The organism is Gelidibacter sediminis, assembly GCF_004364975.1.
Classification (GTDB): domain Bacteria; phylum Bacteroidota; class Bacteroidia; order Flavobacteriales; family Flavobacteriaceae; genus Gelidibacter; species Gelidibacter sediminis.
The window spans coordinates 461,372-519,042 of sequence record NZ_SOBW01000007.1 but is presented as its reverse complement, the minus strand read 5'-3'; the positions used below and the strand labels follow the sequence as shown (position 1 = coordinate 519,042).

The following is a 57,671-nucleotide window of genomic DNA, read 5'->3' as shown; positions in this document are numbered from 1 at the left end:
CCCAACGGAACGAGCGGCGCATTTTAAATTTACGTTTCCAGAATCGGACAGTTCCTATATCATCCTCGATGCGTTTAACAAAGGATCCATGGTGAAAATCATTCCTGAAGAACGCAAAATAATTGGCTACGCCAGAAACAATAGTGGAGGTGTGCCTGAGAACTTTCACAACTATTTTGTCGCCGAGTTTGATAAAGATTTTGAAGTCAACCACACTTGGAAGGACGGATGGCAATTGGTTGAAAACACCACAGATAGCGAAGGTGATCACGTGGGTGCCATCATCGGATTTAAAACCCAAAAAGGGGAAGTGGTCCATGTCAAAGTGGCGTCATCGTTTATCAGTCCTGAGCAAGCACAATTGAATCTGTCCAGAGAAATAGGATCAGATCCATTTGAAACTACAAAACAGAAGGCGAAGGATGCTTGGGAAACCGAATTGGGTAGAATTCAAATTGAAGATGACAACATTGATAATTTAAGAACCTTTTACTCCTCGCTCTACCGTGTGTTGTTATTCCCAAGAAAATTTTACGAGTTTGATGCTGATCATAAAGTGATGCATTACAGTCCGTATAACGGACAAGTATTACCGGGCTATATGTTCACGGATAATGGATTTTGGGACACTTTTAGAGCCGTATTTCCATTTTTTAATATGATGTATCCTGAGCTCAACGGCAAAATCATGCAAGGCTTGGCGAAAACCTATAAAGAGTCAGGATGGCTGCCAGAATGGGCAAGTCCAGGACATCGTGATGTGATGATTGGTTCCAATTCGGCACCTATCATTGCCGATGCTTATTTAAAAGGTGCTCCAGGAATGGATGCTAAAGTGTTATTTGAAGCGGTCCTAAAAAACGCTACTGTTGCTGATGGACGTCCCGTAAATTCTGTGGGAAGGGCCGGCTTGACCTATTACAACACCTTAGGTTACGTGCCTTATGATGTAGACATCAACGAAAATGCCGCCAGAACCTTAGAATATGCGTACGCCGATTTTACCATTGCGCAAATGGCGGAGAAAATGGACAATACAAAACTGGCGAAAAAGTACTTTAAGCAATCCATGAATTACAAAAACCTGTTTGACCCGTCTACCAATTGGATGCGCGGTAAAAACAAGGACGGCAGTTTCCAAAGTCCGTTCAACCCTTTAAAATGGGGCGATGCGTTTACGGAGGGCAATAGTTTGCACTACACCTGGTCAGTGTTTCATGACATTCAAGGCTTGATCGATTTGATGGGCGGCAAGGAACAATTTGTGGGCAAGTTGGATGAGGTTTTTGACATGCCACCAAAATTTGACGCGTCTTACTACGGATTTACGATTCACGAAATCCGAGAAATGCAAATCGTCAACATGGGCAATTATGCGCACGGGAACCAACCCATTCAGCACATGATCTATTTGTACAATTATGCCAATCAACCCTACAAAGCCCAAGAGAAAGTTAGGGACGTGATGGCAAAATTGTATGCTGCTACGCCTGACGGTTATTGTGGCGATGAGGATAATGGCCAAACGTCGGCTTGGTATGTGTTTAGTGCCTTAGGCTTTTATCCGGTAACCCCGGGCGTGGACGAATATGTAATTGGGGGTCCGCTCTTCAAAAAAGCGACCCTCCATTTAGAAAACGGAAACACCTTTGAAATCAAATCCAACAACAATTCAGAATCGAATGTCTACATTCAAAATGCCGAATTGAATGGAAAAACCTATAATAACACCTATCTAAAATTTGATGCCCTGCAAAATGGCGGTGTCTTAGAATTTAATATGGGCAACACTCCCAATAAAAGTTGGGGTGCTGCAAATGAAAGCGTGCCGTATTCCTTGAGCACGTCAAAAAACAAACCTAAAAAATGAAACAGTTTAGCTTATTTATTCTTCTAATGTTTTGTGGCACTTCTAGCCTTGTGGCACAGAAGCCGGCAGATTATGTGAATCCGTTTATTGGCACTTCCAATTACGGAGCGACGTTTCCTGGCCCCATTGCACCAAGGGGAATGGCGAGTATCAGTCCGTTTAACGTGGCTGGTCCGCAAAATTTACCTCTCGAAAAAGACAGTCAGTGGTTGTCCAATCCGTATGTTAATGAAAATACGTTTTTAACCGGTTTTAGCCACGTCAATTTGAGTGGTGTGGGCTGTCCAGATTTGGGCGTGTTATTGTTGATGCCAACTACGGGCGAATTAGAAACCAATCACCTGAACTACGGTTCTACTTATAAAAATGAAGTTGCAAAAGCTGGCTATTACAGTACGGAAATCGATAAATATAAGGTGAAAGCAGAGTTTACCGCATCAACTAGAGTTGGGGTGAGTAAATTTCATTTTCCAAAAGGGCAGGCGAATGTCTTATTGAATCTTGGTTTAGGGTTGACCAACGAGGAAGGCGCTATGGTGCAAGTTGTATCATCAACTGAAATTGAAGGCATGCGTTCCGTTGGATCATTTTGCTATAACAGCCCTGAAGCGGCTTATCCGGTTTATTTTGTCGCTCAATTTTCAAAACCAGCCGATAATTTTGGGGTTTGGAAAAAACCAGCAACTTATAAGGGTGTGGAAGCACAATGGATGGGTTATAATGGCAAAACACGTTTGATGGAGAAATCGACCAAAATGGTGGTTGGTGATAGTATTGGCAGCTATTTTACTTACAATTTTGATAAGTCCGAAACGGTTGAAGTTAAAATTGGAGTGAGCTACGTGAGTATTGCTAACGCCCGTGAAAACCTAGAAAAGGAAACGAGTAACAAAACATTTGAAGACGTATATAAAGACACCTACAATGCGTGGAATGAGACACTCTCCAGAATCAAAGTAGAAGGTGGTTCTGAAGACGATAAGACAGTTTTTTATACCGCTTTGTATCATACGCAAATCCATCCGAATACCTTAAATGATGTTAACGGCGACTATCCTGAAATTAAAACAGGAAACATCGGTAATACTGATGGAACGCGCTATACCGTCTTTTCCTTATGGGATACCTATCGTAATGTGCACCAATTGTTATCGCTCGTTTATCCGCAGCAGCAGAATAATATGATTCATAGTATGTTGGATATGTATGATGAAAACGGTTGGTTGCCAAAATGGGAATTGAATTCCACCGAAACCTTTACCATGGTGGGCGACCCAGCGAGTATTGTCATTGCGGATACGTATATGAAAGGCATTCGCGATTTTGATGTTGATAAAGCCTATGAAGCGATGCTAAAAAGTGCAGATCAGTTGGAAAATAACCCGCTGCGTCCAGGTTTGAAAGATTATATTGAAAAGGGATTTGTAACAACGGATCATGGTGGATCGGTTTCGACCACTCAAGAGTATAATGCCGCCGATAACGCCATCGCAATCTTGGCGAACGCATTAGGGAAGAAAGATGATTACAAGCGATTTAAAGATCGCTCTTTATCTTACAGAAAATTGTTCGATAAAAACTTAAGATTGTTGAGACCACGATTGCAAAATGGCGAGTGGTACGAACCTTTCGATCCTAACGCGGGAGCTAACTTTACTGAGAATGTTGGATTTATAGAGGGGAACGCATGGCAATATGCATTTATGATTCCGCACGACATCAATGGGCTAAAAAAGTTGATGGGCGGCAATAAAGCGTTTACAGATCAGCTTCAAAAGATTTTCGATACGGACCAATTTGATATGGCCAACGAACCTGATATTGCTTATCCTTACCTTTTTAATTATGTAAAAGGCGAAGAGTGGCGCAGTCAGCAAATGGTAGAAAAATTGGTTAGAAAACATTTCAAGAACACGCCTGATGGCATCCCTGGGAATGATGATACCGGCACTATGTCTGCTTGGGTGGTGTATTCCATGATGGGCTTTTACCCAATCGCTCCCGGAGAACCTGTTTATACCATTACCAAACCGTTGTTCGATAAGATTACCATTCAACTGGATTCAAAATATTACAAGAATAGTGCGTTGGTTATTGAAAAAGAAACCAACAGTAACGGTCGCATCGATCACATTTTAATCAACGGAAAAAAACATAAGGGCTATTTTATAAATCATGATGATTTGGTAAATGGGAAAACCCTGAAAGTTATATTGAAATAATAAAACAAACCTAAAATCACCCCATACTATCAACTACAGAAACACATTTTAACATGAAATCAAACGTTTTAATTTTTACATTTTTAGTATTTACAATCTTTTCATTAAACGCACAGAAACCTGTCAATGTAAAGGTTTTTGAAAAGCAACCTCTCAATTTTGGAGGTGAAAAAGGAACTGATGCTAAAACGGTCCGTTTAATGGACGGCCGTTTGGTGTACAAAAAAGTGACGGTTCCCACATTTGCTAAAGGCACCGATGTGAATATCAAATTGACGGTACGTTCTAGCGGCGACCGTTGGGATAAGTCGGGGTCTGTCTTCGTGGTTTCTGATCCTGAAAAACTCTCCATCCTGGACATTGCAGAAAAGGATGAGAAATTCCCGAAAGATTCTTATGTTGATGAGAAATACGCGGGATTAGTACAAGGAAAAAACTACGAACCAGTAGTGGAGCTGATGCGATTTATGACTCCGTTTGGCGTGGGGCATTACAGTGATAATAAAGTAAAGTACAGAAGACCAGTTTATATTCCGTCTTGGGAAAAAGAAGTGGTGTGGGAGCATGATATCACCGCTTTAGAAAGCTTGGTGACTGGGACGTTTTATGTAGGTGTTTGGATCGATTCCTGGACCGCGGAAGGTTATGATTTTGATTTGGAATTGAACTATTCCGATAGAACACAAAAGAAGGTTTCTGTATTGCCTATAGTGAACACCATTCCGTACGTTGGCGGTCAGAAAATACCAGATAATTTCGCCCATAAAGATTTGGACCAAACCATTCATCTAAAGAAGAATGCCAAAAATGTGAAATTACACTATATCACTACCGGTCACGGTGGGCATAGTGGTGGCGATGAATTTATCAAAATAAAAAATAGTGTCTATTTTAATAATAGATTGGTTTTGGATACCATTCCATGGCGTGATGATTGTGCGTCCTTCCGTCGATTCAATCCAACATCAGGCGTATGGATTAAAAAAGATTCGGCGTCCTATATCAGTTCAGAAACAAGAAAGTACGAAGTTAAAGAAATCGAAGAACGCATTGCCTCTTCAGACTTGTCGAGATCAAACTGGTGTCCAGGTTCATCTGTAGAACCTATGGTGGTGAGTTTAGGCGATTTAAAATCGGGTGCGCACACGATCAAAATAAAAATCCCTGCAACGCCTGTGGATGGTGATAAATTGAACCATTGGTTGGTGTCAGCGTATTTGACTTATGAATAGGTAAAAGATCTTTACTAAATTATTATACAGCAGGGCATTAATTCGTTTAATGTCCTGCATATTTTTTTTAATTTATTGATATAATTCTTATGGAAACCTGTTCGTCGAGACTGAAGAGTCATCTGACGTGTCTAAGTCATCATTCGTCTAATTTCGGATAAAATTTAACATAATTTTATATATTATTGTCTAGTGTAGAGCATAGCATAGTCTGTGTAATAAGAATATTAACTTAAAAATTATACATTAATGATTCAAAAATTAAGCAGGTTGCTGCTTGTATTTAGTCTGTTCAGTTTCGCTACTGTGCAGGGCCAAATCACGGTAACAGGAACAGTGACGGATGCCACTAATGGAGGCCCTATACCAGGAGTCAATATTATGGAAAAAGGAACAACCAATGGGGTAGTTTCTGATTTTGATGGAAATTACTCCATAAAGGTGAATTCAAATGCAACCCTTCAGTTTAGTTATGTAGGCTATGCCCCACAATTGATTCCGGTAGAAGGCAGACAATCAATTGATGTTGTTATGACAGAACAAAGTGAAGGTTTAAATGAGGTTATTGTAGTGGGTTATGGAACTCAGAAAAAAGGTAATCTTACAGGTGCAATAAGTACTATTGATGCTGAGGTTCTCGAAGACCGACCTGTGAGTAACGTTATGCAAGCAATTCAAGGTTCCGCTCCGGGACTTCAATTAAGTGTTGGTAATGCTGGGGGAGAGCCAGGTGCCAATATGAATATTAATATTCGTGGTGTTGGTAATCTACAAGGTACAGGTTCTCCATTAGTCATTGTAGATGATATTCCTTTAAATGATCCGTCAGGATTAAACAATATCAATCCAAATGATATCGAAAGTATTTCTGTACTTAAAGATGCTGCCTCTTCAGCAATCTATGGAGCTCGTGCCGCATTCGGTGTTATTTTGGTAAAAACAAAAACTGGTGCAGGTGTTTCAGGACATGAAGTTACATACTCCAATAATTTCATCTATTCATCACCTACGAGCATACCTGAGATGATGAATTCTTTGGAATTCGCGAATTATTTTAACCTCGCTGCTACCAATGGCGGTGGTGCTCCAATATTTAGTGAAGCTGTGTTAGAACGTATTAAGGCTTATATAGCTGACCCGGTAAATACTCCAGTAACCGTTGCCAATCCAAATGGGACACAATGGCAACAATATACGGGTTCCAATGCCAATACAGATTGGTTTGATGTAATGTATAAAAGCTCAGTAATGCGTCAACAACATAATTTGAGCTTCTCTGGAAATGAAAAGAAAGTGAACTATAACGTATCAGGTTCGTTTTTTGATGCGCCAGGAATTATGAATTTTGGTGATGACGAATACCAACGTTATACTTTAAACAGTAAAATTTCTAGTAAAATGAACGATTGGTTTACTGTTAACGCAAATGTTAGAATGGCAAGAGAAGATTTGGACAGACCAAGCTATGACCCTGGTTTATATCTTCACAATATAGCTAGAAGATGGCCTACAAATGGGGTCGTGATGCCAAATGGAAGTTATAGTGATGGTTCCGAAATTCCCTTTCTATTAGATGGAGGTAGACGTATGTCAAAAGAATATAACACTAATGCAAGTATGGATTTGATTTTTGAACCCATCCAAGACTTGAAGATAAAAACAAGTTTATACTATCAACGTGCTACTAATGCAATTACTTCTCATACAGCTAGAGTAAGCGTTACAGAACCCGATGGTCAAGAACGCTATATACAACAAAACAATGGCTTTTTAAGATATGCTTATGAAAATAATTATATCTCACCAAACGTGGTGGTGTCTTATGAAAAATCTTTTAATGATACCCACAACTTTTCAGGTTTGCTAGGTTTCCAACAAGAAAATACAGAGTACAACTCAGTTACTGCATCTAGAAATGACCTTATAACAGATAATGTTCCTTCAATCTCAACTGCAGTTGGTGAAGATAATGTTAATGATTCTGCAGGATCTTATTCAACACAAGGATATTTTGGTAGATTGACTTATAACTACAAAGAAAAATACCTTTTTGAAGTAAATGGACGTTATGATGCATCATCAAGATTTGCGGCAGATAGTAGATGGGACTTTTTCCCTTCAGTTTCTGTAGGGTACAACATGGCTAAAGAAGATTTCTGGCCTATGGAAAAAGTGAGTATGTTCAAGTTCCGTTATTCAACAGGATCTATTGGTAACCAAGATGTAGCCAACTATCTTTATATCTCACGTATGCCAATCAGAACTAACTTATGGTGGATTGGAAATTCTGGAAGACCAAATTATACACTTACACCAGGGATTATTAGCCCTAATATTACATGGGAAACGGTTAAAACAGACAACTACGGTCTAGATGTTGCTGCTTTCAATAACCGTCTACAATCTTCTTTTGAATATTTTGTAAGATCTACCGATAATATGTTCGGTCCAGCTGAGCGTCTACCTGCTGTATTAGGGACATCGGCACCACAAGCTAATAATGCATCTATAGAAACCAAAGGTTTTGAGTTTAGTTTACAGTGGAAGGATGCCATTGGAGAAGTGAAGTATAATGTTGGTGTAATACTTTCTGATGCGATGACAACTGTTACAAATTACCGTAACCCTAACAACCTTCTGAACACATATCGTGAAGGGCAAAAACTTGGTGAAATTTGGGGTTTTGAAACAATTGGCTTATATCAAAATCAAGACCAAATAGATAATGGAGCAGATCAATCTACTATGTATGGAGGTGTTTGGTTCCCTGGAGATGTGCAGTATAGAGATCTTAACGGCGACGGACATATTGATTGGGGAGATTCTACATCTGATAATCCTGGAGATTTAAGTGTCATTGGTAATTCTACTCCTAGATATTCTTACTCTATTAATGTCGGTCTTAACTTTAAAGGATTTGATTTTTCAATGTTTTGGCAAGGAATAGGTAAAAGAGATGTATGGGCAGGTGGGCCTTACACTTTTGGAGCTGTCGGAAATCAGTGGCAATCTGCTGGATTTAGAGAACATCTAGATTACTGGTCTGAAGATAATCCTGGAGCATTTTTGCCAAGGCCTACTTTTAGAAGCGCATGGAGAAACCAAGAAGTACAAACGAGATACTTACAGAATGGCGCTTATCTAAGATTAAAGAACGCTACTATAGGGTATAACTTTCCAACCACCTTTTTAGAAAACTTAAAACTTAAAAAACTTAGATTGTTCGTTACTGGAGAAAACCTGTTAACAATAACTGAAATGTCTAGCATTTATGATCCAGAAGCAACTGGTGGTCGTTGGGGGAATGGGAAAATCTATCCACTACAAAAATCATTTTCTTTAGGATTAAACGTTCAATTTTAATAACATCACATTATGAAATATACAAAATTCATCGCAGTAATATTTATCATGGCCTTTAGTCTGGGCTGTTCAGATGATTTACTGGACAAACTGCCAGAGGACGAAATTTCTCCAGAGCAGTATTGGAAAACGCCTAATGACTTGGCCCTTTTTCTTAATCAATTCTACACCTCTTTCCCTGTTCATAGTGGTTACAATGGTGGTATATTTGAGTTTGACAATAACAGTGACAACCTAGCAGACATTTTTGTGAATAATCGCTTTGTTGGAAATACTACTAACGCACCAACATCTGACGGTAATTGGAATTGGAACTATAGTTCGATAAGAAGTGTTAATTTTTATCTGGAAAATAGTAGTAGAGCTAAAGGAGATAACGCTTTAATTAATCACTATAACGGGGAAGCATATTTTTTCCGAGCGATGTTTTATTACAGTCTTTTAAAACGTTATGGTGGAGTGCCTTATATAGATAAGACTCTTAATACGGATTCGCCTGAGTTATTTTCACCAAGAATGCCAAGAAATGAATTGGCGACTAAAATAATTGAGGACTTAGACATGGCCATCTCTAATTTGAAGCCTAAAAGTTCTGCTGAAGCTTTTAGAATCCATAAAGGTGTCGCTTTATCTTTAAAATCGAGTGTCGCCCTTTATGAAGGTACATGGGAAAAATATCACAACGGAACTGAGTTTGCAGCACCAGTAAATGAAAGTGCAAAGTTTCTCCAAATGGCAGCTGATGCAGCTGAAACTCTAATTAATCAAGGAGATTATACACTATATAATAATGGCACTGCAAAAACATATTGGGACTTGTTTAATAAAGTAGATTATTCTGGAATTTCAGAAGTGATGTTTTGGAAAAAATACAACGTTTCTGATGGCGTGAGCCACCGCGTAGGGCATTATTTGCCCCATACAGGATCAGGAACAGGCGTTACCAAATCTTTAGTAGATTCTTATTTGGCTGTTGACGGTCAGCCTATTGGTGTCAGTCCTTTGTATAGCTCGAGTCAGGAAAATAGCCTTACGGATATCGTAAAAAATAGAGATCCTCGTCTTGCCCAAACTATTGCAACGCCTGGCGACTTGATAACTGTAAATTCAGGAGTTCCTAACGAGTTGTTTACATATCCAACATTTAGAGGTAACAATGAAATTACAAATACTACTGGATTTCAAATTTATAAAGGAGGTATTACAGACAATGCACAACGTATAGAAAGTTGGACTGGTGCTATTATTTTTAGGTATGCAGAAGTTCTATTGAATTTTGCCGAAGCAAAGGCTGAACTTGGTACTTTAACGCAGGCTGACCTTGATAAATCTATTAACTTATTGAGAGCTCGCGTAGGTATGCCTGCTCTGAATATCGCTCCTGTTCCAGATCCAAATAAAGCCTTTCCTGCTTTGAGTGACATCATCAATGAAGTCAGAAGGGAGCGCCGTGTAGAAACTGCTTTAGAAGGTAAACGGTTTGATGACTTAATGCGCTGGGCCGCCGCTGATGAACTTATAGTTGGGAAAAGACTTTTAGGCTTTAAAATAATTGGTAGTGATATGGAATCAGAGTTTGCAGATGAAATTAACGCCTCAATCCTAGTAAATTCTGAAGGTTATATCGATCCTTATAAAAATACCATTCCTACAGGATATGGCTTTAAATTGGGAAGAGATTATTTGTCTCCAATCCCAACTGAAGAAATTGTTTTAAGTCAAGGAAATCTGGTTCAAAATCCAGGATGGGAATAGTGTTTAAGAACTAATATTTTAAAAGTTCATATTGCAGTAGATTAGTCCTATTGTAAAGCCCACCCAAGTTATTTGGGTGGGTTTTTTTGTTCTATAAAAGGTGTAACATTTCACACTGCCAATCTTAACGCAGTAATGACTGTTGTTGCGTTTTTACGCAATCGGTTTCGTAATATTTTATCAATTCCCATTCTATAAATCAGGATATTTTGCTTATTTTAGGCAATTAATTTATCGCGCATTTTATAACATGTTGATGGTTTTTTTTCTGCTTGCAATTTTTGTAATTACTGGAAGATTAATCTCATAAATATGATGTGCAGTTCATGAATTTTATTCCTTATATCTAAACATTTCATCATGATTTTAAAAAAGAAGGCTTTAATGGCATTTCAATTTGTTTTTTTGTGCTTTGCTGTTTTAAATGCCAACGCACAAGACAAGGATCCGATTAAAGATTACAAGCACTTTATTGAAAACGAGGCTGTCATTAGCGATAATAAATTGGAAGCGCACGCATCATTTACCTCGTTTACCACTGAAAAGGATGCCTTAAATAATACCCCTCATTTTTATCAATCATTGGATGGACTTTGGAAATTTAATTGGGTAAAAGATCCTAAAGATAGACCGACAACTTTTATGAATTTAAATGAAGATGTGTCAGGTTGGGATGATATTAAAGTGCCGTCCAACTGGGAAGTGGAGGGATACGGCATTCCTATTTACGTGAATCACCAATATGAGTTTTCTGATTATAAAGCCATGATTGCTGATGATATGGAACTTGTAGATCGTATCTACCCTGCAAATCCAGGTAAAGTTCCGCATTCCTATAATCCAGTAGGATCTTATGTACGCGAATTTACGATTCCTAACGATTGGGATGGTAAGGAAATCTTCTTGCAAATCGGCGCCATGAAATCCGGAGGATTTGTTTGGCTCAACGGTAAATACATTGGCTACTCTCAAGGCAGTAAACTACCTGCTGAATTTAATATTACGTCAGCTGCTCAACCAGGCAAAAATAAAATTGCTTTTCAAATTTTCAGATGGACCGATGGTTCATACCTAGAAGCTCAAGATTTCTGGAGAATTAGTGGGATTGAGCGTAGCGTATATGTCTACGCACAACCTAAATTACGTATTGAAGATTATGAAGTGGTTTCAATATTGGATGCCGCCTATAAAGATGGTGTTTTTGAACTTGATGTGAATCTTGAAAACGCCAATTCTAAATCGGAAAGAGGAAGTGTTTCTTATAAAATATTAGATGCTGACTCCAAACTAATGGCATCAGAATCAAAATCATTTACTATTGATGGTTCAAAACAAAATGAACTTAATTTTTCTGCAACCTTGCCAAATGTGAAACAATGGAGTGCCGAGCATCCAAATTTATACACGCTTCTTATTGAAACTAAAGACAGAAAAGGAAAAACGCTAGAAGTAACGACTTCTCGCATTGGCTATAGATCTGTTGAAATCAAGCAAGGTTTGTTACTGGTTAACGGGCAGCGCATCACTTTAAAAGGGGTGAATACTCAAGAAGCAAATCCGGAAACGGGACACGTGGTGCCTGAGGAGTTGATCATGAAAGATATCAAGCTTTGGAAAGAAAATAACATCAACGCTGTACGTTTAAGCCACTACCCGCAACAACGCCGTTTTTATGAGTTATGTGACGAGTATGGTTTGTATGTGGTGGATGAAGCAAATATTGAATCTCACGGCATGTATTACGGCGAACATTCCTTAGCAAAAAAACCAAGTTGGGAAAACGCGCATGTCGATAGAATGGTACGTTTGGTGAAACGTGATAAAAACCATCCATCTGTAATTATCTGGTCTATGGGGAACGAAGCCGGTAACGGTGTAAATTTCTTTAAAGGCTATGATGCAATGAAGGCAAACGACAAAACCAAACGCCCAGTACAATACGAGCGTCCGTATAAGGATTATGACGGGAGTTTATGGGATATGGATACCAATACCGATATTATCGTGCCACAATATCCAACGCCAGCAACTTTTGAAGCGGTTGGAAGAACCAAAACGGACCGACCTTACATTCCTAGCGAATATGCCCACGCGATGGGAAATAGTACGGGGAATTTCCAAGATTATTGGGATATTATTGAGCGTTATGACAACCTTCAAGGTGGATTCATCTGGGACTGGGTGGACCAATCGATTTGGAAAACCAACGAAAAAGGCGAGCGCTTCTATGCTTATGGTGGCGATTATGGTGAAAATATGCCAACGGACAATACCTTCCTAAATAACGGCATTGTATTCCCAGACCGTACGCCACAGCCTGCATTATATGAAGTTAAAAAAGCACACGAATTCATTAATTTCAGAGATCAAGGCATCAACCGTCATGATGAACTTCGCATTCTCGTGGAGAATTTATATGATTTTACCAATTTAAATCACTTCACTTTTAGTGCTGAAATTAAAGCCGATGGAAACGTTTTAAAAACGATTCCTATTGAAGATATATCTGTAGAAACTCACACTGGAAAATTGATCAGAGTATCTTTAAAAGATGTCGATTACAAAGCAAACACCCAGTATTTCTTAGAGATTTCTGCAAAAACCAAAGCGCCATGGGGCATTCTTCCTAAAGGGCATGAAGTAGCGCACGAGCAATTTGCATTATCACGTAAATTCACCAAACAAAACACAACATTGGAGAATAAAGCGGCTTTAAAAATCAAAGAATCAAAAGAGCATTTTGAGATTTCTAATGCAGATGTAAAAATCATTTTTGATAAAACAAAAGGACAAATCACCTCTTATGTGTATGAAGGAACAGAATTGTTGAAAGATGGTAACGGTCCGAAACCGAACTTCTGGCGTGCGCCGACAGACAATGACTTTGGAAGCCAAATGCAAGCCAAAAACATCGAATGGAAAAAAGCATCATTGTTTGCGAAGGTTGCCAAATTAACGTCTGCTAAAAATGATGATGGCAGTGTGACTATCAATGTGACTTATAACTTACCAGGTGTTGACACGACGTTCAATTCAGAATACCATATTTTTGGGAACGGCGTGATAAAAATCAACAATACCTTACACGAAACGGATTATAAAGCCGACTTGCCACGTTTAGGCATGCGTATGCAATTGCCAAAAGCCTATGAAAACATGACCTATTTTGGTCGTGGTCCATGGGAAAACTATCAAGACAGAAAAGCCTCTGCGTTTCTTGATGTATACGAATCTAAAGTAAGAGATCAATATGTGCCGTACGTAAGACCACAGGAAAACGGCTATAAAACAGACGTGCGTTGGTCAGCTTTTGCTGATGCCAACAACAACGGACTTTTAGTGGTTGCAAAAAATCAATTCCAAGGTTTGGGCATTAGCGCCTTGCACATGCCAAACGAAGATTTTGACACGACGGATGGGATTGCTTATAGTGGCAATGATAAGTTGGAGGAAGAATTTAGAACCGATGGTATTCCACAAATTAACGCATCAAAACATATTAATGACATTAAAGAACAAGATTTGGTTCAACTTAATATCGATTTAGCCCAACGTGGTGTTGCCGGAGATAATAGCTGGGGTGGAAGACCACAGGAGGAATATCTAATCAAAGGGCAAGAAAAACAATCCTACAGTTTCTTTTTAATTCCTTTTAAAAACGGTACCAAAAAAGATTTTGTGGAATGGAGTAAGTTGTATTCCAACCAGAACTAATTAAAAAGACATTAAATTAAAAAAGCAATGAAAGAAAGAAATCAACGCATCATTACGGCGTTCCTAGCATTATTGGGAAGTTATGTGGGCATCGGCCAAACCCTGGACCCTGTTATTGAAAACCCTGATGTCATAGGCATCAATAAATTAGATGCACGTGCCACCTTCTTTCCGTATAGTTCTTTAGAATTAGCGAAGGAAAACGACCTTTCAAAAGCAGATAATTACATGCTTTTAAACGGTACTTGGCAATTCAATTACAGCGATACTCCAGAAACCAGACCAGCCGATTTCTATAAAGAAGATTTCGATACCTCTAACTGGAATACTATAAAAGTGCCTTCTAACTGGGAAGTTGAAGGTTTTGGTGTGCCAATTTATGTGAACGCGACGTATCCGTTCCAAAAAGGGCATTTAAATCCGCCAGACATTCCAGACGGCGATAATCCAGTAGGGTCTTACAAAAGAACCTTTAATGTGCCGAACAATTGGGATGGTAAGGATTTATTCATCCATTTTGGGGCTGTAAAATCGGCATTCTATATTTGGATTAACGGAAAAAAAGTGGGCTATAGTCAAGGTTCAAAACTTCCGGCAGAATTTAATGTGACCGATTTTGTAAAACCAGGGCACAACAGTATTGCGTTAGAAGTGTACCGTTGGAGTGATGGTAGTTATTTAGAATGTCAGGATTTCTGGAGAATTTCAGGCATTGAGCGTGATGTGTATTTATATGCGCGTCCAAAAATTCAATTGGTAGATTATTTTGCCAAAGCAGGCTTGGAAAACAACTATACAGATGGTGTCTTTGATTTGACTTTTGATGTAAAAAGCATTGATTCTAAAAAACAAAAAGGAAGCGTTTCAGTTGAAATCACCAGAAATAACCAATCGATTTATAGTGCATCAACGGGATATGAATTGACGCCAAACACGGCACAAAGTTTCAGTTTCAAAAAAGTGATTCCGCAAGTAAAAACTTGGTCGGCTGAAATTCCAAACTTATACCAATTAAACATCGTCATTAAAGACAGAAAAGGGAATGTCATTGAGGCCATTTCTCGAAAATTAGGCTTTAGAACTTCTGAAGTAAAAGATGGTCAATATTTGGTGAATGGAAAACCAATTTTATTCAAAGGGGTTAACCGTCATGAGCACGATCCTAATACAGGCCACGTTATTTCTCGCGAAGACATGCTAAGGGATGTCCAAATCTTTAAAGAATACAACATCAACGCGGTGAGAACTGCACATTATCCTAACGATCCTTATTTCTATGAATTATGTGATGAATACGGGATCTATGTCATCGATGAGGCAAATATCGAATCGCACGGAATGGGTTACGCCTTAGACCGAACTTTAGCGAACAATCCAGCCTGGTTAAAAGCACATTTAGCACGTGTAGGCCGTATGGTGGAGCGTGATAAGAATCACCCATCTATCGTTATCTGGTCTTTAGGAAACGAAGCTGGTAATGGCTACAATTTTTATGAGTCTTATTTGTTAGCTAAAAAAATGGACGATACCAGACCAACGCAATACGAGCGTGCGGTACACGAATGGAATACAGATTTGTATGTGCCAATGTATGAAACTCCAGCAGAGGTAGAAGCCTACGCGAAAGACCCAAGAAGAACCAAGCCTTATGTACAGTGCGAGTATGCACATGCTATGGGGAACAGTATGGGTGGTTTTAAAGAATACTGGGATTTATATGAAAAATACGACAAACTTCAAGGTGGATTTATTTGGGATTATGTAGATCAAGGCCTTAAGATCGAAAAGAATGGCCGTGAGATTTTTGCTTATGGTGGCGATTTCGGTCCGGAAGGCACACCTAGTGACAACAACTTTTTGAACAACGGATTGGTGCAGCCAGACCGTACGCCTAACCCGCATATTCATGAAGTAGCACACATCCATCAGGATATAAAGTTCTATGAAAATGATTTGGCTAATGGTGTCATCGATCTTAAAAACTGGTATTTCTTCAGAGATTTATCTAACTACAAATTAACTTGGGATGTGATTGCCAATGGCGAAGTTGTAGAATCAGGAACTATTGATGATCTTGTGACGGCACCTCAAGCGAAGAAAGCTTTAAAAATCCCTTTTACAACGACATTTAAAAAGGATGTTGAATATTTCTTGAATGTTGCTGCCCAATTAAAAGCAGACGAACCTTTATTGAAAGCAGGTTATGTTGTGGCGTATGAACAATTCCAATTGCAAGAGGCCAATGTACAAACTCCTGAAAAAGCAACGGCAGCAGTAAAATCGAAAACGGAAGGTGATGTAATTACCGTGACAGGCGAACATTTTACTGTAACGTTTAATCAAAAAGAAGGTACATTAACAGATTATGTCTACAAGACTAAAAGCTTGTTAGAAAAAGGTCCGCAAGTCAATTTCTGGCGTGCGCCAACTGATAATGATTACGGTGCGGGTACTCAAAAGCGTTATAAAGCATGGAAAGATGCTGGATCTTCAGGCAAGGTAACGACCGCTGTTAAACAAGTCTCAAAATCTGAAGTAGAAATCACGTTTACCAGAGACTTATTTGATGGTGATGCCAAGGTAATTTCGAAATTTCTGGTGGATGGAAACGGTGCTGTAAAAGTGACTAATGAGTTAAAAGCAATCCAAGGAAAGCATCCAGATTTCTATAAATTTGGAAACAAATTGGTCCTGCCGGAAGCGTATAAAAACATCACGTTTTACGGAAAAGGTCCTTTTGAAGCCTATACTGATAGACAACATGCAGCCAAAGTCGGTTTGTATAAACAATCCATCGCTGAGCAATATTTTCCATACATCCGCCCGCAGGAAACAGGAAATAAATTAGATGTCCGTTGGATGGCATTAACTAAAGAAGATGGTTCAGGCCTTAAGTTTTTAAGCGAAACACCAGTATCTGTTTCAGCCCTTAATTTTGCTGAAGAAGATTTGCATACCAATGATGAGCGCGTGCAACACCATGCTGGAGAAATTGATCCTCGTAAAGAAGTGTTCGTAAACATTGATGGTTTCCAACAAGGTTTGGGAAGCATCAACAGTTGGGGAAGATTGCCAATGGAACAATACCGATTGCCGTATAAGGACTATTCTTATTCGTACTGGATGGTGCCAATTGAGTAATGATAGTGTAAATATGCGTATGTAATACGTACAACATATCGACCCTTTTCATTGTTGAAAGCGGTCGATATTTGTTTTAATATAGAAAGTGAATGTATAAAATTTGTCTGTTGTTGTCGTTGTTCGTTTTGATGTCTTGTAAACCTCAAGAACGGACTGTGGTACCCTTGACTTTTATTCAAAACACGGCCCAACCCATCACCAAACCACAAACGCCAATCATGGGCTGGTCCAGCTGGAATAATTTTCATGTGGATATCAATGAAGAGATCATTAAAGCGCAAGCAGATTTTATGATTTCATCCGGAATGGCTGATGTGGGTTACGCTTATGTAAACATAGACGATGGCTTTTTTGGCGGTCGTGATGCTGAAGGGAATTTATTGGTGCATCCCGAACGTTTTCCTAACGGGATGAAAGTCATTTCTGATTATATTCATTCCAAAGGATTAAAAGCAGGCATCTATTCTGATGCGGGGATCAATACGTGCGCTTCGCATTGGGATAACGATACGATTGGAGTGGGCTCTGGACTGATGGGCCACGACAGAAAGGATTTGAAATTGATGCTCAACGACTGGAATTATGATTTCATTAAAGTCGATTGGTGTGGCGGCGAGTGGTTAGGATTGGATGAAGAAACCCGATACACCCAAATTGCCAATATTATAAAAGAGATCAAACCGAATACGGTATATAATATCTGCCGATGGGAGTTTCCTGGCGAATGGGCGTTGCAAATTGCCGATTCATGGCGGATCTCCGGCGATATCAGCAACGAATTCAGTTCCATCCTACACATCATAGATTTGAATGCGGATCTTTGGAAATACGCTTCCCCAGGCCATGTCAACGATATGGACATGCTGCAAGTAGGACGCGGCATGAGTTATGAAGAAGATAAAACTCATTTTACCATGTGGTGCATGATGAATTCGCCACTTTTGGCGGGGAATGATTTGCGCGATATGTCTGAAGAAACTATTGCCATATTGACCAATAAAGAGCTGATTGCCCTTAATCAGGATCCGTTGGTGTACCAAGCACGCCGTTTGGTGGATGAAGGCGATTTAGAAGTTTGGGCAAAGCCGTTAGTCTCCACCATGAGCGGGAAAGTGGCGGTCACTTTATTAAACAGATCCGATAAGCCAACGACTATGACATTCGACCTGAATACCGTCGGTTTAGATGCTTCAAAAGGCTATACCTACCGCGATTTATGGGCAAAACAGGATTATGGATCCACCACAAAAAATACATTGAGCTTTGAAGTGCCTGCACATGGTGTGGTCGTATTATCGCTATCAGGAACTTCAAAACCTTTTAATATATTTCAAAATAAATAGACCGCTCCAACATTATGATAGCTATCAAAAAACACCTTTTTAACAGTACTACAGTTTTTAATCTGTCGGCGATCTGCGTGTTATTTGGATTGCTATTCTCAGGGTCAATTCACGGTCAAGAGAGAACGGTGTTGACTTTAAAAAAGAATTGGAAGTTTCATAAAGGCGATGTAGAGAACGCATCTTCACAATCTTTTGATGATTCCAAATGGGAAACTGTTACCGTGCCTCACGATTGGGCCATAAAAGGGCCTTTTGATAAAGAAATTGACAAGCAAACGGTAGCCATTGTTCAAAATGGCGAAAAAGTAGCTACAGAAAAAACCGGACGCACGGGTGCACTACCTTATATCGGAATTGGTTGGTACCGCAATCAGTTTGATATCCCGAATTTTGATTCTGAAAAGAAAGTCATTCTCCTTTTTGAGGGCGCCATGAGCGAGCCTGAAATATTCCTTAATGGCAAAAAAGTTGGCAGTTGGAACTATGGTTATAGCTATTTCTATTTTGACATCACCGAGCATATCCGTGCCAACCAACAAAATACGTTGGCGGTTAAACTGACCAATCGCGAATTGTCCTCACGTTGGTATCCTGGTGCGGGATTGTACCGCAATGTGCGGGTCATTACCAAAAACAAGGAAAGCATTGATCAATGGGGGACTTTTATAACTACACCTTTTATAACTTCAGATCTAGCAAAAGTCAATGTTAAAACAAAGGTGTCTGGTGAAAATCTTAAAATGGTGACCACCATCAAAGATGCGGACGGTAAAACAGTGGCTGTCGATTCCACCCAAGTCATTTTTGGAGATGCCTTTGAACAGAATATTGCTGTTAGCAATCCAAAGTTATGGAGTCCGGAAACGCCCTATTTATATTCGGCCACCTCTCAATTGTATGCTGACCACATCTTAAAAGATGAAATGTCAACACGATTCGGAATTAGAAGCATCAAATACGAAGCAGAAAAAGGCTTTAGCCTAAATGATTCGATCATGAAGTTCAAAGGCGTTTGTCTGCATCATGATTTAGGCCCGATTGGCACGGCAGTGAACAGATCAGCTTTACGCCGTCAACTTCAGATTTTAAAGGATATGGGAACCAACGCCATCCGCAGCGCACACAATATGCCGTCTTTGGAGCAACTCGAATTGTGTGATGAAATGGGCTTTCTATTTTTAGCCGAAAGTTTTGATGAATGGGCAAAACCGAAAGTCGACAACGGGTACCATCGCTATTTTGAAACTAATGCAGAAAAGGATATCGTCAATTTAGTACAGGCTACGCGCAACCACCCGAGTATTGTGATGTGGAGCTCCGGCAATGAAGTCCCTGATCAATGGGGCAGTGAGGGTGCTAAACGCGCCAAACGGCTTCAGGATATTTTTCATCGCGAAGATCCCACCCGACCAGTGACCGTAGGTATGGATCAAGTAGAAGCGACTATGGCTTCAGGTTTTGGTGCGGTATTGGACATCCCGGGGTTGAATTACCGTGTGCATTTATATGAAGACGCTTACAAAGCCTTTCCGCAAGGCTTAATTTTAGGATCAGAAACCGCATCTACAGTGAGTTCTCGTGGCATTTATAAGTTCCCCGTGGTAGAAGCAAAGATGAAAATGTATGACGATTTGCAGTCGTCATCCTACGATTTGGAAGCCTGCAGTTGGTCTAACATCCCTGATGAAGATTTTGTGTTGCAAGATGACAAACCATGGGTGATTGGCGAATTTGTATGGACGGGTTTCGACTATTTAGGTGAACCGACGCCTTACGATACCAAATGGCCATCTAGAAGTTCGTATTTTGGAATTAATGATTTGGCCGGATTGCCTAAAGATCGTTTTTATTTATATCGGAGTCGTTGGAACACGAAAGAGGAAACACTCCACATGCTACCTCATTGGAATTGGGAAGGACGTGAAGGAGAAATCACCCCCGTTTTCGTTTATACCAATTATAATAGTGCTGAATTGTTTGTAAACGGCAAAAGCATGGGCATTCAGAAAAAAAATAATAGTTCGCCAACCCACAGATACCGCTTGATGTGGATGGATGTAACATACGAACCGGGTACCATAAAAGTGGTCGCTTTTGATGCTGATGGACATCCCGTGGCAGAAAAAGAAACCCATACCGCAGGAAAACCCTACAAATTAGTCTTAGAAGCCGACAGAACACAGTTAATTGCTGACGGAAAGGATTTGGCATTTGTCACCGTATCTGTGGTTGATAAAAACGGAATTCCCTGTCCTACTGCTACCAATCAATTAAAATTTAAGGTAAAAGGCGCTGGAAAATATAAAGCAGCAGCTAATGGTGACGCCACCTCCCTCGAGTTATTCCATTTACCAACAATGAAATTGTTTAGTGGTAAATTGGTGGTCTTGGTAGAAGCTGGTGAAACTGCTGGCGAGATAGTATTGGAGGTCTCAGGAAAAGGATTGAAAATGGGAAGAATAAATTTAGACACAAACATTAAATGAAAAAATTTATAACGGATAGAAACCTTACCATCATAAATTTTGCTCTAATTTTTTATTTTATAGGATTGTATTTACTTTATATATACCAAGTGAATAGTGTAATATTAGGGTTTTTCGTAGAAATTCTTACCATTCCTCTGATGCTTGCTCAAATTGTTTTTGTAATTATAGGAATAATATATCTCATAAAACATAGCGTTAGAATCCTGACTTTAGTGAGTGTTATTGCGCTGATTATTTGTTCAACGCTTACAATTGGTAGTTTTTTTTAGAAAAAATAAATACCTGAAAAATTTAAAATTCGCACAACGCTTTTGATAAAAATTATTTATAAAGATTTAAATTGATTACATATGAAATTATTAAGAACCCTCGTCATTTTAGGCAGCGTGTTTATAACGTTCGGATGTCATAACGCTAAAGTGGCCAAAAAACAACCACAAGCATCTGCTCAAAAACCAAATATCATTTATATCCTAGCGGACGATTTGGGCTACGGTGATTTGGGGGTTTACGGGCAAACCAAAATTGAAACCCCAAATATTGATGCCTTGGCAAAAGAAGGCATCCTATTTACCCAACATTATACGGCGGCTCCCGTTTGTGCACCTGCTCGTGCGTCGTTATTGACCGGTTTACACGGGGGGCATGCCAGTATTAGAGGGAATGATGAGTGGGAAGAACGTGGTAATGTTTGGAATTATCGCGCCATGATTGCGGATTCTACTTTGGAAGGTCAGCGCCCAATGCCTAAAAGTACCGTCACCTTAGCGCAAACCTTGAAGAAGGCGAATTACAAAACGGCCATTGTCGGCAAATGGGGATTAGGAGCGCCACAAACCGAATCCATTCCAACAGAAATGGGCTTCGACTATTTTTTTGGTTACAACTGCCAGCGTCAAGCACACACCTATACTCCCGTTCATTTGTATGAAAATGAAAAGCGTGTGTATTTAAATAATGATACCATTGCCCCACACGAAGGGTTGGCAAAAGGTAGCGATGCTTATGATTTGCAAGCTTATGCGAAATTCACCCAACCAGATTACAGTCCGACGTTAATATTTGATAAAATGATGGCGTTCATTGAAAAAAATAAAAAGGAACCGTTCTTCATGTATTGGGCAAGTCCAATCCCTCACGTGCCGTTGCAGGCGCCACAAAACTGGGTGGATTATTATGTAAATAAATTTGGTGATGAAGAGCCTCACCATTTTATTGAAGGTGAAGGAGCCGATTATTTCCCTACACGTTACCCGCGGGCGACTTATGCGGCGATGATTTCGTATTTGGATGAAAACGTTGGAAAGTTGGTCTCCTATTTGAAAAAGGAAGGCTTGTATGAAAACACCTTAATTGTCTTTACTTCTGATAACGGACCAAGTTCAGCAGGTGGTGGTGATGCCGTTTGGTTTGATAGTGCTGCCCCTTTTGATAGTAGCTACGGACGAGGAAAAGGATTTTTATATGAAGGGGGTATCCGCGTCCCGTTGATTGCGACATGGCCAGGAAAGATTCAACCAGGAACTACAAGTGATCACATTTCGGCATTTTATGATATCATGCCAACGTTTAATGAAATTGCACAAGTGGACACCAATTATGCTTCCGATGGGATTAGTTTTTATAATGCGTTGACCAATACAGGCAAGCAAGATCAACATGACTATTTGTATTGGGAATTTGCAGGCTATAACGGTCAAGTTGCGGTAAGAATGGGCAAGTGGAAGATGATTTGGAAGAATATCAAGAAAGGCAATAAAACAGTTGAGTTATATGATTTAGATGCGGACATCAGAGAACAACACAACATCATGGACCAACATCCTGAAATGCTCAAGACCTTTTATGACATCGTTAAAAAAGAACACAGCGCACCAGAAAACAAATCGTTTTCTATTGAAGGTGTAGAACAATTAGTAAGTCAACATCAAGAATAATAATTCCTATGAAATCTTCAAAACTCTTTTATCTTTTGGTAGGCGCCTCCGCAGTTGTAGGCTGTAAGACCAAAAACATTACAACAGCAGAAGTAAAAAAAGAACGGCCAAATATTATTTTCATCATGTCTGATGATCATGCGTATCAAGCCATCAGCGCTTATGACACGACCTTAATTCAAACCCCAAATATTGATAGGATTGCCAAGGAAGGCATGCTATTTATCAATGCCACAGTTACCAACTCCATCTGTGCGCCATCAAGAGCGGTGATCCTTACTGGAAAACACAGCCATATCAATGGTAAGATTGACAACTTAAGTCATTTTGATACCACTAATGTGACCTTTCCACAAATCCTTCAAAAAGCAGGTTATCAAACAGCCATGTTTGGAAAATTGCACTTTGGAAATAACCCAAAAGGTTTTGACGAATTCAAGATTTTACCAGGTCAAGGCGATTATTACAATCCGAAATTCATCACCCAAAAAGGGGATACTATTATTGAGGGTTATGTGACGGATATTACGACCGATTTGACTTTAGATTGGATGAAACACCGCAGAGATCCTAACAAGCCATTTATGTTGATGTATTTGCACAAAGCGCCGCACCGTGCGTGGTTGCCGAGTGAAAAGTATTATAAAGAATTTACCCAAAAGACCTTTCCCCTGCCAGAAACCTTGTTCGACGATTACAAGACCAGAGGAATAGCTGCTAAATCGGCCGAGATGGGAATTTTAAAACACATGTCGCTTATTAACGATAATAAGCTTACGCCGGCAACGGTTAAAGAGCTGAACATTGAGCAATGGAGTCAACTCGGAGAAAGCTTATATACATTGAATGCAAAGCAGCGCGCCAAGTGGGATGCCGTTTACGGACCGATTAATGAAGATTTCAAAAAGCGCTACCCAACCATGAACGATTCTACCTTGACGGTTTGGAAATACCAACGTTACTTACAGGATTATTTAGGAACCATCGCCTCCGTAGATGAAAATGTTGGTCGCGTATTGGATTATCTCGACGAAGAGAAATTAGCAGATAACACCATTGTGGTGTATACCTCAGATCAAGGTTTCTATTTAGGCGAACACGGTTGGTTTGACAAGCGATTTATGTACAACGAATCGTTTAAAACACCGTTGTTGATCAAATGGCCAAATCAAATTAAGCCAGGCATCACGGAAGATGAGATGGTGCAGAATCTGGATTTTGCCCAAACTTTCCTTGAAATTGCCGGTGTCACTGCTCCTAAAGACATGCAAGGAGAGAGTTTAGTGCCACTTTTAACCGGTAATAAAGCCGTTTGGGATAGAGACGCCGTGTACTACCATTATTATGAATATCCTGCGGAACACGCTGTGAAAAGGCATTATGGAATTGCCACCAAGGAATATAAAATCATCCATTTTTATCACGATGTGAATGAATGGGAATTGTATGATCGTTTAAATGATCCTAAAGAAGTGAATAATGTGATCAATGATCCGAAATATGCCCAAGTGGTCACCGAAATGAAGCAAAAACTTCAGGAAACACGAAAGAAATACAAGGATTCTGAGGAGCTTGATAGGAAGTATATTGAGAGTTATAATTAGTGAGGAGAGAATAGAGAAAATAGAATAGAGAAAATAGAAAAGAGAAAATAGAGAAGAGAGAAGAGAATCTCGAATGAAAAAATCTGAATAACAAATGTTGAAGTGGGAAGCACAGTGCTATTGAGGAATTTGTTGCTGACTTAATTTCAATTTTTAACAACCCTCTTAAATTCTCCTCCTTTTCAAGGAGGAGTGGATTCTGCTTCCGGAGAGAAGCAGAAGACGAGGTGGTTTCGGTGTAATCATAAGTGGGGTTAATGCTTTATAGGGTTAAGAGAAAATAGAGAAGATAGAAGAGAATCTCGAATGACAAAATCTGAATAACAAATGTTGAAGTGTGAAGCAAAGTGCTATTGACGAATTTGTTGCTTACTTAAATTCAATCTTTAACTAGCATCATAAATTCTCCTCCTTTTCAAGGAGGAGTGGATTCTGCTTCCAGAGAGAAGCAGAAGACGAGGTGGTTTTAATGTGATTCTAAGTAATTTGAAGACAGAATAGAGAATAAAGAGAATAGAAAAGAGAATATAGATTTTAAAAATGATGAATATGAATTCAGTGTTGTGCCAGTTGGGAATGCTATTGCTTTTGTGCGTGGCGTTACAGTCGTGTTCGGTTAGTAAGCCTATAAAAGAGAACAGTATTGAAGCGTATCAATTAGTGTTTGAAGACCAGTTTGATGGGACTGCATATAACACTCAATTTTGGACGAGTCTACCCCAGCGAGAAAATGGATCGCCCTGGAACCGATACGTTGTGAAGGATGCGGAATTGGCGGAAGTCAAGGATGGGAAGTTGCACATCCGCGCGCGCTGGAATGAGGAGACTAATCTCCCAGAAACTGGAGCAATCCAAACCAAAGATAAATTCAGTTTTAAATACGGCAAAATTGAAGTGCGGGCAAAGTTTAATAGCGCTTCGCAAGGCGGTTGGCCAGCCATATGGTTGATGCCGCAAAATGATGTCTATGCTGGGTGGCCTAATGGTGGTGAAATTGACATCATGGAACGTCTTAACAACGATAACTTTGTTCATCAAGTCGTGCATCAATCTGACGGCAATGCCAAACACATCTCTAAAGGTGAAACACCTGCAATTACTCCCACAGAATACAATACGTACGGCATTCTGAAACTCCCCAACCGCATCGAGTTTTATGTTAACAATAAACTGACGATGGTGCACGAGCCTACAGACGATTTCGAAAAACGCTGGCCATTTGAGACCGATTATTACATCATCCTAAACCATGCGAGTGCCGATAAAGGGCAGTCCGGTATCAATTTCTGGCCTGGGCTTGTAACCTCAACGCAAAACTTTCCACTTGAAATGGCGATTGATTATGTAAAGGTTTGGGAGTTTAAAGATTAAATCTTTTTATAAAAGTTTGATTAGATTTTCCCTAAATCTCTGCACAATATGAAATCATGTATCAGTCCATCACCGAAACATAATTCACTTCTTTTAAGGTCTTGTTCTTTTTATCAAAAGTGAAGGTCACTTCAAAAGCATCACGGTCTTCAACTGTTGCTTTATAATTGGCGTCGAGTTCTAATGGGAATAGTTTTGTAAAACTATCAGCGTCCATTCCTAAATGCACGCCATAATTGAGCTGTAGGTCTTCAGATTGTAATCGCATATAGGTAATCCGATCTACATACTTATTTTTTAAAATTCCGATAACATCAGTTGCTGATGCAAATCGGATTAAAGAATCGCGTTCTTTATCAAAATGCGCTTCACCAATTGCCACATAGCTATTTGAATTGGCTTTCAAAAGGGAATCTTTATTAGTATCTACATGCGGATTTTCATTTAAGATATAACTCTTATGGAATTGGATCGTATTTAAGCGTTGTTCTTTAGCGTTTGTGTTTAGTGTTATTGGTGATTCTAAAAAAAATTCAAGGCGCTCTACCTTGGTTAAATTGGATTCTGGTATTAAATTTTCGGATGTGGATTTGTCCTTACAGGACATGAAGAGCATGGCTATCACGACAACTATAATGGCAATGGTTCTATTGGTAATATTCATACAAGATGTTTTTAATTAAGCCTTTAAATTGATAGCTTCTGGAATTAACGATCGCGTCTCTAAGATAGGAATTGTTTTCATAGGCTTCAGAAATCTGTTTAGTAATAAGCTAAAACGTAAAAACAAGCTGAGGTTTGCTAAAAAAAATAGGCAAAACAAGAAATCTTGCTTTGCCTATAGTGTCACCTAAAATCAGAATAATTCTGATCAGTTTATTTTAACTCCACCTTTACATGCTCAAGTTTAGCTTCTAGTGTTTTTGAAGCGGTATTGCTTATTCTAATATACTTCACCTCACTATTAACGGCGCCTCTTACGGCATCATCTTTAACTTCTGTTTTCACAGAGGTCCAATCGCTACCATTAGTGGATACTTCTAATGCCAAGTGCTCATAACTGGTTGCTGGCGATAGTTTGAAGACGATTGATTTTACTTGTGCGGCTTCTTTTAGTTCAAATCCGAAGTAGGTTTTCGGTTCAAAACGAATCACTTCTAAAGGCACATTCATAGTTAACGTACGATCTTTTAGCGTCGCAGTTTGATGTTTCAACTGCTCAACATTGGTGTATAATTTGTGCGGATTATAACTGGCGACAATTTCTAAGTTTTTATCAAAAGCCTTATTGTAAGTTGCTGTTAAATGGGCAAAAGCCTCGTCAATTAATGGCGTCACCACTAAAGTGCCTGTCTTCACACCAGGTTGGTAAGGATTTTGGTTGTCTTTGCGATCATTGGTATACATTTCCGCTTTCATAGCTTTAATGGCTTGGTAGCTTCGTTCAAAATCTGTTGTGTTTTTTGCTTGGAGTGCTTTATGCATATTCAACATTGCTAATCCTGATTGCCCTAACAATTTGAACTGTCTCAACCAAGGACGCATTTCCTCCAAAAGCACTGGATTATCCGTGCTGTTAAGCAAAATATAAGACGCTTCTACCATTGCATTAAATTCGTTGGTGACAAGGTCGAGATTTGCAATTGGTTGATTTGCTTTCAATTGTTTCAAGAACGCCTCTGCTTCAGGTTTAAATTTCACCGATTCGTCGCGTCTGTATAAATGTCCATTAGGACCTAAATCGCTATTGTGGCTTGCAAAAATCTCTAATGCTGCCGCGTTTTCTGGCATCACCACTTTTAAGGCGTTCTGCCAGCTTTGTTCAGGTTGGTACCCTGCCATATTCCAAGTGTAGTTGGCAACGCCGTAAATCGCAATTTTAGAGGATTCAGCGTGTTCCATTGGGTTGGACACAAAACCAGATACGTCTTTGGCAATGTCTTTAGTGTTTCCATACGCCGGACCTAATAATAAATGGTCTCTTACATAATCAGACACTGGGAAATTCCACCAAATAAAGGCCTCACGCTGAATTTTGTTGTTGATCCAATCCATCGTTTCTTTATCAATGTCTGCCACTACACGGTTACCCGTCCACATAATTCTAACTGAAGGGTCCAATTCTTTTCCTAAAGTTTCTAGATAGCCACCTTCAGGTTTCGACCAACTTTTATTATACTCGGTTGGACACATAATCAACGGCGTCACATCTTTTTTAACCTTTACAAAATTAGTGTGCAAGTAATTTAAGAGATTGGCTTGTTGACTTGGATTCGTGCCTTCCCCAGAAATATCGTCGAAAAACACGGCGTAAGAACGCACGCCTAAATCGTACATCATTTCAAATTTGCGGAGTAGGGCAGTACGGTCTTCCTCAGTCCATTTAATATCTTTTCCAGGATGCACGGCCCACACAAAATCGACATGATTTAAATTCGCCCTATCGATGAGTTTTTTAAGTTGCGCAGCTTCATCCTCAGGATAGGCTTTTCTCCAGTTTGGTGAGCTGTGGTAAGGATCATCCTTTGGCCCGTAGATGTAGGTGTTGAGTTTGTTTTCGCCATAAAAATCAATCTGACGCATACGGTGTTCAAAACTCCACGGGGCACCGTAAAAACCTTCCACGACGCCACGGGCCGTCACGTCTGGATAATCAGTAATCTCACCTAAAGGCATTTGATCAGCTTGTAATAAAGCGATTAAAGTTCTCACGCCGTAATACGTGCCACGCACGTCGTTGCCAATAACGGTAATGGCCTTGTCTGAACTATGGATGTAATAGCCTTCTGGGTTTTCAGGGACTTTTTTTAGAAGTTTTCTTGAGAACTTATCCTTGCGCTCTCCGATGGTAACTGAAAATCCGTCCGAAGCGGTATTGTCACTCGTAAAGAATGTAGATAGTAGATGTTTCGTTGCAGGATCAGCATTTTTCTGTTCCACCTTAAAATGCGATGGGACAGACGTGTATTTTGAAATGGAAAGCTGCTGAGGTTGTGGATTAACCACGAGTTCTTGCGAAAACCCTAGGCTGCTAATCAGCATAAACGCACTTAAAATAAAGGTTTTAGTGGTGATTCGTTTTACGGTGAATTGTTTTAATGTTGTCATGATGGATATTAAATGATTTGATAGCTATTTTTATTTTTCGGCCAATTGATTCAGTTGCTTTTTAGCGTCTTCAAGTAGGCGTTCTAAATCTTCTGGTTTGGTGTTTCTGTTGAATTTTTCGACGAGTTGATTTAATTCTTGTAGTTCCGCGGTCATACTTCTATTGGAAAAATCGTCTCTTAGAATTCTGATTTTTTCAGCATCAACAATGCCTTCCCTTAGTTTTTCAAAACGGATGGAGCTTCTATTGTTAGGGTACACACTATAAGTATCTCCAGCAGGCCAGGTTCTAAATCGGGAATCTTGCAATGGATTTTCTGTCCAGCTGTTATAGCTCCAACGTAAAAAACCGTCAAAATCGGCCGCCATGGCGTACCAACCTATAAACGTGCCTTCTGCAGGAGGCGAAAAGGTAAAAGTGTTTGGAAACGCGTCGGCACAGGACACGTAAAAGGTGCTGATGTACCCATTAGCTTTGCGAATCTTTAAATCCTCAGCATCTACAGGATGCCCAAAGGCAACGGACATGTCTTTTAAGTCGTCCGGATACAGTTTGTAACTTTTATGATTATCGGCAAACGACACACCGAATTCCGGAGCGTGCTCATTGAGTAATTCCAGCATGGCCTTCATCTCTTCTGGGCCGCGCTCGTCCATGGCAATTCTTGTAATGGTATTCCAACCTTTTTCTTCTAAATGGGACTTGAATTTCGCTAAGAACGGAATCCATAAGTCTTTATACTCTGGAGATCCTGGTGCCGCTTTTACCTTGATTTCCTTGTTTTCGGCTTCATCAAAATAGTAAAACTCGTTGCCCCATGGCACCATGGAATAGCCACTAATTTGATTCTTGATGCCTAAATCCATCATCATTTGCACCCATTTATCAAAAATGGTATAATCATAAGTCCAGGTCCCATCTGCTTTTTTGCGCCATTCTATCATCGCTTCAAATTGATCATAGGTTTGTCCACCCCACGGGCGTTTGTTGAGGGAAACGGTAATTACTTTCTGTCCTGCATCCGCAAGACGTTTCATAATCGGTTTTAACAAGTCGAAATGCGCATCAGACCACGGCTCCACGTCATGAAAACGTGCTACTGCGTAAGGATTTTGCCATAAATCTAAATGGAATTTCCAATCGGAAGCTTGCGGTAAAACCTTGTCAATTACGCGAATGGAAAATGCCATGGTTTTTGATGCTTGTCCTTTAACGTCAATGGTGAATGTGCTTGTGTAAGTGCCCGGTTTGGCATCTTGCGGAATATCCATCGTCACCCAAACTGGTCGGGTTTCCTGAGCGTGAATAGCGAAAGAATTGACCGGTTCAAGTGCATCCGCAGCTAATGAAGACGGGAAGTCTTCCGGTTTTCTATGGCCACAACCTTGATCGAAGACATCGGTTAAAACATACTTCACAAAATTAATGGTGGCGATACTTGCAGGAAGTGTTGCTCCTGAATCCGACTTAAAATCTGAAATTTTGGTATTGACTTCAGTCAAAGAATCTTTACTCCACAACACAAGTTGCGCTGCGCTGCGTTCGCCCTTCCACGCGGTACCATTCCAAGTGGATTGTACTTCTATTTTAGGAATTTCACTTTTTACAAATCGGATGTTGGTAGACGTTACTGAGGCTTGCAGCCCTTGTGGAACAGCGGACCAGTTTTGATTAGTTGCTGGCGAAGGATCTACAGGTTCTTGGTAGGTTTGTGCTATGGTGAAAACTTTTTGTTGCTGACAGCTGGAGGTCCAGATGACAGAAAGCATTAGCACGGATTTTATAAATAGTTTCATTATGCAATTGTATTATTTGGATGGGTTTATGGAGATGGGTCTTTGACACGAACCTGCCTGCCGGCAGGCAGGTTCGTGTCTAAGATTTATTACTTCCCAATAACATCCCCGTTTAAAACTTTCTTTTCGCTATTAGGCGCGGTATACCAAACGGTCAATAATGCACCTCCAGTCGCTTCGTGGAATTTTACCGTTAGTGGATGCCATCCTTTTTTAAGGGCAACCATCCCGTTTTTCTCTAATGCCGAATGATTACCGCCATTATCCACTACAAATTTATCGTCGATGTATAACAAACTTCCATCATCAGATTTTGTAGCGAATTCATACAACCCATCTGCTTCCGCATAGAAGTAGCCTTTAAACACCATGGAAACCTGTTCTTGGCCATCGTGATCCGAAAAATTCAATTCGTTAACTGCGGTGTAGGTGGCTGTTTTTGGCAGCACAATATCATCAACCACTTTAAATTTCTTAACTGCCGTCCAACGGTTGATAACACCTTTTTCTGGAGTCACCTCTAAAGGTTCCAAATAGCTTTGCTTCTCTATAAGTGCTGATCGTTTTTCGCTGGCAATATCACCTCTATAGGCAACAGTAGTTAAAGTAACGGTTTCTGAAAAACTTAAAGGCTCTGTGTATTTCTTAGAGGCTTTGGTTGGCACAGTCCCATCTGTCGTGTAATATATGTCCATCCCAGTTAATGGTGCTTCCAAAGAAATGGTTGCTGTATCTAAAAATGCGACTTTATCTTTCAATCCGGTGACTGCTGGAATGTGATATTGAACGCCCAAAGCATCCAATCGGTCGTATTGAAGCGTCATGCGTTTTTGGAAATTATCGTGATCTTTGGCATCTTTTGAACTCCACGCCGTTTCAGCCATCGCCAATAATCTTGGAAAGGCTTGGTATTCTAAACGTTTAAAATTAGGAATCATTTCTGACCATAAATTGGCTTGAATTCCTATGATATGTTTGGCTTGATCCTCAGTGAATTCTTCCGGAATTGGTTCGTAATTATAGACTTTTTCAAACGGTGTTGCCTCATGTTTCGCATCAAAATAATATTCAAAACACGGCGTGATGATCATATCATTACCGTTATCAGCAGCTTTAGTGAGCATGTCGGGTGCCCAATTGCGCCACCACATCATCGTGGTCTGTTCAGAGACGCCACCCTCCACAATTTCATCCCAACCCATCATACGCTTTCCTTTTGATCTAAGAAATGCCTCAATATCATGATTGAAAAACGATTGCAATTCGTGCTCGTTCTTTAAATTGTTGTCCTTAATGGTTTTCTGACAGAGCGGACATTCTTTCCATGACTGGATATTTACCTCGTCACCACCAATGTGGATGTATTCGGAAGGAAATAATTCGGCGATTTCTGAGAGAATGTTTTTTGTGAATTCATAGGTGCTTTCTTTTCCTAAACAGGCAGGAATTGAAAATAATTCGCCCCATCCCGCTTCGCCGGAACAAGCCAAAAATGGGTAATTATCAATGGCCGATTTAAAGTGGCCTGGCATGTCAATTTCAGGAATCACCTCAATTTGACGCTCTGCCGCATAGGCAATAATCTCTTTAATTTGCTCTTGGGTAAAGAATCCGCCATACATTCGTTGGCCATCACGGTCGTGATAATGTTGTTCATCAATCGTAAAAGACGGATCTGTTTTGGCCAATTCCTTACATTCTTTGTCGTGAGAACTTTCTATACGCCAAGCGCCTTTTTCAGTCAATAACGGATACTTTTTAATTTCAACACGCCAACCTTGATCATCCGTTAAATGCATATGGTAGGTGTTCAATTTGTAAAGCGCCATATAGTCTAAAAAGGTTTTTACCTCATCAATACTAAAAAAATGGCGGCTGAAATCCATTTGCATGCCGCGCCATGCGAAACGCGGTTGGTCCGTTACATTAATGCTAGGAATGATCCAATTGGCATCCTTACTGTTCGCTTTTTCAATGCTTGCAGGCAACAGTTGACGTAGGGTTTGTACGGCGTAGAAATAGCCCGCAGCATCACTCGCTTTTACAGTGATACTTTTTGGCGTGACTTCTAAAGTATAGGTTTCACTGGCAAGGGTTTCGTCCTCGATAAACACAACGCCGTTTTCATCTTTAGTAGCGATGATGTTTAGCGGAAAACCTGCTGCCTTTTCAAATAAATCTGATAAGTATTTGGCGGCTGGCTTTTGACTGTCATTACCAACAGAGATTTTGGTGTCCTTTGAAAACGTATAACTGCCTTCAGAAAGATACATCGATGAGGGTTTCGGAACAATGGAAATTTCATCTTCCGTAAAAGTTCTTGTTTGTTTGACTTGGCAGCTGCTCAAGATGACTAAGAGCAGGAGTAAGGGTGAAAAGTATTTCATGGATTTATTTTTTTTCGGCTTTAGCTTTTTCTTCTGCTTCAAGCTTATCAGAATCTTTAAAATAGTTGATGCCTAAACTATCCCAATGTTGTTGCATTTTTTTAAGTGCGACTTTAAAGCTGTCGTAATCTTTGTTGTTTAAGTTTGTCCAGCCTACTTCAGCAAACGCAGCAATTCTTGGGAATGCTTGGCGCTCTACATCAGCGTTGGTCGGCGTCCATTCGCTCCACATTTGGCAGCCGGTACCATAAATATTATCGTGGTATTGTGCATCCAAACCTTCAGGAATCGGGTTAAATTCATAAGCCTTTCTTAAAGAAATAGAGTTGTGGCTATAATCTAAATAGGTTCTATTATGAATGGAGTTGACAATGCTATAGCCATTTTTAGCCGCTTCGGTCAATAATGCCAAATCGCCTTTCCAGAAGTGTACAATAGCGTTTTTAGCCAATTCAGTTTCTGCCTCTACATCATTTTTCTTTTCAGCAAAATCAGCATGGATATTTTTACCTAAAATTTCATTCCATCCCATCATTCGGCGACCATTACTTTCAATAAATTTAGAAATGTTATTGGTGAATTGGATCTGTAAATCGGCAGGTGATTTGATGTCGTTTTCTTTCATATACTTTTGAACCGAAGCAGATTTCTCCCAAACTTCGTAGCCTACTTCATCGCCACCAATATGGATGACTTCAGAAGGGAACAATTCAAACAATTCATTTAAAACATCTTGAATAAAGGTGATGACTTCCGGCTTGGTCACATCATAATTGTCATACAAACGTCCAAAAGTAACCGGTACCTCAATCGCTTTCCCAGCTGTTCCTAACCAAGTGTAAGATGCGATGGCGGCACTGGCGTGTCCTGGCATTTCAAATTCAGGCACCACATTAATATTACGAGCAGCAGCATAGGCTACAATATCTTTGATTTGTTCTTGAGTATAGAATCCGCCATGTGGCTCGCCTGAAGTTTTCCCACTTTTCCAAGTTTCAATTTCAGTGTCTTTACGGAACGCACCTACTTCAGTTAATTTTGGATATTTTTTAATTTCGATACGCCATCCTGCATCGTCCACCAAATGCCAGTGGAAGGTATTCATTTTCAACAATGCCATTTGATCGAGCATTTGTTTTACGAAGGCTTCACCATGAAAATAACGGGCTTCATCAAGCATAAACGCACGCCATCTAAAACGAGGACTGTCCTTAACTGTGACTGAAGGCACCAAAACGGTATTGTTTTCAGTAGAAACCAATTGTTTTAACGTCTGAACGCCATAATAGTAACCTGCAGCAGCACTAGCCGCAATGTTGATGTTTTTTGGAGTGACGGTCAATTCATAAGCTTCTGGGCCCAAATTAGTATTGAGATCAAACGTAATGGTCGCTTTTTTGGCGTCTGATGATTTAAGGTTTTTACCTAAAGTTTCCTTTAGATAGGCTTGAAGATCAGCAGCGGCAGTTTTCTGAAGATCATGCGTTGCTGAAATACTTTGGTTAGCATTAAGCGTGAAAGAACCTTCCTGTAATTCCAAGGAATTTGGTTGTGGTAATACAGCAATTTCAGAAGCTGTAAAGGTTTTTGATTGCGCGGTACAATTGGTTAAGGTGAAGAGACCGATTAATGTGAGGAAAATAAACTTCATTAGTAAGTGTTTAGGTGTTTGATTATAAATGAATAGGCGTTAGCATGCTTGAAATGATAGGTGTTTAACTGTATACATAGATGTAAAAAAACAATCTGAAAATATAGCAACTTAAGTCAAGTAATGAAAAAGATTTCGACGGACGACTCTAATAAACGGGTGGAGGCGAACTAGTTTGTTTATTCTTGCGGAATAAATTCCAGTTTATAATCCGTCGTGGCAATTTGTATTAAAGCTTGATAGATGAATTCGCTTACTTGTTGATGTCCTGGAATGTTGATCAAATCGGCCGTATCTTCAGGTCGGTGGTATTGTGGGTGCGCGCCCGTATGGATCCCGATTACAGACAGGTCTTTTTTAAAGAACGAGACATGATCTGATCCACCAACAGAGCCGGCATGGACAATCGGCGTTAACCCCATGGACTCGCCTAAATTCTGTAATAAGGTCACGCCGTCTGGAAAAGTTCCGGCGCCATTCATATACACATGTTTTTCTGTATTTAAGCGACCAACCATATCCATGTTGATCATCAGTTTTATTTGAGACAACGGCACTAAAGGGTTTTCTACAAAATATGTACTTCCCAACAGGCCTTGTTCTTCAGCGCCAAAAGCAATAAAAATAACGCTACGTTTTAATGCTGTTTTATTTGCGGCAATTTTCTCAGCGATTTCCAGTAAGGCTGCGGTACCGCTGGCATTATCATCAGCACCATAATGAATGGTGTTTTTTTGGTCGGATTTTGATGATGGCCCGCCCATTCCTAAATGGTCATAATGGGCACCTAACACAATATATTCATGTTTCAAAATAGGGTCATTGCCTTCAAGAAATGCAATTACATTGGAGGTTTTGACGGGGCGTTTTTCAGGCTCGCCTTTAGCCACCCGGATACGTGCTTTAAATTTTTGCTCATAACAGCTGCCTAGTTTTTGAAGTCCTTGGTTTTTAAAATCCTTTTTAATGTATCTGACCACATCTCGACTCGCTTTGGTGCCAGGAAATCGGCCGGCATTCTTTTCTGAAGCAAGGAATTCAATGTGGCTTTTGAGTTCGCTTTCTGTGATGTCAGCTTGCGAAAATGAACCATAAGAACTTAATGTCAATAGAGATAGGAAGAGCAATTTTTTCATAAGACCTTTTATTTTGTGATGACTCCAATTTCAGCGATAATGGCCTTGTCAGCATTATTCATAATTGTAATGGGTACTAGTTTGATGTAGCGCACAGCACTTGGGGATTCCAACAACACTTTTTGCTGAATAGGATTGGCGATGATATTTGAAAACTCACCTTCCGATAGTTTTGTCCACTGTTCGCCATCTGTGCTTCCGTAAAAACTGTAATGGGTAATGACGCCCGAAATCCAACGGCCTTGTGTAGGCGTATAGGTGAAGCCTTTTAGCGTAACCGTTTCTCCTAAATCAATTTTAGAGGTGTTTAAGGTCTCTTTGCTGGCAGACCAATTGGTGAATGGGTTATCGTCAATTGCCTGTTCTGTCAAAGGTTCATGAGTTGCTGAAGAAACCTTCCAAAGGCGTTTGCTGAGGTCAAAAGTTGCGGTTAACACGTCGCTCTGACGTTTTGTTTCAGGATCTATCGTAAAGGTTTTTATTGTTGTAGGCTGATCAATTTGTATCGGACCTGAATATAAAGACGATGCAGTAGAAGGTTCCTCGCCATTAGTCGTGTAATACACTTCCAGTCCTTTTTGAGGAACTTCTAAGGTGACCTTGCCTTGTTTGTCTCTGCTTAGTTTAGGCGTATCCACAATTAGCGGCGCATTGTAGACTTCAATATTTGAAATAAGCGGTGCGGCTTTTGAATCGGTAATTGTCAATCGGAGTTTTGTCGCTACAACATCCTTAAGTCTCAAAATTCGCTTGTAACCAATGGTGGTTTGTTGGTCTATAGTTTCCCATGTGCCATCAACTTCAGCTTCTAAACTAAACTTTTTGACGCGTTGCCCTAACGGAATGTATTCCTGAACCAAAAATCTATTAAACTGGGTTGGTTTTCCAAAATCGATGGTTATGGCGCCTTGTGTAGTGCCGTCATCCGTAGTCCAATAGGTGTTTTTATTGCCATCTACCGTTTTGTCCGAATGGTATTTTTTAGAGTTACCACGATAGGTGTTCGCTGATGTTTTAGCATGTAGTGCTAAATTGTGAGCAAAATCCTGTTTCAGTTGCGCGGTTAATTTTTTTAGTTGTTTTTCGTCATTTTCATGTACCAAGCCTCTCCGATCTACAGGGAGATTCAATAATAAGGTACTGTTCTGTCCGACAGATCGGTAATAGATGTCCAATAATTCTTTAAGCGTTTTTACCTTATCGTCTTCAGACTTGTGATAATACCAGTTCGGACGAATGGACACATCCGCTTCTGCAGGTACCCAATGTGTCCCGTTTTCCTGACCCATCGCGTATTTGGTGCTGTAATCAGGCATGCCGCCATAGATGGAATCTCTTAAAAGTGGCGACCACGTCGTTTCGTAAGCATAACCATGTTCGTTGCCAACCCAGCGTGCATCCGGACCATTGTCACTCCATATAATGGCATTCGGTTGTAGTTTTCGGATGAGCTGATCCGTAGTGTCCCAATCGTAATATTTTTCTTTGTCTACGGTACGCACTTCATTGGCACCACCGTAATAACCATCGCCACCATTGGCGCCATCAAACCAAACCTCGAAAATATCTCCGTAATTGGTCAATAGTTCTGTAAGCTGATTTCTAAAATATTCGATGTATTCAGGTTTACCGTAATCGGCGTGATTTCTATCCCAAGGCGAGAGGTAGATTCCCATTTTAAGTCCGTACTCTCTACACGCTTCTGCAAGTTCTTTAACTACATCACCTTTCCCACCTTTCCAAGGCGAATTTTTCACAGAATATTCTGTGTATTTGGAAGGCCATAAGGTGAAACCGTCGTGATGTTTGTTGGTTAAAATAAGGCCTTTCATGCCTGCTTCCTTCGCAATTCTAGCCCATTGACGGGTGTCGAGCTCTGTTGGATTGAACAATTCAGGCGATTTATCGCCATAACCCCATTCCACATCGGTAAAGGTGTTGATGCTAAAATGGATAAAGCCATAAAATTCCATTTCTTGCCATGCTAATTGCGGCGCAGTGGGAATAGGGCCAACCGCTTTTGGTGGTGCTACGGTAGCACAGGAATTTACGATTAGTAAGGTGAAAAGGAAGGCGAAGGTTTTAAAGACGTTCATAGATAAAACGGTTATGGGTATGTTTATAATTCTTTTCGGTATAAATTTCAAATCTATAAATTAATATGTAATACATAATACAATTAATTCAATTTTATTATATTTAGCAACATTTTATCGGATAGGTGTAATTAGTATTGAACTAAATGGTAAGAAACGGAAAAATGATGAAATGTTGAAACAAAATAATAGTATTCATAAGTAATAGTTCTAAAATGAAAAACCTTCAGAAGTCGGCAGTTTTAATCGCAATGATGTTCCTGTTCTTGCCAATTTTTGGTCAAGAAATTTCAAAATTAGAAGTTGCAGAGCTTCCGGCCTTACCCGCTGAAAATGCTACTAGCGAATCCATCGGGTATGCAGGTATGTTAGGCGGGGCGCACAATAGTGTTTTTTTGGCTGCTGGCGGTGCTAACTTTCCAGAAGGCAAACCTTGGGAAGGTGGGAAAAAAGTATGGAGTAACACTATTTTTATTTTAGAAAATGGGGAATGGCGAGTCTCAAAAACACAATTACCAATGCCGTTGGGGTATGCGGCTTCTGTAAGTACTGCAGAAGGCGTTCTGAGCATTGGCGGTAATAATGAAACGCTGATAAGTGATAAGGTCTATTTGTTAGCTTATAACAAGGGTAGTAATGATGTTGAAATTATTGAATATCCCAATCTTCCAGAGCCGTTGGCATTTTCGTCGGCAGTAGTTGATGGCGATTATGTGTATGTAGTAGGAGGAAACACTACTAATGGTAGCACCAATTCATTCTATAGACTGTCCTTAAAAGACAAAAGGAATTGGGAGAAACTTAAAGACTATCCTGGGGCTGCACGTGCACTTCATACCACGGCCATTCAAGAAACACAAACCACTAAAAAATTATTTGTAATAGGTGGACGCCAGGAAATGCCAGGGCAAAAATCTAACGCATTAACCAATTATTTGACTTACGATTTTAAAAAGCAAACTTGGGCCGACGAAGGTGATTTGCTAATTAAAGATGTACCGAGAGTGTTGATGGGTGCTTCGGCAGAAGTCATGGGTTCTATGCATATTATCGTGTATGGCGGTAGTGATGCTGTGCTTTTTGATGAATTGGAGAACATCGGTTTGCAATTGGGAAAAACACCAAATGACTCTATAAGCACTCAGCTTACCAAGAGAAGAGATGAGATTCTGAATAATCACCCTGGATTTTCTAAAGATATTTTAGCTTATAATACCATTACGAAACAATGGTTTGTATACGATACCCTGGACACACAAATTCCGGTAACTGCACTTTCTTTTAAACACAACGACGATTTTTTGATTGTTTCTGGAGAAGTGTCTCCGGGAATCAGGACGCCTAACGTACAAAGTTTTAAAATTGCCGATGCAGCGCATCCTTTTGGGGTTTTAAACTATAGTGTTTTGGCCTTATACTTGATGATTTCTGTATTGATAGGGTTGTATTTCTCACGTAAACAAAAATCGACGGATGACTACTTTTCAGGTGGTGGCCGTATTCCGTGGTGGGCTTCGGGATTAAGTGTTTTCGGAACTTTGCTGAGTGCGATTACCTTTATGGCCATTCCGGCAAAAGCATTTATCACGGATTGGTCCTTCTTTTTTCTGAATATTACCGCCATATTGATAACGCCGCTTATCGCTTATGTCTTTATACCGTTCTTTAACCGACTAAAAATAAAAACGGCCTATGAGTATCTCGAGGATCGTTTCAATTATACCGCGCGTGCATTTGGGAGTTTGTCTTTCATTTTATTCCAATTAGGACGTATAGGTATTGTATTGTTGCTGCCGTCGCTGGCTATTTCTATTGTCACCGGCATTCCGGTAGAGACCAGCATCTTAATTATGGGTGTACTTTGTGTGTTTTACACGACGTTTGGTGGGATTGAGGCGGTAGTTTGGACCGATGTCATGCAAGTAGTGGTACTTCTTGGGGGAAGCATTTTGGCTGTAGCATGGATCATGTTGCACACAGAAACGTCATTTGGAGATATGATTACTTACGCTTCTGATCGTGATAAATTCAATATTATGAATATGGAATTGAACTTTACAGAATCCACATTTTGGGTAGTGTTCATTGGAGGACTCGCATCTGCAATGGTCACTCAAGGTACCGATCAAACCATTGTACAGCGTTATCTGACCAGCTCTAGCGTAAAAGATTCTCAGAAAACCTTATACACAAACGCGGTATTGACCTTGCCTGCTACCATTATCTTTTTCGGTATCGGGACCTTGTTATTTATCTTTTATTCTGAAATGCCCGGTAAATTGTCACCTGCCATTTCCAATAACGATTCTATTTTTCCATGGTACATCGTAAGAGAATTGCCAATGGGAGTTTCAGGATTATTGGTAGCCGGTATATTTTCAGCAGCCATGTCCAGTATCAGCAGTAGTTTAAATTCTGTTTCAACAGCGTATTGCAACGATTTCCACATGCATTTTAAGCCTCAAGTTAATGATGATAAACTTTTGAAAATTGCAAGAATTGTGACGGTTGTAACAGGGGTTCTTGGGGTGCTTTTAGCCCTTTGGATGGCGAGCTCTAATATTAAATCACTTTGGGATCAGTTCTACCGTTTTCTAGGGCTTTTTACAGGAGGTTTAGGAGGTATGTTCCTTTTGGGAATGCTTACCAAACGTGCTAATGCTACAGGAACCTTGATGGGCTTGGTGGTGAGTGCGCTATTGATTTGGTATATTAGCGTGTATACAGATATTAGCTTTTTAATGTATTCTTTCTTTGGAGTGGCGTCTTGTTTTATATTCGGTTATGTGTTCAGTTTGTTTTTCGGGAAGGCTAAAGTGAGATAGTCTATATTCATTTGCGTATATGTAAATCACTTTCATTTTGAAACCATGCTTATAGAAAGTTTATTTAATGGCATCTCTATTTGAACCATTTTTTTCCAAATAAAGCAGAATGTCTTTCAGAAATAAAGCTTGCGACACTATTGTCGTAATTATGACGTAGTAAAGACGCAACCATTTTGTTGAGGTCATGGTACTTTTACTTCAAATTAAAACACACGCAAAATGGACAATATTAGTTTAGCACAAAGGGTTAAGGAGTTAAGAAATAAGAAAGGGTTTTCTCAGGAAAAATTGGCCGATGAATCTGGTTTAAGTTTAAGAACTATTCAGCGCATAGAAAACAACGAAACAGTTCCTAGAGGCGATACGTTAAAAAGATTAGCTATTGCTTTAGATTCTTCACCTGATTACATAGTGGATTGGAAAACGCAAGAAGATAAAGGCTATTTAATATTAATGAGCTTGTCAGCTTTAGGTTTTCTTTTCTTTCCTATTCTAGGAATTATTATTCCTTTAGTTTTTTGGATTCTTAAAAAAGATAAAGTTAGAGACGTGAACGAGCTGGGTAAGTCTATTTTAAATTTTGAAATTACGTGGTGTATTCTGTTTTTCTCATATTTCATTTTTTTATTTTCAGGTATGCTAGGAGCCATAATGAATGTAGTAGGTTCAGGCCATCAGGGAGTGAGTATTCTGAAAATATACATTCCAGTAATTATATTATACACCTATAATGTCGTCATCATAGTTATGAATGCCATGAGAATGTCAAAAAACAAAAAGACTCTATTTTTTCCAGCATTTAAAATATTTCGTTAGTATTTTTGAATTAAACGAGTTGCTACTGATGATCACAGATTTGAAAATAAATAATTGGTCAATGTAGTACCTGTTTATATATCAAGCACCTGCCATTTTGGAGAGAAATAAGTAGATCTTCCGCCGACTTTTATTTTTTGAATGTCGGCATTGGTGTGAAAACAGGTTTCGCCTTCTTTCCTGCGGTGGATTAAGAAGTCTTCCGGGAAATCAAGGTGGTGGGCATCATTGGCAATGGCTACTTCAATAACATTTTTCATGGTGTTGAATACACGTTCAATGTCTTGAGCGTTCATATCGGATACTTTTTTCATCGGATGCACTTGTGCTTGGTACAATATTTCATCCGCCATCCAATTCCCAACGCCAGCAGCCACGCTTTGGTCCATGAGGACGGCTTTGATAAAGGTTTTTCTGAGATTTAAGGACGTTTTAAAATCCTCCAGACTTAAATCTCGGGCGTCATCACTTAAGTTGCGTTCGGTTTTGTAGATTTGTATAGAATCTGTTAAATTCCACCAACCAAATTTTCGCTTATTTTCAAAAGCAAAATGGAACCCATTTTCAAAACTGAGCACAATATGTCCAAACTTTGGTCGGTCTTCTTTTTCCTTATAATAATTGGGTCTCCCCGTCATTCCGAAATGCATCACCAAGGTTTTATCACCAGAAGTTTTAATGAATAAATATTTTCCGATGCGTTTGGTTTCGGTAAATTCATAACCAATCAAATGTCTTTCAAAATCGGTTTTTGTGGATTTTAATAGGCGATTGTCACTACATTCAAATGCAATGATTTTTTTGTGGAGCGCCGTATGATCTATATAAATTTTATACCCCTCAACTTCTGGTAATTCTGGCATGATTTCTATTTTGCTCTAATGTAATTAAAATTGATTTATTATGGCTTCGAGTTTTAATGACGCTTATTGGTGAACCAGGGCTACAATTTGCTATCTTCAGCCTATTGCGTGCGACATCCAAAATGTCAATCAAATAAATTTCTTAATTTTAGTTTATGAAAATCTACAAGCTCACCTCTGTAACGGACGCCGTGGTTAATGCCTTTGCTAAGTTAATTCCGCAACTCGCTCCTGATTGTACATTACCTACTAAAAAAGATTTAGAGGCTATCGTAAACTCTGGTCACGCCATGATCTTTATGGCGGAAGAGAATGACCAGATCTTAGGTACTATGACGCTCGTGTTGAATAAAATTCCAACAGGCGATAAAGTATGGATTGAGGATGTGGTGGTCGATACATCCGCCAGAGGTAAAGGGGTTGGTGTTAAATTGATTCAATATTCCATTGATTATGCTACCACCCAAATGCTTAAAAGTATCAATTTAACCTCCAGTCCTGATCGTGTTGCTGCCAATCAGCTTTATCAAAAACTGGGCTTTAAGCAAAGGGAAACTAATGTGTACAGATTGACACTTAAATAGTGAAGTAAGCTTCCTTCTTCTGTAATTAAGATCCTACTTGATGTTTCTCTAAATACGCGTCAACCCCAACCTTTTGAGCTTCGTTTTTAAAAGTGATTGGGTTTTTCTTAAAGTGCTTTTTAAAGCATTTTGAAAAATACTTCGGGTCATTAAATCCTGTCTTAAAAGCGGTTTCTGACACAGTGTATCCGTGTTTGGCAATAAGCATAGCTGCCTTTTTCAAACGTAAAATTCTAACAAAATCGACTAAACTATGCCCTGTTAACGCTTGGCATTTTCTATAAATGCTGGAGTAACTCATGTTTAATGGGTCGACCAAATCTTCCATTTTAAAATTGGAATCTTCCAATCTGAGATTGATATTCGCCACCAAGCTTTCTAGGAATAATTCGTCTTGAGATTTTTCTATAAAATCTTCCGGTCTTGAAATTACTTCCTTGCGATATTTGGAAATGATATATTCTCTTGAGATTAGAATGTTCTGAATTTTCAGTAAGAGTTCATTCGTGTTAAAAGGCTTCTTGATGTATTCAATTGCACCCGACTTTAAGCCTTCAATTTTGGCATTTGTAGAATTTTTTGCCGTCATCAAAATAACAGGAATATGCTTTGTAAGCGGATCTTCTTGTAATTTTTTGCTCATCTCAATCCCGTCGAGCTCCGGCATCATAATATCGCTTAAAATAAGGTCTGGAAGGTTGTTTTTAGCGTAATGGTAACCTTCATTTCCGTTTTCAGCCAAGATGATATTGTATTGGGGTTGCAATAAATCCTTTAAAAACAATTGTAACTCGAGGGTGTCCTCCACAATCATGACTGTTTTCTTTAAGACATTAGGATCTTTGTTTTGGATGACCAAAGTCTCCTCATCTATTAGTTCTTCAACAATAATGTCATCGTCATCAACCGTCATCCGTTCTTCATCGGTATAGGCATCGTCATTTACGGGGAATGTAATGGTGAATGTCGTGCCGCTAACTTCAGAAGATTCGACTTCAATAGTGCCTTTATGTAAATCAATGAGTTCTTTGGTTAGCGCTAATCCGATACCGGTTCCTTTGTTCTTTTTGCCCATATTAGATTGGTAAAAAAGCTCAAATATGGAATCTAATTCCTCCTTAGAAACTCCCGGCCCCGAATCTGTTACTGAAATTTTTATCGATTTCTTTGAGTCTACCGGCGTGACCGTCATTAAAATATTGCCTTCTTTAGGCGTAAACTTAAATGCGTTAGACAAAAGGTTGTAGAGAACATGCTCAATTTTGTCTTTGTCATACCATGTGTTGGTTAAGTTTTGTGGACAGTTAACGGTAAAATCGATATTCTTTTTTCGGGCCAATTCATTGAAGGACTTCCCGATGTTCTCGATGTTTTTATAGAGATTGTTTTTGGTTACCATTAACCGGAGTCTGCCCAATTCCTTATTCCGTACGAGTGTCAGTTCGTAAGCTATTTTTGATAGACGTTTGGCGTTGTATTCAATGATGTTTAGGCGTTGTTTGAGCAATAAATTACCGTTTTTTTCAGCCTTTGAAATCATATTTTCTATCGGACCTAAGATAAGGGTTAAAGGCGTTTGTATTTCATGAGACATTTTAGCGAAAAAGTTCATCTTTAAATCATGAAGTTCACTTTCATTTTTATGATTAATCTTTTCCAAATACAGTTTTTTTCTTAAACCCAACCAGCGCTTAATGCCATAAAGTAAAGCTGCAAAAAGTAAAAGGTATATGACCCATGCCAAAGGTTTGGACCAAAAAGGTTTATTAATGGACACCGCAATGCTTTTTGGGGGTACATCCCACAAGCCATCCTTGGTGCCAGCTTTCACTTCAAATGTGTAATGGCCCGCAGGAATATTGGTGTAGGTGGCTGACCGATCATAGTGACTTATAATCCAATCGTCATCAAAGCCTTTTAATCTATAGGCATAGAAAAATTTGGGATGTAAAATATTGTCTACGGCCGCAAATCGAAATGTAAATGACGATTCATTATGTTCTAAACGCAAGGCATCAACCTCCGAAATACCCGTGGCAAATTGTTCTGGTAATAAGACCTCTGCAGGTTGATTAAGGACTTCTATTGCGTTAATATGCAAGCTGGCATTCGATTTTTTCTTGTTTAGATCTTTAGGGTAAAAATAGTTAAGGCCTTTTAAGCCGCCAAAATACAACATGCCGTTATGGTCTTTGTATGCACTTCTCTTTAAAAAAGTGTTATCCTGTAAACCGTCAGTATGGTAGTAAGTTTTTATAATGGAGTCTCTAGTGTTGAAATTTACAATGCCGTCATTGGAGCTTAACCACAAATTGTCGTCTCCAGCGTTAATCACTGCAGCTATATTCCGATTGTTTATGGATTTAAAATTTTCAAGAGAAGTGTAGGTGCTTTTGGAAGTGTCATATTTTAATAATTTACCGGCATCATCTACAAGCCATAAGCTGTTGTAAGCACCTTCGGAAATGGATCGAACACTGCTTACGCGTTCTAAATTGGCATTACGTACTGATCGGTCTGTAAAAGTTGAAGCGTTTAAATTATTTTGGTTTTCATTGAATTGAAATAATCCGCCAGAGGCAATGCCCAACCAAATAGAGCCGTTTTGGGTTTCAATAATGCTTTGAACGATAAGGCCTGATAAATTATTTGTATTGTTGGTAAAGGAGGCCAGCAATTTTAATTGATCAGAGTAGATATTTAAACAAGTGCTTGTACCGGCCCAAATGCGCCCTTTACGGTCCTTAAACAAGGTTCTGACGTCAAATGCCTTTTGATTTTTAGCATTTAACACCGGAATTTCACGAAATGTCTGGGTTTTATTGTTGTAAAACCACATGCCGTTTTTGTAGGTGCCAATCCAAATATTACCATTATTATCTTCTGCTATGGTTTGAACATAAAAGCCTTTATTTGTGTTTTCATCATTAAAAAAGGATTCCTCTTTAGTGCTGCCATCCGGATTAAATGTAATTTTGGTTAAACCAGAGCCGTCGGTGCCTGCCCACAATACATTTTGGGAAGATCGATATATGCTCAAAATTCTATTGGGGGTTTCGCTTTGTGAACCTTCATGATAAAAGATGGTATTATCAGAATTTGGTAAAATATTGAGGTTGCCATAGTTGGGTGTAATCCAAATATTTTTATGATTATCCTCACTAACGTGTAAAATAGTGTTACTACTTAATGAAAATTCATTACGTGCTTGCTTCGTAAATAATACAACCTCCCCAGTTGCTAAATCCACTTTATATAATCCGCCGCCATCGGTTCCCGCCCATAAAAAATTTTTACTATCCACAAATAAATTTAAAAATAGCTCACTTTTTATGAGATGGGCATTGCCTTTAAAGAACGAATCCTGTACAAATTGTTTGGAGGCAATGTCATATAGGAAAAGCCCTTTTGTCTCGGTGCCAATCCAGAGTCTGTTATTGGTATCAGTGGTGAGATTCAAATGTTCAGGGTAATTACTAAATGGGGCAGCCAGGTATTCAAGAGCTTTCGATTTTAGGTTATAGCTCAACACATTCCCATTGCTAATACTTATAAATAACTCATGAGGTGTTCCAACCGCCATGTCTGAAATCGAAATGCTTCTGTCATTTAATTGTGGAATGGTGATGATGTGTTGCATGGTCTCCTCATCATAAGTGTAGACAGTGCCTATAGAGGTTGTAATCCATAATTTTTGATGTTTTGAAGTTGCTATATGTGCGCGCTCATTATTTTTTAATAGCGGTGTCATATCCTTAAAAAGTCCAGTGTGGCTGTCGTATTTTGTTAAAAGTCCATTGTAGGATATGATCCAAATATTGTTGAAATCATCTTTTATAACATCCTTAATGGAATGAGCTCCTTGAGCATTGGGGAATATTTTTCTGCTGGAGATTAATTTGTAGTTATAGCCGTCATAGATGTAAATATCTGGGCCTTGAATCATCCATATTTTTCCCGAATCGTCTTGAATTGTTTTATTGACAGCTATCGCCTTATTATCTATTGATGGAGATAAATGGATGAAATTAATATGATTTTGCGAAAATGACACAGTGGTCACCACCATTAAGAAGTTAATCAGTAGAAGGGCGTCTCTTAATTTGCTCATAGAGTGTGTATTAGTTTTATGGAGAACTAATTTGGTATAATTAATTGATGTTTTGAAAGGGGTATATTTCTTCACTTGGGTAAATATATTAATTATATGTCAGGTATAAATCATTGTTAATGAGCGTAAAAACCTGATAAGGGGTAAAAATTTGTCAAATAGGAGTACAATTTAGTCATTGAAGACATAATACGTTCATGCGCCTAAAATGTCCCCCGATATTCCGAAATAAATTTCAACATTTGGAAGCATAATTATTTAACGATTTATTAACTATTACAGAATATATGGGTTCAAGAAGAGACTTTGTTAAGAAAACTGCACTCGCCGGAGCTGGATTATTTATGCTGCCCAATTTGTCCTTTGGAGGCATTATGGGTGAGGCATCTGGTCAGAAATTAAAGATGGCTTTTATAGGTGTAGGCCTTAGAGGTGTGAATCATTTAAATAACGCTCTCCTGAGAAAAGATACTGAAATTACTGCAATTTGTGATGTGGATCCAGCAAGGATTGAAATCGCATTAAAAATGATAAAAGATGCAGGATTTCCAAAACCACAGGTTTTTAGCAAATCTGAAAAGGATTACTTGAACCTGTTAAATTTAAAAGAAGTTGATGCTGTGGTTATTTCTACACCATGGTTATGGCATACACGTATGGCCGTAGATTCAATGAAAGCTGGTAAATATACGGGTCTTGAAGTGTCTGCAGCCAATACTTTGGAAGAGTGCTGGGATTTGGTGAACACACATGAAGCAACAGGATCACACTTGATGATTCTTGAAAATGTGAATTACCGTAGAGATGTCCTTGCTGTATTGAACATGGTAAAACAAAACGTATTTGGTGAATTGGTACATTTTAGATGTGGTTACCAACACGATTTACGTGGCGTAAAATTAAATGATGGAAAAACGGCGTATGGCAAAGGTGTTGAGTTTGGAGATAAAGGTATTTCTGAATCTAAATGGCGTACGCAACACTCCCTTTTAAGAAATGGCGATGTCTATCCTACACACGGATTAGGGCCAATGGCTGTCATGTGTGATATCAATAGAGGGAATCGATTGGTGTCCTTAACATCTCACGCAACAAAAGGCATCGGACTACATAATTACATAGTTGAAAACGGAGGTGCTGACCATCCTAATGCCAAATTGAAATTCAAACAAGGCGATGTGATTACAACAACCGTAGAAACTTCAAACGGCGAAACCATCATCATTACACATGATGTTAATTTACCAAGACCTTATTCTTTAGGATTTAGAGTGCAAGGTGCAAACGGATTATGGGAAGATGATGGCAACAGAATTTATGTGGAAGGACACTCAAAACCACACCGTTGGGATAGTGCTGATGAGTGGTTGAAAAAGTACGACCACCCATTATGGAAAAAATATGGTGAGTTAGCTACAGGTGCTGGCCATGGCGGCATGGACTTCTTTGTGATGAATTCATTTATTGAATCGGCTAAAGAAAACATTGCACCACCAATGGATGCCTATGATGCAGCAGCATGGAGTTCAATTACGCCATTGTCTGAAGCGTCTATTGAAAACAACGGAGAACCTCAGGATATTCCTGATTTTACAAGAGGTATGTGGGTAAAACGCAAGCCTTACAATTGGATGAAGGATACCTACTAAATGTTGTTTATCTATAACCAAATAATTTTAAAAGGGTGTGATACGCACCTGATATTTAACTAAATGAAAACTAATCAAAAATTAATCTAATGAAGAAACTATTATTTGTATTATTCTTATCTCTGTTTCTCGGTTCTGCCTATGCACAACAATCAAAAATTGAGGTGAAAGGAACAATAACGGAAGCTAATACTGGGGCTTTGGTTCCTGGGGCAACTGTTATAGAAAAAGGGACTACTAATGGAGCTGCGACAGATTTTGATGGAAATTATTCCATTACTGTTAATTCTGACGCAACTTTGGTTATCTCCTTTATGGGCTTTACAACTGTTGAGGTCAAAGTAAACGGGCGTTCTGAAATAAGCGTAAGCTTAAAAGAAGATGTAGCAAGTTTGGACGAAATTGTTGTTGTAGGTTACAGTTCATTAAAAAGAGAAAGTTTAACTGGAGCTTTACAGACGGTAGATGGTGATGATCTTAGGGATGTTACAACGCCTTCAGTGGAAAATATGCTTAACGGGAAGGCTCCCGGAGTGTATGTTGCACCTGGATCAGGCCAACCTGGCTCTAGAGGTGCGGTTGTTATCCGTGGTCAAGCAACTTTAAGCGGGACGACGAGTCCATTATGGGTGATAGACGGTGTTATTGTGGGGTCTAGTGCTGGTGAATTAAATCCAGACGACATAGAGTCCATGACGATTTTAAAAGACGCCGCATCAACTTCTATTTATGGATCTCAGGGAGCTAACGGTGTAGTTGTGGTTACAACAAAAAGAGCTAAGTTAGGGAAGACTAAAGTTAGTTTTTCGTCAAAGACAGGTTTCAATAATCTGAATAATGGAAATTTGCAAATAATGAATGGAGCAGAGCTTTATGATTATTATGCCTCATTTTCTAATGCTAGTCAGATATCTTTTCCACGTTGGAAGCCTGAGCTGCGTGACAGTAATTTTAATTGGTGGGATGTAGCTACTCAAACAGGGTACACACAAAACTACAATGTCTCAATTCAAGGAGGAACTGAAACACTTCGATCTTATATGTCTTTAGGACTTTATGATGAGGAAGGTGCGGTTAAGGGTTATGATTATTCCCGTTATAATTTACGTTACAAAACGGAATATAAGCCTTTAGATTGGTTGACAATTAAACCAACATTGGCTGGATCCTTCCGTAATGTTGATGACCGTCAATATTCAACTACTGCAATGTATTCTAATCTTCCTTGGGATAGCCCTTATGATGAAAATGGAAATTTTGTACCACATCGTTCTAGTGAATGGGTGAATAGTGCTAGTACTAATTACCTTTATGATCTACAGTGGAATCACTCCTCAAATAAGAACTACGAGATTATGGCGAATATGGATTTCGACATAAAACTTACAAACTGGTTAACTTTTTCCTCAGTTAATAATTATATGTATAATAGTTATAAATCTAACGGATATACAGATCCTCGTTCTAATGGAGGTATTAGTGTTGGTGGACGAATAACAGATTACCGTTCAGAATCTACACGTCGATATACAAATCAAATATTAAGATTTAACAACAGTTGGAACAAACATGTTGTAAATGGTATATTAGCCTATGAATTTAATGATTATCGCGGTGAAACATTAGACGTTTATGGTACCGGATTTATTCCAGGTTTTGAAATACTAGATGTAGTCGCTAAACCAGAACGTACTAAAGGTGGTATTAATGAGTGGGCTGTACAGTCAGTTCTTTTCAATGCTAATTATGCGTTTGATAGTAAATACATGGGCCAGTTGTCTTTCCGTAGAGATGGTGCTTCAAATTTTGGTGATAATGCCAAATATGGTAATTTTTTCTCAGTAAGTGGAGGATGGAATATAGAGCGTGAAGAATGGTTTAAGGCTGATTGGGTGGATGCCCTAAAACTACGTGTAGCTTATGGTTCTGTTGGTAACCGTCCAAGTTCTCTGTATCCTCAATATGATCTTTATGCTGTTTCTACCGGTGCAGGTTATAATGAAAATCCTGGAGCGTTAATCAGCCAAATAGGAAATAAAGATCTTACATGGGAAAAAACATTCACAAGTGGTTTTGGTATCGATGCAAGTTTATTTAATAATCGTGCAAGACTAACTTTCGATTATTACGTAAAAAACACAGACAATATCCTTTATCAAGTCCCAATCACTGGGTTAACCGGTGTGACTAGTATTTGGCAAAATATTGGCGAAATGGAAAATAAAGGTATTGAGCTAGCCATTGGTGGCGATATTATCAGTACTGATGAATTAACATGGAGTATTGATGTTAACCTAGGTCACAACGCAAATAAATTGACAAAACTTTATAAAACGAAAGATGCTAATGGAGATTATGTGGTCAGACCTATTATCGTCGGTGATGGATTAGGTATTGCTGGATCTGCACAACGTATGTTAGAACCAGGCCGTCCTGTAGATACTTACTACCTAAAAGAGTGGGCTGGTGTAAATCCTGAAAACGGATTGCCTATGTGGTATGTAGTGGATAGAGATAGTGATGGTAATGAGTTGTCACGTTCTACAACTTCTAATTACTCTCAAGCAACATTCGAGAAAACAGGAAAAGTATCACCAGATGTATTTGGTGGCTTCTCTACTGCATTGTCATACAAGGATTTTGATCTTAACGCTGTTTTCGGTTATGCTTTAGGTGGTAAGATTTATAATTATTCTCGTCAAGAATATGACTCAGATGGAACGTATACAGATCGTAATCAAATGAAATTGAGATCAGGATGGAGCCGTTGGGAGAAACCTGGCGATATAGCTACTCACCCTATTGCCAGATATAATAACCAAGATAAAGGTAATGCTACTTCGACACGTTATTTGGAGAAAAATGATTTCTTAAAGTTACGTTCTCTTTCACTAGGTTACAATATTGACCTAAGTCAATATAAAGTGGATAATTTAAGGGTAACCTTATCTGGAGAAAACCTTTTCGTTATAACAGACTATTCTGGCGTAGATCCTGAAATTCCAAGTAATAATGGAGCTGTATTAGGCTCAACAGGACCAGGGGTATATCCATCAACTCGCAGATTTATGCTTGGTTTAAATGTATCATTTTAAATAAAATAACATGAAAAAAATATTTATAGCCTTATTGGCCTTTGCAGCGTTCTCAGCCTGTGATATAGACAGAACTCCCCATGGAAGTATGGATTCTGACACCATCGTTGGTGATCCAGATGCTTCCCTTCAACCTTTGCTAAACGGAATGTATGCCCAATTAAAAAGTTGGTCTGACCCTATGCATCGTATGGGTGAATATGCTGGTGACAATATGATGATTCGTGGTTCATCTACGGATGCTTTTTACGAATTTATCTCTTACGCTCGTACACCAAATAATTATCGTTTGACACAATTTTGGAATTCTGGATATAAAGCTATTGCTCAAGCGTCAAATATCATTGATATGATAGATGAAGGCCAAAGTATTGAAATTGATAATAACATTGGGGAATCGTACTACGTAAGAGGAATGATGTATTTTTATCTAACACGTGCGTTTGGACGACCATATTATCAAAATCCGGAAACAAATTTAGGTGTACCAATAGTAAACGGTACTCCTGAGGACGTTCTTAATATGAATCTTGCAGATCGGGCTACAGTTAAGGAGTCTTATGAGCAAGCTATAAGTGATTTAAAGAAAGCTGAAGAATTGTTAACCTTAGACAAGGGGGCAATATATGCTTCAAAAGAGGCCGCTCAGGCCATATTATCTCGTATTTATCTTTATATGAGTGGGACCTATACTTCTCCTAATTCACAATATGCTCAACTTGCAGTCGAGTATGCTGATAAACTAATCAATTCTGGAAAGTACACCTTATTACCTAGAGCTCAGTTTATGAAGTACAACACTTTTATTCCTGAGAACAATGCAGAAACCATTTTCGCCATTAAACGTGTAGCATCAGAATTCTCTGGTTATGATCATTATTATGGTGTTGGTGGAATGTATGCTAACCTAGGTGGAATGGGCTGGGGTGAAATGTATGCCAGCGGTAAGTATATCGAGTTATTGAATGAGACGGGCCGCAATGACTGGCGTCCGGAGAGTTATAAAATGGTTGATGCTAGAGCAGCTTTTATAAAACCAACTTATTCTAAAAATGCTGATACTGGAAATTATGCTGAAGTATTTCGTTTTATTAAGGAAGACGGTGATGTTTTAAACTATGTACAAGCTAATATTACAAGAAATGGTAGTGTTATAACTGCCAAAGAAGGAAGCGATACCTATACACTTTTGCCAGTTGATGCCGATCAGGGAATCTATTCTATCGTTTATAAAGATGGAAAAAACTATAAAGGTGTCATAGATAATTTTATTTCTCTAAATCGTGTGTATCCTCAATTTTACATTACAAAAGCTTCACTTGAAGGTGAAGAATCTCATTTACATTCGCCAGTAATTAGTCGTTTAGGTGAGGTATATTTAAACCGTGCGGAGGCATATGCAAAACTTGGAAATTATAACGCAGCATTGAATGATCTTAATTTGATAAGAGAACGTTCTATTGTGGGCGGAGGCTATGCTAGCTTAGATGCTTCTAATGCAAGTGAGCGTATAGATAAGGAGCGTCAATTGGAATTGGCTTACCAAGCAGAACGTAGCTATGACGTATTCCGCAATGGAAAGTCGTTATCTAGAGAATATCCGGGACCTCATAAACAATTTGAGAACATTTCAGCCACAGACTACCGAGTTGTATTTTACATTCCACAGGATGCTATTAACTCTTATCCGGGAACATTAACACAGAATCCAACTCAATAATATTAGTTGGAAAATGTCAATGGTTTTGACGTAAATAATAGTTTTAAGGAGAAGCTCAATTTAAAGGTTGAGCTTCTCTGTTTTTATTCGTCCTTAGGCAATTCTATTGTATGGGTTTGCTATGGAACTTGTAAAATGAAAGTAATATTCTTGGAGATGCCTAGCATCAAAAATCTCCACGACAAACGACAATTCCACTTTAAAAGTGATAACCCTTATTAAAAACTAAAATTATGAAAATACGGATGTTTAATTTTTTATTGTTAGTTGTTGGAGTTCATCTTGTAAGCTGTAATGCTTATAGATCGACTGAATCAATTAATAGTGTAATTAATTTAACCACAGAAATTCCTGCTAAAGCCAATAGCTGGATGGTAAATCGGTTTGATAAAGACGCAAAAACACCAAGTGTGGAGGCAAAGCGGTGGACGGATAAGAATCAGGTCATGCGTACCTACTTTAAAACCGATACTTCAGGAAAACTTCACTTAGGCTTACATGCAAATGTTGCAGAAGGACTGTCAAAACTAAAAGTGACGGTAGGAAGTGTATCAAAAACAATCGAAGTGTCTAATACTGACGCTAAAACAATTGATGTAGGTGTGTTTGAGACTACTGAAGGTTATAATATTGTTGAAATTGAAGCGATTGAAAAATCAGGAGCTGTTGTGGCAGACATCGATAAGATACTTATTGGCGGCCCAGCCACTGAAGGCAAGCTGTATTTTATAAAAGACGATGTTTATTTTGGACGTCGCGGTCCATCAGTGCATTTGTCTTATGATGTGCCTAAGAACAAGGAAGTCGTATGGTTTTATAACGAAATTAACGTGCCTGAAGGTGAAGATGTCATTGGCTCCTATTATATGGCTAATGGTTTTGCGGATGGGTATTTCGGAATTCAGGTCAATTCCGAAACGGAGCGTCGTATTTTATTCTCCGTTTGGAGTCCTTTTGACACGCAAGACCCCAAAGATATTCCGGACGATCATAAAATCATTTTGTTAGGTAAAGGTCATGGCGTTACTACGGGCGAATTTGGTAATGAAGGTTCAGGCGGGCAAAGCTACAAAGTGTACAGTTGGAAGCCAAACACATCTTATAAGTTCTTGTTGAAAGGTGTGCCTGCAGAGAATAATTCTACAGATTATACCGCTTATTTCTTCGCGCCGGAAGAAGGGAAATGGAATTTAATAGCCAGTTTTAGAAGGCCACAAGGCAGTAGATACTTAAAAAGACTCTATTCATTTTTAGAAAATTTTGTTCCAGCCACAGGGCATATATCAAGACAGGCCCATTATAATAACCAATGGGTGTATACAACAAATCAGGAGTGGGTAGAATTGACTACTGCTAAATTTACCGCTGATGCTACAGCGCGAAAGGAATCTCGGATGGATTATGCCGGTGGTGTAGAAGGCAATCAATTTTTTATGAGAAATTGTGGCTTCTTTGATGAGACTACAACTATTGGTACTGAGTATACCCGCACAGCCAATGGCATTGCTCCTGACATAGATTTTTCTCAATTGGAAGTTCCAAAAAAATAATTTTTTTTTTTTTTTGAGTTCGTTAGTTAGTTTGTAAACCCGGGAAAATTTTCCCGGGTTTTTTTAATTCTTGTTGGTTTTAATTTTATACAATTTATTACTAGTTTTAAGTGTAGATGGACTTTAATCTCGCATCTTTAAATGAAATTTAACTACTGTTTATTTAAGAAGTTATGAAAAGAATTTCATCTAACTGGTTCATTTATAGTAGAGAGGTCTGCAAAGATTTGTCAAAAAATTTTTATCTTTTTATTGAAAGAGAAAATTTTTAATCGGAAATTGTACTTTCATTACAATAGTATCCACAAATGAGTAAGCTAAGCACACGTATAGACACGTTTTTTAAGAATGATTCTGCACCAGGAATTTTGTTGATTTTGGCCACAGTTACTGCACTAATTGTAGCCAATACGCCTTTAAATCATTTTTATCACACCGTCATGCAACTCAAATTTGAAATGGGCTTTGAAGATGTCTATATATCCAAAACATTGCATCATTGGGTTAATGATGGCTTAATGGCCCTGTTCTTTTTATTGGTGGGACTTGAAATAAAGAGCGAATTGAAATTTGGTAGATTAACCTCTTTTAGATCGGCTACATTTCCTGTAGTGGCTGCATTAAGTGGGGCCATATTTCCGGCGCTTATTTATTTGGCCTTTAATCAAGGTACTGATTATGCTAAGGGTTGGGCTATACCAATGGCTACAGATATTGCTTTTGTCATTGGGGTATTAGCCATGTTGGGATCAAGAATGCCATCATGGGCTAAAGTGTTTATAACAACTATTGCCGTTGTAGATGATCTTATTGCCGTATTGGTTATTGCTTTTTTTTATACTGAACAAATACAATGGGGTGCCTTAGCTATAGCAGGGGGCTGTACTATAATTCTGCTCATATTTAACCATAAAGGTGTTAATAGATTAACGCCTTATCTTGTCGTTGGTTTTATAATGTGGTGGGCTGTTTTAACTTCAGGAATCCATGCCACAATTGCCGGGGTCATTCTGGCACTGACCTTACCTTTGCGCCAAGAATGGGAGCTTGCTAAAATTAGACGCTATGCCTTACGTGGGTACCATCTGTTTAGAGAAGCAAAAGACCATACTTTGTCTATGACAAGTCCTAAAGTCTACCATTACCTCGAAAACACCCAGCGCGAGATGGAATCTCCTTTAAAGCGTTTGGAGCGTAAATTACACGGTTTGGTTTACTTTTTTATCATGCCACTCTTTGCCTTTGTAAATGCCGGTATTGTCTTCGATTCCCAAATTCTAAATGAAGCCTTTCACATCCCTATTACATGGGGAATTATTTTAGGTTTGCTGATAGGGAAACCGGTGGGCATCATGTTGGCTATTTGGGTACTTCTCAAATTTTTCTATAAAAATATGCCACAAACACAGGAAATCTGGCGCTTACTATTTGGAATCTCATTATTATGTGGTATTGGTTTTACCATGTCCCTGTTTATTGTAAACCTCTCGTTTGCAGATCGCGTCATCCAAGAAGAAGCAAAAATTGGCATTTTATTGGCCTCTATTTTAAGTGGTATTTTTGGCTACCTCGTATTGCGTCAGGCAACTCGAAAACCAGAAGCTATTACTGAAGACAAAATGAGTAGGATGGGGTATAACTGATACCATCCCAATTTTGCACCCCATCTTTTTTTAGTGCTCCTACAGAGCTACGTTTTTACTACACGTTATATGGGTGTCAACTATTTCATTGTCCCAACCCATTGTACATTATATGTAAAATGACATCAAGTCCATATAAAATTATGGGTCCACCGATATTATCACTAAGATATTGGCGTACCAATGGCGTAGGCGTATAAGTAACGTTGTCTTCTTAGTACTCATATTGGTTTCTCGCGATGCTCATTTTTATGCATGTATAGGAATTGTACAACAAAATTGCCTAACTTTAGAGAACGTATTTGCCAAAACATTTTTAAACTATGTTCTACCCAAAGTCTAAAATTAGCTGAGGGCAGTGTATAAGTATGTTGTGTTGTTGCAAACGGTCGCTTGTAAAGCGGTAGTATTCTTACGTCTATTACGAATCATTAATTCTCAAATTTAAATCTTATGGAAAAAGATATATACAAATCGAAGAAGCAACTTTCAGTTAACGGAAAAACGTATGATTATTATAGTCTAGAAGCGCTTTCCCAACAAGGATACGATATTCATAAACTGCCGTTTTCCATAAGAATCCTCTTAGA

At 39.1% G+C, this 57,671-nt stretch carries 30 protein-coding genes (2 of these 30 running past the window's edge); 21 read left to right on the top strand and 9 right to left on the bottom strand.

Features of this window, described 5'->3' with window-relative positions; genetic code table 11:
• The 12 genes from BXY82_RS02190 to BXY82_RS02135 form a co-directional block, all read left to right on the top strand.
• Window positions 1-1,870, top strand: partial view of a GH92 family glycosyl hydrolase gene (locus tag BXY82_RS02190; protein WP_133756541.1) — the 3' portion only. It extends 464 nt beyond the left edge of the window; only the last 1,870 of its 2,334 coding nucleotides appear in the window; the start codon falls outside the window, past its left edge; the stop codon is at window positions 1,868-1,870.
• A complete protein-coding gene (locus tag BXY82_RS02185; RefSeq protein WP_133756540.1) occupies window positions 1,867-4,092 on the top strand; it encodes a GH92 family glycosyl hydrolase in 2,226 nt (741 codons plus the stop codon). Before BXY82_RS02190 ends, BXY82_RS02185 begins: the two co-directional genes overlap by 4 nt.
• A 53-nt stretch (window positions 4,093-4,145) precedes the next feature.
• Window positions 4,146-5,324, top strand: coding sequence for a PNGase F N-terminal domain-containing protein (locus BXY82_RS02180; protein WP_133756539.1), 1,179 nt, complete (start codon window positions 4,146-4,148; stop codon window positions 5,322-5,324).
• 249 nt (window positions 5,325-5,573) lie between these two features.
• Window positions 5,574-8,687: a SusC/RagA family TonB-linked outer membrane protein gene (locus BXY82_RS02175; protein WP_133756538.1), complete on the top strand. Its 3,114-nt coding sequence runs from the start codon at window positions 5,574-5,576 to the stop codon at window positions 8,685-8,687.
• A 12-nt stretch (window positions 8,688-8,699) separates the two neighbouring features.
• On the top strand, window positions 8,700-10,442 hold the full coding sequence (locus tag BXY82_RS02170) for a RagB/SusD family nutrient uptake outer membrane protein (RefSeq protein ID WP_133756537.1): 1,743 nt from the start codon (window positions 8,700-8,702) through the stop codon (window positions 10,440-10,442).
• Between the two features lie 360 nt (window positions 10,443-10,802).
• A complete protein-coding gene (locus BXY82_RS02165; protein ID WP_243835654.1) occupies window positions 10,803-14,156 on the top strand; it encodes a glycoside hydrolase family 2 TIM barrel-domain containing protein in 3,354 nt (1,117 codons plus the stop codon).
• A gap of 27 nt (window positions 14,157-14,183) precedes the next feature.
• Window positions 14,184-17,297 carry a glycoside hydrolase family 2 TIM barrel-domain containing protein gene (locus tag BXY82_RS02160; protein WP_133756536.1) on the top strand — a complete coding sequence of 1,038 codons (3,114 nt, stop codon included), beginning with the start codon at window positions 14,184-14,186 and terminating at the stop codon, window positions 17,295-17,297.
• A gap of 92 nt (window positions 17,298-17,389) precedes the next feature.
• Entirely contained in the window at window positions 17,390-18,643 is a 1,254-nt protein-coding gene (locus BXY82_RS02155; RefSeq protein ID WP_243835653.1) for a glycoside hydrolase family 27 protein, read from the top strand.
• 14 nt (window positions 18,644-18,657) lie between these two features.
• Window positions 18,658-21,132, top strand: coding sequence for a DUF4982 domain-containing protein (locus tag BXY82_RS02150; RefSeq protein ID WP_133756535.1), 2,475 nt, complete (start codon window positions 18,658-18,660; stop codon window positions 21,130-21,132).
• 353 nt (window positions 21,133-21,485) lie between these two features.
• Window positions 21,486-23,072, top strand: a complete 1,587-nt coding sequence (locus BXY82_RS02145) for an arylsulfatase (RefSeq protein WP_133756534.1) — start codon at window positions 21,486-21,488, stop codon at window positions 23,070-23,072.
• 8 nt (window positions 23,073-23,080) lie between these two features.
• Window positions 23,081-24,676 carry a sulfatase family protein gene (locus tag BXY82_RS02140; RefSeq protein WP_133756533.1) on the top strand — a complete coding sequence of 532 codons (1,596 nt, stop codon included), beginning with the start codon at window positions 23,081-23,083 and terminating at the stop codon, window positions 24,674-24,676.
• A gap of 549 nt (window positions 24,677-25,225) precedes the next feature.
• Complete coding sequence (locus tag BXY82_RS02135; protein ID WP_166643241.1) at window positions 25,226-26,047, top strand: glycoside hydrolase family 16 protein; 822 nt, start codon at window positions 25,226-25,228, stop codon at window positions 26,045-26,047.
• Window positions 26,048-26,108: 61 nt separating this feature from the next.
• On the opposite strand, the gene BXY82_RS02130 is transcribed toward BXY82_RS02135, so the two are convergent.
• From BXY82_RS02130 to BXY82_RS02100, 7 genes are all read right to left on the bottom strand, one after another.
• A complete protein-coding gene (locus BXY82_RS02130; RefSeq protein ID WP_133756531.1) occupies window positions 26,109-26,711 on the bottom strand; it encodes a hypothetical protein in 603 nt (200 codons plus the stop codon).
• Window positions 26,712-26,923: 212 nt separating this feature from the next.
• Entirely contained in the window at window positions 26,924-29,155 is a 2,232-nt protein-coding gene (locus BXY82_RS02125) for a beta-N-acetylglucosaminidase (RefSeq protein WP_133756530.1), read from the bottom strand.
• A 30-nt stretch (window positions 29,156-29,185) separates the two neighbouring features.
• Window positions 29,186-30,952 carry a DUF4091 domain-containing protein gene (locus BXY82_RS02120; protein WP_133756529.1) on the bottom strand — a complete coding sequence of 589 codons (1,767 nt, stop codon included), beginning with the start codon at window positions 30,950-30,952 and terminating at the stop codon, window positions 29,186-29,188.
• Window positions 30,953-31,041: 89 nt separating this feature from the next.
• Window positions 31,042-33,339: a family 20 glycosylhydrolase gene (locus BXY82_RS02115; protein ID WP_133756528.1), complete on the bottom strand. Its 2,298-nt coding sequence runs from the start codon at window positions 33,337-33,339 to the stop codon at window positions 31,042-31,044.
• A 4-nt stretch (window positions 33,340-33,343) separates the two neighbouring features.
• Window positions 33,344-34,990, bottom strand: coding sequence for a beta-N-acetylhexosaminidase (locus BXY82_RS02110; RefSeq protein WP_133756527.1), 1,647 nt, complete (start codon window positions 34,988-34,990; stop codon window positions 33,344-33,346).
• A 179-nt stretch (window positions 34,991-35,169) separates the two neighbouring features.
• Window positions 35,170-36,126 (bottom strand): M20/M25/M40 family metallo-hydrolase, encoded by a 957-nt coding sequence (locus BXY82_RS02105; RefSeq protein ID WP_133756526.1) that lies wholly within the window; start codon window positions 36,124-36,126, stop codon window positions 35,170-35,172.
• 8 nt (window positions 36,127-36,134) lie between these two features.
• Entirely contained in the window at window positions 36,135-38,222 is a 2,088-nt protein-coding gene (locus BXY82_RS02100) for an alpha-L-fucosidase (protein ID WP_133756525.1), read from the bottom strand.
• A 215-nt stretch (window positions 38,223-38,437) separates the two neighbouring features.
• Here BXY82_RS02100 and BXY82_RS02095 point away from each other — a divergent pair, with 215 nt between their 5' ends.
• Both BXY82_RS02095 and BXY82_RS02090 read left to right on the top strand, forming a co-directional pair.
• Entirely contained in the window at window positions 38,438-41,047 is a 2,610-nt protein-coding gene (locus tag BXY82_RS02095) for a sodium:solute symporter family transporter (protein ID WP_133756524.1), read from the top strand.
• A 222-nt stretch (window positions 41,048-41,269) separates the two neighbouring features.
• On the top strand, window positions 41,270-41,866 hold the full coding sequence (locus BXY82_RS02090; protein ID WP_133756523.1) for a helix-turn-helix domain-containing protein: 597 nt from the start codon (window positions 41,270-41,272) through the stop codon (window positions 41,864-41,866).
• A gap of 74 nt (window positions 41,867-41,940) precedes the next feature.
• Here the strand turns inward: BXY82_RS02090 and BXY82_RS02085 are convergent, their stop codons facing one another.
• Window positions 41,941-42,729 carry an Fpg/Nei family DNA glycosylase gene (locus BXY82_RS02085; protein WP_133756522.1) on the bottom strand — a complete coding sequence of 263 codons (789 nt, stop codon included), beginning with the start codon at window positions 42,727-42,729 and terminating at the stop codon, window positions 41,941-41,943.
• Between the two features lie 155 nt (window positions 42,730-42,884).
• Here BXY82_RS02085 and BXY82_RS02080 point away from each other — a divergent pair, with 155 nt between their 5' ends.
• Complete coding sequence (locus BXY82_RS02080) at window positions 42,885-43,313, top strand: GNAT family N-acetyltransferase (RefSeq protein WP_133756521.1); 429 nt, start codon at window positions 42,885-42,887, stop codon at window positions 43,311-43,313.
• Window positions 43,314-43,338: 25 nt separating this feature from the next.
• Here the strand turns inward: BXY82_RS02080 and BXY82_RS02075 are convergent, their stop codons facing one another.
• A complete protein-coding gene (locus BXY82_RS02075; protein ID WP_133756520.1) occupies window positions 43,339-47,424 on the bottom strand; it encodes a hybrid sensor histidine kinase/response regulator transcription factor in 4,086 nt (1,361 codons plus the stop codon).
• Between the two features lie 287 nt (window positions 47,425-47,711).
• Between BXY82_RS02075 and BXY82_RS02070 the strand changes: the two genes are divergently transcribed.
• The 6 genes from BXY82_RS02070 to acnA form a co-directional block, all read left to right on the top strand.
• On the top strand, window positions 47,712-49,073 hold the full coding sequence (locus BXY82_RS02070; RefSeq protein WP_133756519.1) for a Gfo/Idh/MocA family protein: 1,362 nt from the start codon (window positions 47,712-47,714) through the stop codon (window positions 49,071-49,073).
• 89 nt (window positions 49,074-49,162) lie between these two features.
• On the top strand, window positions 49,163-52,168 hold the full coding sequence (locus BXY82_RS02065) for a SusC/RagA family TonB-linked outer membrane protein (RefSeq protein WP_133756518.1): 3,006 nt from the start codon (window positions 49,163-49,165) through the stop codon (window positions 52,166-52,168).
• A 10-nt stretch (window positions 52,169-52,178) separates the two neighbouring features.
• A complete protein-coding gene (locus tag BXY82_RS02060) occupies window positions 52,179-53,888 on the top strand; it encodes a RagB/SusD family nutrient uptake outer membrane protein (RefSeq protein WP_133756517.1) in 1,710 nt (569 codons plus the stop codon).
• A 233-nt stretch (window positions 53,889-54,121) separates the two neighbouring features.
• Window positions 54,122-55,438, top strand: a complete 1,317-nt coding sequence (locus BXY82_RS02055) for a DUF3472 domain-containing protein (RefSeq protein WP_133756516.1) — start codon at window positions 54,122-54,124, stop codon at window positions 55,436-55,438.
• Between the two features lie 308 nt (window positions 55,439-55,746).
• On the top strand, window positions 55,747-57,081 hold the full coding sequence (nhaA, locus tag BXY82_RS02050) for a Na+/H+ antiporter NhaA (RefSeq protein WP_133756515.1): 1,335 nt from the start codon (window positions 55,747-55,749) through the stop codon (window positions 57,079-57,081).
• A 453-nt stretch (window positions 57,082-57,534) separates the two neighbouring features.
• Window positions 57,535-57,671, top strand: the 5' portion of a protein-coding gene (gene acnA / locus BXY82_RS02045) for an aconitate hydratase AcnA (protein WP_133756514.1). The gene runs 2,644 nt beyond the window's last position; the window shows 137 of its 2,781 coding nt (coding positions 1-137); the start codon lies at window positions 57,535-57,537; the stop codon falls past the right edge of the window.

Bases quoted from the DNA above. Each gene is read 5' to 3' on its own strand.
- BXY82_RS02185 (WP_133756540.1), top strand. From the start codon at position 1,867: ATGAAACAGTTTAGCTTATTTATTCTTCTAATGTTTTGTGGCACTTCT.
- BXY82_RS02180 (WP_133756539.1), top strand. From the start codon at position 4,146: ATGAAATCAAACGTTTTAATTTTTACATTTTTAGTATTTACAATCTTT.
- BXY82_RS02175 (WP_133756538.1), top strand. From the start codon at position 5,574: ATGATTCAAAAATTAAGCAGGTTGCTGCTTGTATTTAGTCTGTTCAGT.
- BXY82_RS02170 (WP_133756537.1), top strand. From the start codon at position 8,700: ATGAAATATACAAAATTCATCGCAGTAATATTTATCATGGCCTTTAGT.
- BXY82_RS02165 (WP_243835654.1), top strand. From the start codon at position 10,803: ATGATTTTAAAAAAGAAGGCTTTAATGGCATTTCAATTTGTTTTTTTG.
- BXY82_RS02160 (WP_133756536.1), top strand. From the start codon at position 14,184: ATGAAAGAAAGAAATCAACGCATCATTACGGCGTTCCTAGCATTATTG.
- BXY82_RS02155 (WP_243835653.1), top strand. From the start codon at position 17,390: ATGTATAAAATTTGTCTGTTGTTGTCGTTGTTCGTTTTGATGTCTTGT.
- BXY82_RS02150 (WP_133756535.1), top strand. From the start codon at position 18,658: ATGATAGCTATCAAAAAACACCTTTTTAACAGTACTACAGTTTTTAAT.
- BXY82_RS02145 (WP_133756534.1), top strand. From the start codon at position 21,486: ATGAAATTATTAAGAACCCTCGTCATTTTAGGCAGCGTGTTTATAACG.
- BXY82_RS02140 (WP_133756533.1), top strand. From the start codon at position 23,081: ATGAAATCTTCAAAACTCTTTTATCTTTTGGTAGGCGCCTCCGCAGTT.
- BXY82_RS02135 (WP_166643241.1), top strand. From the start codon at position 25,226: ATGAATTCAGTGTTGTGCCAGTTGGGAATGCTATTGCTTTTGTGCGTG.
- BXY82_RS02130 (WP_133756531.1), bottom strand. From the start codon at position 26,711: ATGAATATTACCAATAGAACCATTGCCATTATAGTTGTCGTGATAGCC.
- BXY82_RS02125 (WP_133756530.1), bottom strand. From the start codon at position 29,155: ATGACAACATTAAAACAATTCACCGTAAAACGAATCACCACTAAAACC.
- BXY82_RS02120 (WP_133756529.1), bottom strand. From the start codon at position 30,952: ATGAAACTATTTATAAAATCCGTGCTAATGCTTTCTGTCATCTGGACC.
- BXY82_RS02115 (WP_133756528.1), bottom strand. From the start codon at position 33,339: ATGAAATACTTTTCACCCTTACTCCTGCTCTTAGTCATCTTGAGCAGC.
- BXY82_RS02110 (WP_133756527.1), bottom strand. From the start codon at position 34,990: ATGAAGTTTATTTTCCTCACATTAATCGGTCTCTTCACCTTAACCAAT.
- BXY82_RS02105 (WP_133756526.1), bottom strand. From the start codon at position 36,126: ATGAAAAAATTGCTCTTCCTATCTCTATTGACATTAAGTTCTTATGGT.
- BXY82_RS02100 (WP_133756525.1), bottom strand. From the start codon at position 38,222: ATGAACGTCTTTAAAACCTTCGCCTTCCTTTTCACCTTACTAATCGTA.
- BXY82_RS02095 (WP_133756524.1), top strand. From the start codon at position 38,438: ATGAAAAACCTTCAGAAGTCGGCAGTTTTAATCGCAATGATGTTCCTG.
- BXY82_RS02090 (WP_133756523.1), top strand. From the start codon at position 41,270: ATGGACAATATTAGTTTAGCACAAAGGGTTAAGGAGTTAAGAAATAAG.
- BXY82_RS02085 (WP_133756522.1), bottom strand. From the start codon at position 42,729: ATGCCAGAATTACCAGAAGTTGAGGGGTATAAAATTTATATAGATCAT.
- BXY82_RS02080 (WP_133756521.1), top strand. From the start codon at position 42,885: ATGAAAATCTACAAGCTCACCTCTGTAACGGACGCCGTGGTTAATGCC.
- BXY82_RS02075 (WP_133756520.1), bottom strand. From the start codon at position 47,424: ATGAGCAAATTAAGAGACGCCCTTCTACTGATTAACTTCTTAATGGTG.
- BXY82_RS02070 (WP_133756519.1), top strand. From the start codon at position 47,712: ATGGGTTCAAGAAGAGACTTTGTTAAGAAAACTGCACTCGCCGGAGCT.
- BXY82_RS02065 (WP_133756518.1), top strand. From the start codon at position 49,163: ATGAAGAAACTATTATTTGTATTATTCTTATCTCTGTTTCTCGGTTCT.
- BXY82_RS02060 (WP_133756517.1), top strand. From the start codon at position 52,179: ATGAAAAAAATATTTATAGCCTTATTGGCCTTTGCAGCGTTCTCAGCC.
- BXY82_RS02055 (WP_133756516.1), top strand. From the start codon at position 54,122: ATGAAAATACGGATGTTTAATTTTTTATTGTTAGTTGTTGGAGTTCAT.
- nhaA (WP_133756515.1), top strand. From the start codon at position 55,747: ATGAGTAAGCTAAGCACACGTATAGACACGTTTTTTAAGAATGATTCT.